Source organism: Sphingobium agri, from assembly GCF_023051225.1.
Taxonomy (GTDB): Bacteria; Pseudomonadota; Alphaproteobacteria; order Sphingomonadales; family Sphingomonadaceae; genus Sphingobium; species Sphingobium agri.
Genome location: NZ_JALKHS010000006.1, coordinates 789,489 through 846,680, shown reverse-complemented (window position 1 = coordinate 846,680; position 57,192 = coordinate 789,489). Strand labels below are relative to the sequence as shown.

Sequence of the window (57,192 nt, the reverse complement as noted above, 5' to 3'; positions counted from 1 at the left end):
CTTTCTTAACCGCAGTGACGACGCGCGCGGCATCGATCAGCGCGGCCTTTTCCAAATTGGCGGCATAGGGGAGCGGTACGTCTTCGTTGGTGACGCGCAGGACTGGGGCATCGAGGTCGTCGAAGCCTTTTTCCATCACGACCGCGGCAATCTCCGACGCGATTGAGCAGACCGGCCAGCCTTCTTCGACCACCACGAGGCGATTTGTCTTTTTCAAGCTTTCGAGCACAGTCGCCGTGTCGAGCGGCCGGAGGGTGCGCAGGTCGATGACCTCCGCTTCGATGCCCTCTCCTGCAAGTTGCTCGGCTGCTTCGAGCGCGACGCCGACGCCGATCGAATAGCTGACCAGCGTTACATCCTTGCCCTCGCGCATGATGCGGGCCTTGCCGATGGGGAGGACATAGTCATCCACCTTGGGCACGTCGAAGCTGCGGCCGTAGACCAACTCATTTTCGAGGAAGACCACGGGGTCCTCCGAGCGGATCGCCGCCTTCAGCAATCCCTTTGCGTCCGCAGCGTCATAAGGGGCAATCACGATCAGGCCCGGAACCGACGCGTACCAGGGACCGTAATTCTGACTATGCTGCGCCGCTACGCGGCTGGCGGCGCCGTTGGGACCGCGAAACACGATCGGACAGCGCATCTGGCCACCGGACATGTAATTGGTCTTCGCCGCCGAGTTGATGATGTGGTCGATGGCCTGCATGGCGAAGTTGAACGTCATGAACTCGATCACGGGGCGCAGGCCGCCCATGGCCGCGCCGGTGCCGACGCCTGCAAAGCCATATTCCGTGATCGGCGTATCGATGACGCGCCTGTCGCCGAATTCCTCGAGAAGGCCCTGAGTGACTTTATATGCGCCCTGATATTCGGCGACTTCCTCACCCATGACGAACACGCGCTCATCGCGGCGCATTTCTTCGGCCATGGCATCGCGGAGCGCTTCGCGAACAGTCGTCTTCACATATTCCGTGCCTTCGGGAAGGTCGGGATCAGCAACGCTGGCCTTCGCTTCCGACGCGAGCTTGGAAGTTCCGCTCTCAGCCTTTTTCGGGGCTTCGGGAGCCGCTTCCGGTTTTGCCGGAGGGGCGCTTTCTTCAGCCTTGGGTGCTGCTGTGACACTATCGCCACCCTCGCCGGCCATCGTCGCGATGACGGTGCCTACCTTCACGCCTTCCGTCCCTTCAGGAATGACGATCGCGCCGATCTTTCCTTCATCGACCGCCTCAAATTCCATCGTCGCCTTGTCCGTTTCAATCTCGGCAAGAATGTCGCCGGAACGGACTTCGTCGCCTTCCTTGACAAGCCACTTGGCCAGCGTGCCTTCCTCCATGGTGGGGGACAGTGCCGGCATCTTGATTTCGATACCCATCAATATTGCTCCACCAGCACGTCGGTATAGAGTTCGGCCATGTCCGGCTCGGGCGAGGTTTCAGCGAAGTCCGCCGCCTCGCTCACGACCTTCCGAATGTCCTGATCGATCTTCTTGAGTTCGTCTTCACTCACACCGGCGTCGGCCAGATATTTCTTCACGCCCTCGATCGGGTCCGATTTGTCACGCATCGCCTGCACTTCCTCGCGCGAGCGGTACTTGGCAGGATCGGACATGGAATGGCCGCGATAGCGATAGGTTTTCATCTCGAGCAGGATCGGGCCATTGCCGCCCTGCACCCACTTAAGCGCTTCCTCCGTGGCGCCGCGGACCGCCAGCACATCCATGCCGTTGACCTGAATGCCCGGAATGCGGAAACTCTCACCGCGACGATAGAGCTGATCTTCAGCCGAAGAGCGATTGACGCTCGTGCCCATGGCGTACTGGTTGTTCTCGATCACAAAGATGATCGGCAGCTTCCATAGCTCGGCCATGTTGAAGCTTTCATAGACCTGACCCTGGTTGGCGGCGCCGTCGCCGAAATAGGCGACGCAGACGCCGCCATCTCCATTATATTTATGCGCAAAGCCAAGGCCTGCACCGAGCGAGACCTGAGCGCCAACGATGCCGTGGCCGCCAAAGAATTTATGTTCGACGCTGAACATGTGCATCGAACCGCCCTTGCCCCGGGAAATGCCAGCTTCCCGACCCGTCAATTCAGCCATGATGACATTGGGATCAATCCCATAGGCGAGCATATGGCCATGGTCGCGATAGCCGGTGATAACGCTGTCTTTGCCAGGCTGAAGCGCGGATTGGATGCCCACCGCGACAGCTTCCTGACCGATATAGAGGTGGCAAAAACCGCCAATCAGGCCGAGACCATAGAGTTGGCCTGCCTTTTCCTCGAAACGGCGAATGAGAACCATCTGCCGATAGAATTCCAGCAACTCTTCCTTCGTGGCCTTGTAATCCGAAGGAGTTTCGGGGCGAGGCCGGTTGTGATCCGCGCTGGCAGGGCTTTGCGCCTTTGCCTTTGCGCGCGAAGGACGCGGCGTCGTTGGTTTCGCCAAGGCTCTTATCCTTTTGCCTGGTGATGGATGGAAGGAAGCCCGATATAGCGACAGACATGCCCGGATTGCAACGCCGCAGCCCGCCTAATAACGCCCTGAAGCGGCGCGAATCAGTTGAGCGGCACGATCACTTCGTCATGGTGGATCACGCCGAGCTGCCGACGGATCAATTCATCGCTAAGATCAGGATCTACACGGCGCGGGTTGAGCAGGTCGACGCGGTTGCGAAGCTCATGCCGCTGCGCTTCGACAGATCGAAGTTCGCCTTGGGCGCGATGAAGCTGCCGGGAGTAATCGCCCCAGGCAAGAACACCGTTTGAACCAAGCACGACATATCCGGCAAAGAAAAGCAGCAGCAGGACAGCGATAGCAGGCCCGAACGCCGAAAATAACAACATGCGGAGCTTCGCGATGTGCGCCATGGAACAGTTGAATCACAGGCCGGAGCCGGCCGCAAGAAAAAACTCGTTAACTTGCGGCCGGTAGTTGAAATAAAGGTCAGCGAAAGATGGAGCGCCCGGCGTAAACCGCGACGTCGCCCAGTTCCTCTTCGATGCGGATCAGCTGATTATATTTGGCGAGCCGGTCCGACCGGGCGAGCGATCCCGTCTTGATCTGACCACAGTTGGTGGCAACAGCGAGGTCGGCGATCGTGGCATCCTCGGTTTCGCCGGAGCGGTGTGACATGACGGCGGTGTAGCGCGCGCGATGCGCCATATCGACCGCTGCCAGGGTTTCGGTAAGCGAACCGATCTGGTTCACCTTCACCAGAAGCGAGTTCGCAAGACCCTTGCCGATACCCATTTCCAGGCGCTTGGGATTGGTCACGAAGAGGTCGTCACCGACCAGCTGAACCTTGCCGCCGATCTTGTCGGTCAGCGCCTTCCAGCCTTCGAAATCATCCTCGCTCATGCCGTCTTCGATCGACTTGATCGGATAGTCGGCACAGAGCGCTGCCAGATAATCCGCCATTTCGACGGGGCTCAGCGACAAGCCTTCGCCGGAAATTTCATATCTGCCGTTCTTGAAGAACTCCGTCGCAGCGCAGTCCAAGGCAAGGACGACGTCATCACCCGGCTTGTAACCCGCCTTCTCGACCGACAGCATGATGAAATCGAGCGCGTCACGCGTCGAGGCGATGTTGGGAGCAAAGCCACCTTCGTCGCCTACCGACGTGGCAAGACCTTTGTCGTGAAGCCCCTTCTTCAGCGTGTGGAAGATTTCCGCGCCGATGCGAACCGCGTCGGCGATGCTTTCCGCGCCGACTGGCATGATCATGAATTCCTGGAAGTCGATCGGATTGTCGGCATGCTCGCCGCCGTTGATGATGTTCATCATCGGCACCGGCAGGACATGGGCCGATACCCCGCCGACATAGCGGTAGAGGGGCAGACCCCGAGCATCCGCAGCAGCCTTGGCCGTCGCAAGGCTGACGCCCAGGATCGCGTTCGCGCCCAAGCGGCCCTTATTTTCAGTTCCGTCGAGCGCGATCATGGCTGCGTCGACTTCCGCCTGGTCTTCCGCATCGAGGCCGATCAACTGCTCGGCAATCTCGTCATTGACTGCAGCCACCGCTGCCAGCACGCCCTTGCCGAGATATTTGCTTTGGTCGCCGTCGCGTTTTTCCACCGCTTCATAGGCGCCGGTCGAAGCGCCAGAGGGAACGGCCGCGCGCCCGAAGCTGCCATCTTCCAGCATGACATCGACTTCGACCGTGGGATTGCCCCGGCTGTCGAGTATCTGACGAGCGTGGATATCGAGAATGGCGGTCATGGTCGCTCCCTGAATGCTGCAATGCGCCTGAAATCGCGCTCCGCTTAGCCAGCGCCTTCCACCTTGGCAATGCGGGGCTTGCATGGACTCGAAAAATGCCGATGCTCAAATTAGTAACGGCAACGGAACTGTGTGCCGCCGCGAGCATTGAGGACGCATATCCGATCGCCCGCAACGCGACCCATAATATCTGAGGAGACTAGGACGATGGCCGACACCCCGGAAACCCCGCCCACCAAGCGTACGAAGAAGGCCGCACCTGCCGAGCCGGCCAAGGGCGCACCGATCGCGACCCGTGAAGTGACACCGACCGCGCCGATCAAAACGGCGGCCACGAAGCCGGGAAATGGCGCTGCGTCCCAGGGCTGGGCCGCGCAGATCGCTCCGCTGAAGGAGCAGGCGGAAAAGGCCGCTCGTACAGCAGCCGACAAACTTAACAGCGTCGATTGGAAAACGCATATCGACCCGTTGAAAGACCAGGCCACGAAGACTGCGCTCTCGGCGGCGGGCGTTGCCAAGGACAAGACCGGCACGGCTATGCAAAGCCTGGCGAAGCTGATCACGGACACTGCCGGGACCGTCGATGCCAAGCTTGGCCCCCAATATGGAGACTATGCCCGACAGGCGGCCGAAGCGGTGGCTGGGGCAGCCGACACGCTGGATAGCAAGGACGTCGACCAGCTGATGGCCGAAGCCAAGGATTTCGTGCGCAAGAGCCCTGCGGTTGCGATCGGCGCGGCGGCAGTCGTCGGCTTTGTGTTGATGCGGCTCGCCAAAGGGTCTGACGACAAGGCTTGAGCATAGCATATCGACAATCACGCCAGAGCCCCGACGCTGGGGCGGAGGGGCTTTTGACTGAAGAACCAAGCCTGGTAGCCGCGCCTCCCGACGCCGAATATGAGCAGCAGCAGGACAGCGTCCGCGCGGCTTTCACCAAATTATACGCCGACGGCCGCGCTTATGCCGATGCGGAAATCGAGCGGCAAAAGCTGCGGGCGGGCATCGCGGGGGCTGGCATCCGGGACGCCACGATCTTTGCGGTAGCCGGTTTCGTGCTCAGCTTTGCAGGGCTGATCGCCTTTCTGGTGGGGATGGTTCTGATGTTGAGCCCCCGTCTTGGCCCCGGCTGGGCGGCAGTGGTAGTGCTGGGATCAACCTTGCTCTTGACGCTCCTGCTGCTGCTGCTTGCCAAGGCCCGGATTTCGCGCATGCGGAGGGCCATCAAGCCATGAATGGAACTGAACAATATCGCCTGGCTACCGCGAGAGCCGAGCAGAAGAAGGCGCGGTTCCTGGCCAGCGTTTCAGCGGCGAAGGAACGCGTAAAACCTCGCCGGCTGAAGCGGGATATCAAGGAGAAGGCTGCAAGCGGCATCCACAATGGACGCTCTTATGTCACCGACAAGGTGAAACAGCAGCCGGTTGCAGTTGGAGCGACGGCCACTGCTATCCTGATTTACCTCTTCCGCCGCCCCATTTCGGCACTTTTCAAACGGACATACGTTCGGATTACTAATCGTAACCCGGAGAGAGCGGAGACTGACGATGGCTGACATTCAAGCTCAGATCGCGCGCGTGCGCGACGCAGCAAACGACATTGCCGGAACGGCGACTGACAAGTTCCGGGACACGACAGGAAAAGCGAGAGACAATGCTGCGGAGTTGATCCAGACCGGCCGCGATCGCGCTGGTGACGCCTACAGCGACGTGCGCGACCGGACTCAACGCGTCGCAGCCCGTGCAAACGAGATCGTTCAGGAACATCCTGTTGCGGCGGTCGCTGGCGCGGTAGCCGCCGGGGCAATCGTCGCATGGATGTTCCCGAAGAGCCGCACGGTCATGAAGGCGCTTCCGGGCCTTGCTGTTACGGCGGGAAGCCGTGTCGTGGAAGCAGCTCTTGCTGCGAGCGCCGCAGCTGCACAAGGTGCGGAGAACATCAAATCGAGTGCGAGCGAAGCGCTTCACAGCGCGCAAGACAGCGCGAGCAAGACCGCCGCATCGGCTCGCGATGCCGCTGCTTCAGCCGACATCAGCGGCACGGCGTCTCGGGTAGCCGATGACTTCGTGGCGCTGGTTACCAGCAAGATCGATGCGGTCAGCGACGCATTGAAGGCGCGCTTGCCGAAACGGTAATTGCCTGGCCCTAGAAAGCACGCCGACCTATGTGACGAAGCCTTGGACAGGAGTGGCGCCGTTGCTAAAGTGCCGCTCCTTCCTTGGGAGACACGAAACATCATGAGCAAACTCCACCTCGTTATGGGCGGGCGCGTCAAAGATCCTCAGACGCTGGAATTTGAAGATTTAGGCTCGATCGACGTAGTTGGAGTCTTCCCGGATTATGCATCGGCTGAAAATGCATGGCGTGGCGCCGCGCAGCGCACGGTGGATGACGCAGAGATGCGTTATGTGATCGTTCACCTGCACCGGCTGCTCGAACCGGAACTGCCGCAGGCCTGAGGGTTCAAACCAGAGGCTTGGGGCCCTTGCGAAATCGCCAGAGGAGCAAGGGCCGCGTCAGAACGAGGCCTGCGAGGAACCCCCCGATATGAGCGGCGATCGCGATCTGTCCCAGATCGCCCAATCCGCCACGCGCGGACGCTAGGCCAATCATCAGCTGGAGAATGATCCAGCCTGCAGCGAGCCACATGATGCGCAGGAAATTGGCGGAAAATGGACCGATGCGCCGAACAGCGCGCTGGCCATAGAGCAGCGCATAGGTCGCCAGAATTGCCGATATGGCGCCGCTCGCCCCCACCATAGGGTTGGGAGAAGCAGGACCGAAGACCCATTGCAGCAAAGCCGCGCCATAGGCTCCTGCAACATAGAGGATCAGAACCGCTCTCTTTTGCAACACCTGCTCAACCTGCCGCCCGCAAAAGACCAGCATCAGCAAATTGAAACCGATGTGCAGCCAACCGGCATGTATCAGAGTGCAACTGAGTGGCGTCAGCCAAACGGGCACCGCATCCGCACCTGCAAGAAGCTGAGGATCACCGATGCGAGCGGGAATGAATCCCCCAAGGATGGCGGCCGTGTCTACCTGACCTGTGAACAGCAGCAACAGGAACGCGACGAACGTGATCGCCGCGATCCCATCAGTCATACGGCCAGATGGCAGCTTCACTGGCTTTAGATGAATTCGATCTTGTCGATGAGGTAGAATTTGTCGCCCGAGGGAACCGACACTTCAACCTCTTCGCCGACCTGGCGGCTGATGAGCGCGCGGCCAAGCGGGCTGTTATAGCTGATCATGCCAAGCTTCGCGTCTGCCTCCGCCTGGCCGACGATCTGATATTTGACCGGCTTGTCATCCTCATCAAGCAGCGTCACGGTGGCACCGAACACGACCTTGTCCCCTGACAGCGTCTTGGGATCGATGATCTGGGCACGCGAAAGCTTGTCCTCAAGGTCCGCGATCGTCGCTTCGACCTGACCCTGCCGCTCCTTCGCCGCGTGATATTCGGCGTTTTCGGACAAATCGCCATGCGCGCGAGCTTCCTCGATGGCGTCCACGATCAAAGGCCGTTCGGCCTTCAGTTCGCGGAGCTGCTCATTGAGCTTGTCGTAGCCCATCTGCAGCATCGGCATCTTCTCGACGGTCGCCATTCTTGCAAATCCTTCGTCAAAACTTCCCTTTGGCGGCTCCAACTCGGAGCCACCCGCAGCGTGCTTCCTTGTGCAGGGGATCAGGCTTGCGACATGGGATAATAGGACTGGAGCGATCGCACTTCAAGGGCATGGCCCCGAAGCGCCTCGATCGCATCCGCTGCCGCGAGGCTTGCTGCGGCCGTGGTGAAGCTCGCTACCTTGGCGCGGAGAGCGCTGGTGCGGATCGCCTTGCTGTCCTTCAGGGACTGCCAGCCTTCGGTCGTGTTGAAGATCAGGTCGATGTCGCCATCGGTAATCTTGTCGACGATGTGCGGACGGCCCTCCGCAACCTTGTTGACCGGCTGAACGGCGATGCCCTGCTCTTCCAGATAACGGGCGGTGCCGCCGGTAGCGACGATGGTGAAGCCCAGGTTTGAGAGCTTCTGCACGGCAGGCAGGATGACGGGTTTGTCGCTGTCCTTGACCGATACGAACGCCGTGCCGTTTTTCGGCAGGACAGTGCCCGCGCCGAGCTGCGCCTTGGCGAAGGCGGTCGCGAAATCGCTGTCGATGCCCATGACTTCGCCGGTGCTCTTCATTTCTGGCGAGAGGACCGGATCAACGCCGGGGAAACGGGCGAAGGGGAAGACGGCTTCCTTAACTGCAATATGATTTATAGAATTGCGGTCAATTTTCGGGAGGGCCTTGAGCTTCTCTCCGGCCATGACGCGGCTGGCGATCTTGGCGATGGGGGTGCCAATGGCCTTGGCGACGAAGGGGACGGTGCGGCTGGCGCGGGGGTTTACCTCAATTAGGTAAACAATGTTGTCCTTTACGGCATATTGTATGTTCATGAGGCCGCGGACCGACAAAGCGCGCGCGAGAACGTCGGTTTGGCGCTCAATTTCAGCGATAACGTCGCTGGAAAGGCTGTAGGGCGGCAAGGAACAAGCGGAATCACCGGAGTGGACGCCCGCTTCCTCGATATGCTGGAGGACGCCCGCGACGACCACGTCATCGCCGTCGCAAAGGGCGTCCACATCCACTTCGGTCGCGTCGCGCAGATATTGGTCGATCAGCACCGGCGAGTCGCCCGACACCTGAACGGCGGTGGCGATATATTCCTCCAGCTGGGCCTGGCCATCGACGATCTCCATGGCGCGGCCGCCAAGGACATAGGACGGACGCATCAGGACGGGGTAGCCGATGCGGTTGGCGACCGCGATCGCCTCCTCACGGCTGCGGGCGATGCCGTTGGCGGGCTGCTTCAGCTTCAGCTTGTCGATGAGGGCGGCGAAACGCTCGCGGTCTTCGGCAAGGTCGATCGCGTCGGGCGACGTGCCGAGGATGGGAACGCCCGCATCTTCCAGAGCCTGCGCCAGCTTGAGCGGGGTCTGGCCGCCGAACTGGACGATGACGCCCGCGAGGGTGCCGTTCGACATCTCGACGCTCATGATTTCGAGCACGTCCTCGGCGGTCAGCGGCTCGAAATAGAGGCGGTCGGACGTGTCATAGTCGGTCGACACGGTTTCCGGGTTGCAGTTGACCATGATCGTCTCATAGCCCGCATCCGCCAGCGCAAAGCAGGCGTGGACGCAGCAATAATCGAACTCGATCCCCTGCCCGATCCGGTTGGGACCGCCGCCCAGGATCACGACCTTCTTACGGTCGCTGGGCTGCGCCTCATTCTCCGCCTCGCCGAAGAGCGGGGCTTCGTACGTGGAGTACATGTAGGGCGTCTTGGCCTCGAACTCGGCGGCGCAAGTGTCGATGCGCTTGAAGACCGGACGCACGCCGAGCTTGTGGCGGAGGCTCCGCACTTCCGCTTCGGTGACGCCGCCGGTCATCGCCTTGACCGCTTCGTGGATCAGGCCCGAACCGCGCGCGATGCCGCGTTCCATGCCCCGCAGATTGGCGGACTTGAGCGCCAGATGAGCAAGACGCTGGTCGGAAAAGCCCATCGCCTTCAGGCGGCGCATGCCGTCCGCATCCTGCGGCAGGCCGTTTGCCAGCACTTCCGCTTCTGCGTCGATGATTTCCTTGATCCGCTCCAGGAACCAGGGATCGAACTTCGCGATGCTGTGGATTTCAGCAACGCTGAGCCCCTCGCGGAGGGCCTGGGCAGCGACCAGCAGGCGGTCAGGGGTCGGCTGCGCGAGAGCGGCGACGATGTCGTCCTTGGGCGCGCCCACCAGATGCGCCACCTCGTCGAAGCCGCAGAGGCCGGTTTCGAGGCCGCGCAGCGCCTTCTGCATCGATTCATGGATGTTGCGGCCGATCGCCATCACCTCACCCACCGACTTCATGGCGGTGCCGAGCAGCGGTTCGCTGCCCTTGAACTTTTCGAAGGCGAAGCGCGGGATCTTGGTTACGACATAATCGATGGTGGGTTCGAACGACGCCGGGGTCGCGCCGGTAATGTCATTCTCGATCTCGTCAAGCGTGTAGCCGACGGCGAGCTTTGCCGCGACCTTGGCGATCGGGAAGCCGGTCGCCTTCGACGCCAGCGCCGAGGAGCGCGAGACGCGCGGGTTCATTTCGATGACGATGAGGCGGCCATCCTTCGGATTCACCGCGAACTGCACGTTGGAACCGCCTGTTTCCACGCCAATTTCACGCAGCACCGCGATGCTCGCGTTGCGCATGATCTGATATTCCTTGTCGGTCAGAGTCAGCGCGGGCGCGACGGTGATGGAGTCACCCGTGTGGACGCCCATCGGATCGACATTTTCGATCGAGCAGATGATGATGGCGTTGTCGTTGCGATCCCGCACGACCTCCATCTCATATTCTTTCCAGCCGAGCAGCGATTCCTCGATCAGCACTTCGGTCGTGGGCGACGCGTCGAGACCTTCGGCGACGATCCGCTTGAACTCTTCCTTGTTATAGGCAACGCCGCCGCCGGTGCCGCCGAGCGTGAAGCTGGGGCGAATGATGGACGGCAGGCCAGTGAATTCCAGCGCCTCCATCGCCTCTTCCATCGTGTGGGCAATGCGCGAGCGGGCGGATTCCAGACCGATCTTGTCCATGGCGTCGCGGAATTTCAGGCGATCCTCGGCCTTGTCGATGGCTTGCGCGTCGGCGCCGATCATCTTGACGCCGAACTTGTCCAGCGTGCCGTCATTGAAGAGCGCAAGCGCGGTGTTGAGCGCCGTCTGGCCGCCCATGGTCGGCAGCACCGCGTCGGGCCGTTCCTTCTCGATGATCTTCGCCACGATTTCGGGCGTGATCGGCTCGACATAGGTCGCGTCGGCAAATTCCGGGTCGGTCATGATCGTGGCCGGGTTGGAATTCACCAGGATGATGCGATAGCCCTCTTCCTTGAGCGCCTTCACCGCCTGCGTGCCCGAATAGTCGAACTCGCAAGCCTGGCCGATGATGATCGGGCCAGCGCCGATGATGAGGATGGAGGAGATGTCGGTGCGCTTGGGCATTATTCGGCCTCTGGTTTAACGGTGGATAGCGCTGGCGCGCACGATGGGCAAAATGGCGGTCAATGAACCTGTCCGGTCCGGGCCTCGCAACCCCAGCCGTCATATTCGACGCCGCAGAGGATTTCGATCTGGAGGCATTTCTTGGTCAGGGCGCGGATCGACTGCTCATCGACCGGCTGCTCGCATTCGAGGAAGAGGAACAGGTCGCCATCCTCATCCTCTTCGCGGTCGAGTTCGACAAAGCCGAACTGGCTGGCGATGGTGAGAACACGCTCGAAATCCTTTTCGCTGCCCTTGAAGCTGACATCGACCGGACGCGACAAACGCGCCACGTCGCCATTCGCGGCGAGATTGGCGAGGACTTGCCTATCCGCCTCCCACTCTGCCGCGAGGCGGGCTTCGTCCACCGGGGGCAGGTTTTGGCTCACTTAAGCCCCTCAACGAAGCGCTGGAACAGGTAGAAGCTGTCCTGCGGGCCGGGCGAGGCTTCGGGGTGGTACTGGACCGAGAAGGCCTTTTTGTCGGTCAGTTCGATGCCGCAATTGCTGCCGTCGAAGAGCGACACATGGGTCGGCTTCACATTGGCGGGCAGCGTGTCGCTGTCCACCGCGAAGCCGTGGTTCATCGAGGTGATCTCGACCAGACCGTCGGACAGGCGCTTTACCGGGTGGTTGGCGCCGCGATGGCCCTGATGCATCTTGACCGTCTTGGCACCGGCAGCGAGCGCCAGCATCTGGTGGCCGAGGCAGATGCCGAAGACGGGCTTGTCGGCTTCCAGCACCTTTTTGATGACGGGGACGGCATATTCGCCGGTCGCGGCGGGATCGCCGGGGCCGTTGGAGAGGAAGACGCCGTCGGGGTTCTGCTCCATCACCTGCTCGTAGGTGGCGGTGGCGGGGAGAACGGTGACGCGGGCGCCGGCCTTTACGAGGTTGCGGAAGATGTTGTTCTTTGCGCCATAGTCGATGGCGACGACGTGGGGGCGGTTGTCTGGCGCGGTGCCATCTGGATGGCCCCCACCCCCGGCCCCTCCCCTGAAGGGGAGGGGAGAATTGGCTTCATCCTTGGCGTAGCCGTGGCCTAGTTTCCACACGCCGTCTTTCCAGAGGCGGCTTTCCTTGGCCGTGACTTCGATGGCGAGGTCCATGCCTTCAAGGCCGGGCCAATTGGCGGCTTTTTCCGCGAGGGCGGCGAGGTCGAAATTGCCTTCCGGATTATGGGCGATGACGACGTTGGGCGCGCCCTTCAGACGGATCATGCGGGTGAGTGCGCGGGTGTCTACACCGGACAGGCCGATGCGGCCATTTTCCTTCATCCACTGGTCGAAGGGTTCGACGTTGCGGAAGTTGCTAGGCTCCGTCACGTCCTGCCGCACGACGCAGCCTAATGCGAAGGGGTTGTCCGCTTCGACGTCGTCCAGGTTGGTGCCGACATTGCCGATATGCGGGAAGGTGAAGGTGACGATCTGCCCGGCATAGCTGGGGTCGGTCATCACTTCCTGATAGCCGGTCATGGCGGTATTGAAGCAGAGTTCGCCTACCGCTTCGCCCACTGCACCAAAGCCACGGCCAAACACTGCGCTGCCATCGGCGAAAACCAATACCCCTGTCGCTCCTTTGGGCACGGTGAGGGTCTTGGCATCAGCCATGGTCGTAGCGTCCTTTATGCTTTTAGCGGGAACCCGTCTGCAGCGGGTTAAACGGCCGGTCACCTATGCCTGTGAGGCCCCGCGGTCAACCACTGTAAAAAATCTCTTTTGGCGTTATATCTGGTCTTTTCCGGCAGAACAGGATTCGTATCGCCATGATTCGCGAGCAGGTTAAGAGCGCCCAGGTCGAAGCCATGAAGGCAGGGGACAAGGAACGCCTGGCCGCTGTGCGTTTGATCATGGCGAAGCTGAAGGATCGGGATATCGAGTTGCGCACGGCTTCGAGCGTGCCGGATGACGATATGGTCGTTGTCGAGGTGCTTCAGAAGATGGTGAAGCAGCGGCGCGAGTCGATCGAGATGTTCCGAAATGGCGGGCGCGAGGAGCTGGCTGCTAAGGAAGAGGCCGAGTTGCGCGTGATCGAGAGCTTCCTGCCGCAGCAGATGAGCGAGGATGAGACGCGCGCTGCGATCGAGGGGATCAAGGCTGAGGTCGGCGCGGCGAGCGTCAAGGATATGGGGAAGGTCATGGCCGTGCTGAAGGAACGGCATGGGTCGGTGATTGATATGAGCAAGGCCAGTGGGCTGGTGAAGGCGGCGCTTAGCTGACATTTAGGGGCTATGAGCCTCTCCCCCGCCTTTCTTGACGAACTGCGCATGCGGACTTCGCTGTCTACGCTGATCGGGCGGACGGTGAAGGTGCAGAAGGCTGGGCGCGAATATAAGGCGTGCTGCCCTTTTCATAATGAGAAGACGCCGAGCTTTACGATCAACGATGAGAAGGGCTTCTATCACTGCTTTGGTTGCGGGGCGCATGGGGATGCCATTCGCTGGATGACCGATCAGCGCGGCCTGCCTTTCATGGAGGCGGTGAAGGAGTTGGCGGCGACGGCGGGCATGGATGTGCCTGCGCCCGATCCGCGCGCGGCGAAGCGGGCCGAGCAGGCGCAGGGGCTGCACGACGTCATGGCGGCGGCGCAGGCTTTGTACGAGGCGCAGCTTGGCGGGATCGAGGGGGCGGAGGCGCGAGATTATCTTGTCCGGCGCGGGATTAGTGAGGCGACGCGGCGGGCGTTTGGCTTTGGTTTCTCGGCGGATTCGAAGGGCAAGCTCAAAGGTGCGCTGTCGGAATTTGGCGATCCGATGTTGATCGAGGCTGGGTTATTGATTGATCCGGATGGCGCCGAGCCGGACGGTGGAAAAAGTAAGAAACGCGAAAGCTATGACCGCTTCCGGGGGCGGCTGATGCTGCCGATCCGGGATATTCGCGGGCGGGTGATCGCTTTTGGCGGGCGTATCCTTGGGGCTGGCGAGCCTAAATATCTGAACTCGCCTGACACGCCGCTCTTCGACAAGGGGCGGACGCTCTACAATATCGATCGCGCTTCTCCGGCGAGCCGCCAGAGCGGGCGGGTGATCGTGGTCGAAGGCTATATGGACGTGATCGCGCTGGCGCAGGCGGGCTTTGGCGAGGCGGTTGCGCCGCTGGGCACGGCGCTGACGGAGCATCAGATCGAGCGGCTATGGAAGATGGTCGATGTGCCGCTACTCTGCTTCGATGGCGATGCGGCGGGGCAGAAGGCGGCGATCCGGGCGGCTGTGCGCGCGCTGCCGTTGCTGAGGCCGGGGATGAGTTTGGCCTTTGCCACGCTGCCTGCGGGGCAGGATCCGGACGATCTGATCCGGGCGGAGGGGCCGGGAGCGATGGAACGGGTGCTGGATGCGGCGGAACCGCTGGTGGAGCGGTTGTGGGCTTATGAGCAGAAGGCGGCGCCATTGGATACGCCGGAGCAGCGGGCGGCGCTGAAGCAACGGCTGCGGGCGATCACCGACGCGATCGCGCATCCGGACGTGCGGGCGCATTATGTGCAGATATTCCGCGAGCGTTACGACACGCTGTTCTTCGCGCGGGCGGCGCAGGCTGGCGGGCCCCGGCATCAGCGCGGGACAGGTACGCGGCAAGGATGGCAGCGCGATCGGCGCGGGAACTGGAAGCCTCCCCTACCCCCGGTCGGGAACGAAGCGCGGGCTATCGGCGTCAGCGGCATGGAGCAGCGGCTGCTGCGCGCGGTTCTGGCGAGTTTGCTGCGGCATCCCGAGCAAATCGGGCTACACCGGGAGATGCTTTCCGCGCTCCATATCGGCGATTCGGCGCTGGGCGAACTGATGCGCGCGATGATTGCCGCATCGTTCCGGCAAGAAACAGTTGAAACAGAGGGCCTCCTTACCATATTGGGCCAAGGTGAAGTGTATAATATGGCGAAGGGGATGCTCCGGGCCGACACGTTCACATTCACCCCCAGCAGGATGAAGACCGATCCCGGTCGCGTTTCGCGCGACCTGGAGGAAGCTATTCGGGTGATGGCGCAAGGACCGGAGTTGGAGACGGCGCTGGCGGAAGCCACGAGGCGGGCGAAGGAAGACCTTAATGAGGAAACCTTTGCCGAGCAGCAGCGGATCCAACGGTTGAAAATGGATCATGACCAGCGCCTGGCGGAACTGGCGCAGTCCGAAGATATTGTTTGATAGATCGTCCCCGGGCGGGACGATGGAGCTAAGGCGAATAAATGGCGAGCAAGGCGACAGGCAAGGGTGTGGGCGAGGATGTGGATAGCGGCGATGCGCCGCTCCTTGATCTGAACGAGGCTTCGGTCAAGAAGCTGATCGCGCGTGCCAAGAAGCGCGGCTACATCACCTATGACGAACTGAACGATGCCCTGCCGCAGGACCAGATGTCCTCCGAGCAGATCGAGGACATCATGGCCGCGCTCAACGAAATGGGCGTGAACATCGTCGAGAACGAAGAAGCCAGCGAAGACGGCGACGAGCAGCGCGAACGCGAGGATGCCGAAGACGCCGAGGATGATTCGGGCGATGACGATGGCGCGCCCAAGCTCGTCACCGAAAAGAAGAAGGAGACGGTCGATCGCACCGACGACCCGGTGCGCATGTATCTGCGCGAAATGGGTGCCGTCGAGTTGCTCAGCCGCGAGGGCGAAATCGCCATCGCGAAGCGTATCGAGGCTGGCCGGGATACGATGATCCTGGGGTTGTGCGAAAGCCCGACGACCTTCAACGCGATCATCGAATGGTCGACCGCCCTCAACAATGGCGAGATGCAGCTGCGCGAGATTCTGGACCTCGATGCGATGCTTTCGAAGGACCCTGCTCCGGAAAATCTGGAGGAAGGCGCCGAGGATGATGATGGCGAGATCAGCGAGAAGACCGCTGGCCCGAGCTTCAAGGAAGAAGAAGAGCCCGAGGAGGAATCGGCCGATTCGGACGAGGACGAAGACGGCCTGACCGAACGCCGCGCCCGCCGGGTGGAAGAGGAAGAGGAGGAAGACAACACCCTCTCCCTAGCCCAGATGGAAGAGACGCTGAAGCCGATGGCGCTGGAGAAATTCGCGACCATCACCGAAATCTTCCGCGCCTTCTCCAAGGCACAGGAATCGCGCATGGCTGCCATGGCCAATGGCGAGACACTGAGCGAGAAAGCTGAGGACGATTATCAGGAATTGCGCGAGCAGCTGACCGCCGAGGTCGAAAGCGTCCAGTTCCACCAGCAGAAGATCGAATATCTGGTCGATCAGCTTTATGCCTATAACCGGCGCCTGACCGCGCTCGGCGGGCAGATGCTGCGCCTCGCCGAACGGCACAAGGTGAGCCGCAAGGACTTCCTCGATCGCTATGTGAACCATGAACTGGATGATGCCTGGCTCGACAAGGTGCAGGGCCTCGACAAGAAGTGGGCGGCGTTCGCTGCGGCGGAGGGCCGTGCGGTCGAGCGCATCCGTAACGAGGTGAGCGAAATCGCGCAGGCGACCGGCATGTCGCTGGGCGAGTTCCGCCGCATCGTCAACATGGTCCAGAAGGGCGAACGCGAAGCACGTATTGCGAAGAAGGAAATGGTGGAGGCGAACCTGCGCCTCGTCATCTCCATCGCTAAAAAATATACGAACCGCGGCCTGCAATTCCTTGATCTCATTCAGGAAGGCAATATCGGCCTGATGAAGGCGGTCGATAAGTTCGAGTATCGGCGCGGCTACAAGTTCAGCACCTATGCGACCTGGTGGATTCGTCAGGCGATCACCCGATCGATCGCGGATCAGGCGCGGACCATCCGTATTCCGGTCCATATGATCGAGACGATCAACAAGCTGGTGCGCACGTCCCGCCAGTTCCTGCACGAGCAGGGTCGCGAGCCGACTCCGGAGGAGATGGCCGAGCGCCTTTCCATGCCGCTGGAGAAGGTGCGCAAGGTGATGAAGATCGCCAAGGAGCCGATCTCCCTCGAAACGCCGATCGGCGACGAGGAGGATTCGCATCTGGGCGACTTCATCGAGGACAAGAACGCGATCATCCCGGTGGACGCTGCGATCCAGGCGAACCTCAAGGAAACCGTCACGCGCGTCCTGGCTTCGCTGACGCCGCGTGAGGAGCGCGTGCTGCGCATGCGCTTTGGCATCGGCATGAACACCGATCATACGCTGGAGGAAGTGGGCCAGCAGTTCAGCGTGACCCGCGAACGTATCCGCCAGATCGAAGCAAAGGCGCTCCGCAAGCTGAAGCATCCGAGCCGCAGCCGCAAGATGCGCAGCTTCCTCGACCAATAGAGGTCGTTGCACGGCGAAACGAACAGAAAGGGCGGCTTCGGGCCGCCCTTTTTTTCGTCCCATAAACGGCTCTTTTACCTGAGCTTCCTATGGTGGCGGCTGACGGACATACTGGCGCGGCGGTCGCAGGGGTTATCATGAACGAAGCAGCAGTACGCCTGGTGACAGGCGACATTTCCCAGGTGATCGAAGCGCTGGTGGCGGCTGACGGCACGGCCGGTCATGCGCATGCGAGCAGCGCCCGCGCTGCGACGGGACGGGACGCGGCATTGAGCCTGCCAGACCTTGCGGATGCCGCACATTATCTCTGCCTGCTGCACGGGCGTCATCCTGGAGTGATCGATCATGCGGCAAACCGGTCTGCGGACGGCGCAGCGCGGAACTGGCTGGTCCAGGCTGGCGCAGCCTTCGCGCGGGAGCGGGCCTACCTGACGCAGGTGGCGGTAGCCCTGGGGCCGGTTCCCAGCACGGCGGGCCAAAGCGATTGCGAAGCGATCGTGAGCCAGCAGCGCCACGCGCTCGACATGCTGGCTCAGTCGGACAGGCGCGGCTGTGCCATGGGCTCGGCGATGGCGCTCGTGCTGGATTGGCAGGCGGTTCGCGGCGTGCTCGACATGGCTGCTATCCGCGTCGGGCTGGAACCCTATCCGACCGATTTGCCGAGCCGGGCCGAGACTTTCGCGATGGCGCGGGCGATCGGCGGAGACAGCGCGGCAGACCGCGCGATCCAGTTCGGCGCGCGGCAACTGCTCAGCCAGCAACGCGGTCTGTGGGACTTGTTGAAAGCGCGGGCCGAGGTCCGGCGGCAGAAACAATAAGCGATTGCGGCCTGTGATCGCTTTCCCTACTCGGGTGCCAGTAGAGGAAAGCGAAGATTCATGCGGTTTGAAGGTACGGAAGATTATGTCGCCACCGACGACCTGAAGGTCGCGGTGAACGCAGCGGTGCTGCTGCGCCGCCCCCTGCTGGTGAAGGGTGAGCCGGGTACTGGCAAGACGGTGCTGGCGCAGGAAATCGCCAAGGCGCTGGACGCGCCGCTCATCGAATGGAACGTCAAATCGACGACCAAAGCCCATCAGGGCCTGTATGAATATGATGCGGTGGCCCGGCTTCGCGATGGCCAGCTGGGTGACCCGCGCGTCCATGACATCAGCAATTATATCCGCAAGGGCAAGCTGTGGGAGGCGTTCACCTCCCCCACCCTGCCCGTCCTGCTGATCGACGAGATCGACAAGGCCGACATCGAATTTCCCAACGATCTGTTGCAGGAACTCGATCGCATGGCTTTCCACGTCTATGAGACGGGAGAGACGGTCGCCGCGAAAGAGCGGCCGGTGGTGGTCATCACCTCCAACAATGAGAAGGAGTTACCCGACGCTTTCCTGCGGCGCTGCTTCTTCCATTATATCAAGTTCCCCGACCGCGAGACGATGCAGGCCATTGTCGACGTGCATTTCCCCGGCATTCAGAAGATCCTGGTCAGCCGGGCGCTCGACCTGTTCTACGACATCCGGGAGGTGCCGGGCCTGAAGAAGAAGCCTTCGACCAGCGAGTTGCTCGACTGGTTGAAGCTGCTGCTGAACGAGGACATGCCGCTGGACGTGTTGCAGGATCGCGACCCGACAAAGGCCATTCCGCCACTCCATGGCGCGCTGCTCAAGAATGAGCAGGATATCATGATGTTCGAGCGTCTGGCATTCATGGCGAGGCGGCAGGGACGCTAAGGACTGATTCGCGATTCCCCGACCCCTACCGCTTTTGGGAAGGGGCAATGAGGGAGAGGCGTATGACACATGAAGCCGGATGCCTGTGCGGGACGGTTCGTATCGAGATCGATGCGGAGCCCATGGCGGCGCGCATGTGCTGGTGCAGGCTGTGCCAATATCTTGGCGGTGGGACCGCAACGGTCAATGTCTGCTTTCCGGCCGAGAAGGTGCAGACCAAGGGCGAGGTCCGTTGGCATGAGAGCATCGCCGACAGCGGCAACAGGATGCGCCGCGGTTTCTGCCCTCAATGCGGCACGCCCTTGTTCAGCCAAGCCGAATCGCGGCCCCATCTGATCTTCATCAGGGCTGGCGCGCTGGATGATCCAGGTCTGTTCGCGCCTCAGGCGGTCATCTGGACGGAGGCGGCACCGCATTGGGCGCATCTGGATCCGGAACTGCCACATTATCCGGCGCAGATTCCACCGGTCGCGTAAAAGGGCGCTTGCCTTCGCCCTGCGGTTCGGCTCAACCTTCCTTCCTGTATTTCACAGCCGCGACAAGACGGCGTGAAACGGGAAGGATGCCTATGCCGAAGCTCGCCCTGTCGCTGTTGCCACTCCTCCTGCTTCTGCCGGTGCCCGCATTGTCGCAGGACGCCGATGTGCAGGAGGCGTGGACTGCCAGCGATGGCAGCCTTCGCGCGCGGGCTGCGGGGATCAGCCTGCCTCAGACGGTCGCCGGACTGTCCTTGTCCAAGAGTGGAGAGGTCACCAACGGCGGCAAGGGAATCGACAATTACGCCCAATATCTGTCGGATGATGGCGCGGTTCAGGCGACCTTGTACGTCTATCTGCCAAGCTATGCGGATGCGTCGATCGCCGCCTACATGACTGATCGCGCGGTGACGGATCGTTTTGGACCGAAGACCCGCCGTACTGCTTATGAAGGCGTTGCGCTTCACGGCAAAGCCGGGCGGGCCATCCGGGCGGTTTATGATGATGCGGCGAACGGGGCGCTGACCACGGCGGCGGCTTTCGTCCAGTCTGGCCGCTGGCTGGTGAAGCTACGCGTCACTGGTCCGAGCGAACGGCGCAGGGAGGTGCTGGCGGGACTGGACGGGATGCTGAGCGGACTGCGCTTTGATGATGCTTCTGCCGTCCGGTCAATCTCTCCCGCGCGATTTGTGGACTGTCCGAAGGAAGACGACGGGGACGCGCGGCTTACCGCTTCGGGTGCTGCCACGGGGGCTGACGTGCAGCCTGTTTGGGAGGGCGCTGCGTCCTTCTGCATTCGTGGCCATGTGCAGACCAGTGAGGGCAGCTATGATGTTATGGAGCAGCAGCGAGCTCACGGGGCTTCCGTGATCGTGCCGATCGATGATGCGGGCACGGTCATGGCCTTTGATCCAGCGAGCGGCGGACGCGGCTATCAACTGTCGATGCATTCGGTGGGCGAAACGAAGCTTTACGGCGTTTATGACCGGGTGCCGAGTACCCGGCAGATCGCCCAAATCCTCGACGGCAAGGACCCTCAAACGGCTGAGGCGCGGGCGACCGCAGCCTATGCTGCCAGCGGCGAGGTCATAGTGCGCGAGGGCGCGACGAACTGAAGAAATCAGATGAGGTAGCCGACCTCGTACAGGCCCCAGCGGCGGCCTTCGAACGTCAGCGGCACGAACACGCTGCGAAGCGCGCGGTAGCGGCCTTCGCCAAGGTCCTGACGGTAGGTGAAGAGGAAGAAGTCGCCGTCGCCATCGAGCGCACGGCGGGTCTGGCTGTCCATGAAAATCTGCCGGTTGCGCGCATATTCCATGTTCCACGCTGCCTGACCCGGCCGCTGGGGCTGGCTGCGCGATGAGATGTGCGTCGGCAGATAGCCGTTCATGTCGATCAAGCAGCAGCCGACGATCGCTTTATCCTGCGCTGTATGGCGGTCCAGAACTGGCCGGATGATGCTGTCTGCAAAGGCGGTGAAGCCATTTTCATATTGCGGCGGGTCCGACCCCAAGATTGGACGGTAATTCTCGTCGAAGAGCGCGGATGGCGTGAGGTCACCCGAAGCGAGAGCCTGCTGGATCATGCGCGACACCTCCGCCGCGCCATCTTCGGCATAGGCGATGTAGCGGCTGTCGCGAGTCCGGTGCCCGCCATGGGCGGCGGTGTTGAGCATGCCGTTCGCCATGCCCTCAAGCCGCTCAAGCTGGACCTTCGCCATTTCGACGCGCTGGGCGCTTTCGGCAGCGGACTCGCTGAAATTGGTGAGGCCCTGACGCAGCGCGCCCACGTCAGCGTCGGCTTCATTGGTGCAGGTCACGATGGCGTGAGAGCGTTCGCCGAACTGCGTCACGAGCGAGGCTATCTCCGCCATGGTGACGCTCAGCGTGTCGATATGCGCGCTGACGTCCCGGCCACGGCCGATATTTGCCTCGACGCCGCTGATCAGGTGACGCGCGTCGCGGTCCAGTTGGCCGAGCTTGTCGCCGACCGATGCTGCGGATTCGCCTGCCTGTCCGGCGAGGCGGCGGATCTCATCTGCCACGACGGCAAAGCCTTGGGTCGCTTCGCCGCCACGTGCGGCTTCGATGGCGGCGTTGACGCCGAGGAGCCGTGTCTGGCGAGCGATCGCGCCGAGTTGGTCGGATATGCCGCCGACCGTTTCAATCACTCCCAGGAACTGGCGCAGGCGCCCTTCCAAACCAGTGACATGATCGACGAGGCTGGCGACCTGAGCCAGGGATTGGGTGATCGCCTCGTGACCCTCCGCGATGATGCGGGCAGCGCGGCGGGAGGTGAGGCTGAGTTCCTCCGCTGCAACGACGCTTTCATTCTGGCTCCCGGCCAGAGCCTCCATGTTCGATTGCAGCTGCGTGAGCCGCTGCGAGTCGGCCTGAATGCGACGCGTAAGTTCGCCGAGGAAACCCGCCGCCTCGCTGCATTGCAGCGCAACGTCGCCCGACCGCTCGCCAAGGTCCGTCAATAAATGCTCATTTTCCAATGAGTGTCACCCCAACCGCCCGCTCTTGGATACTGCCCAGTTAACGATGCGATGCAACACTTAACATTTTCCCAACCATGCGCTGCCCCTTGCATCCGTAACGTGGCTGAAGGACAAGGCCGCCATCATGATGCTGAATTTTCTCGACGCGCTCAGGGCCGCGGGCATTCCTGCCGGCATCAAGGAGCATCTGCTTCTACTGGAGGCGCTGGATCGTGACGTGATCGGGCAGAGGCCGGAGGAATTCTATTATCTCGCGCGGGCGACTTATGTGAAGGACGAGGGGCTGATCGACCGGTTCGATCAGGTCTTTGCGAAGGTCTTCAAGGGCGTGTTGGACGCGAGCGGCGTCGAGGCCGACATTCCCGAGGAGTGGCTGCGCCTGGTTGCGGAGAAATATCTGAGCCCCGAGGAAATGGAGAAGATCAAATCTCTGGGCAGCTGGGACGAGATCATGGAGACGCTGAAGAAACGGCTGGAGGAGCAGAAAGGACGCCATCAGGGCGGCAACAAGTGGATCGGCACGGGCGGAACATCGCCTTTCGGCCATGGCGGCTATAATCCCGAAGGCATCCGGATCGGCGGAGAAAGCAGGCACAAGCGCGCGATCAAGGTGTGGGAAAAACGCGAGTTCCAGAATCTCGATAGCAGCAAGGAACTGGGCACGCGCAATATCAAGGTGGCGTTGCGGCGGCTGCGGCGCTTCGCTCGCGAAGGTGCGGCGAGCGAACTCGATCTGGAAGGAACGATCCGGGGGACGGCCCGGCAGGGATGGCTGGACATAAGGATGCGGCCCGAGCGGCATAATGCGGTCAAGCTGCTGCTGTTCCTGGACGTTGGCGGATCGATGGACCCGTTCATCCGGCTTTGCGAGGAACTGTTTTCCGCTGCGACGACCGAGTTCAAGAACATGGAGTTCTTCTACTTCCACAACTGCCTTTATGAGGGTGTCTGGAAGGACAATCGCCGCCGCTTTTCAGAACGTATCCCGACCTGGGATATCCTGCACAAATATGGCCATGACTATAAGGTCATCTTCGTCGGCGATGCAGCGATGAGCCCTTATGAGATCAGCTATCCTGGCGGTTCGGTAGAACATATGAACGAGGAACCGGGCGCGGTGTGGATGAGCCGATTGCTGCATACTTACCCGGCGGCCGTGTGGCTGAACCCGACGCCTCGCGACCATTGGGACTACAGCCAATCGACGCGGATGATCCGGGAGATCATGAGCCAGCGCATGTATCCGCTGACGCTGGAGGGCATCGATGAAGGCATGCGGGAACTGACCCGCAAGCGTTGAGCGGCCTCACGCCGGATCGAAGAGAACGCCGCCCGTCATCGGGGCAGGCACGCCGGTGGTTCCAGGAAAGCTGATCGGCAGGGATTTGAGACGGCGCACAGCCATATAGGCAAAGCCTTGCGCTTCAAGGGCGTCGCCGTCCCAGCCGAGATCATCGACCGGGCGCACATCTGCATGGGTGAATGCGGACAGCATTGCCATCAGGGTCGCATTATGGCGGCCGCCTCCCCCGACATAGATGACGGAAGGCGGGGATGGGAGGTGATCAAGCGCGCGTGCGACCGCTTTAGCAGTGAAGGCCGTCAGCGTTGCGGCTCCATCCTCGAGCGAAAGGCCGCGCATCGTGTCGAGGGTGAAGGCTTCGCGGTCGATGCTCTTGGGCGGTGGCAGATCGAACCAGGGATCGGCCATCAAGCTGGCAAGCGGGGCCTCGTCGATCTGCCCCTTGGCCGCCGTGACGCCATTTTCGTCGAAGGGCTTACCGCTATGGGTCTGCATCCAATTGTCGATCAGGCCACTTGCCATGCCAGTGTCGAACGCGAGGAGGCCGCCTGCCTCTCCGATCGCGGTGATGTTGGCCACGCCGCCAAGGTTCAGGATTGCCACAGGCTTTGGGAGGCCGCTTGCCAAGGCGCGGTGATAGACGGGCATCAGCGGTGCCCCCTGCCCTCCCGCTGCAACATCGGCGCTGCGGAGGTCGCCAACGACGGGGATGCCAAAAGCGCCTGCCAAGGCGGCGCCATCGCCGATTTGCCACGTCCAGCGCCATTCCGGCCTATGGGCGACCGTGTGGCCATGAAAACCGATAACGGCGATATCCTGAGCGACATGACCGCTGCGCGCGAGAAGGTCCGAAACGGCCTCCACATGAAGCTCGGTGAGTTCTCCTTCCACGGACTGGATGAGAGGCTCGAAACCCGGCTTGTCCATCGCCATGGCGCGCTGGCACGCTTCGGCCAGGCGGATGCGGAAGCCATCGAGGTAGGGCATGGCGTGGAACGCGACAGGTTTGCTGACACCCTCTCCGTCGGTTTCGATGAGCGCGGCGTCGATGCCGTCCCGCGACGTGCCCGACATGAGGCCGATCGCCAGCATGGGTTGGCTCTGGGTCACTGCTTCCTTCCTTCCGCTCTCTCCTGCTCTGTGTAGCGGAATGGATCGGGACACAAGATCAGGATGACGGGGGATGACGTTGTTGTGTCGCGATGCTAGAGGGCGGCGCATTATGACCAGCTACTCGTCCGATCTGCTCCGCCTCCTGGAGGCACGTGGTTACATCCATCAGCTGACCGATGCGGAGGGGCTCGATGCCCTTGCCGCCAAGCAGATCGTTCCGGGCTATATAGGCTTCGACCCGACCGCACCGTCCCTGCATGTCGGGCACCTCGTTTCGATCATGATGCTGCGGCAATTGCAGAAGGCGGGGCATAAGCCCATCGTCCTGATGGGCGGCGGCACGGGCAAGATCGGGGACCCGAGCTTCAAGGACGAAGCGCGCAAGCTGCTGACGACCGACACGATCGCGGAGAATGTCGCGAGCATCAGACGCGTGTTCGAACGCTTCCTGACCTTTGGTGACGGGCCGAGCGATGCCGTCATGCTCGACAATGCCGAGTGGCTCGACCGGCTGGAATATATCCCCTTCCTGCGGGAAATCGGCCAGCATTTCTCCATCAACCGTATGCTGAGCTTTGATTCGGTGAAGCTGCGGCTGGACCGTGAGCAGTCGCTGTCCTTCCTCGAATTCAACTATATGATCCTCCAGGCCTATGACTTTCTGGAGCTGTCGCGGCGGTCGGGATGCCGGTTGCAGATGGGCGGATCGGACCAGTGGGGGAATATCGTCAACGGCGTCGAACTCGCGCGCCGGGTCGATGGTACGCAGGTGTTCGGGCTGACGACACCGCTGCTCACCAACGCCGATGGCACGAAGATGGGCAAGACGGTCGGCGGCGCCGTGTGGCTGAACGAAGATCAGCTTTCGACCTATGATTATTGGCAGTTCTGGCGCAACACGGCGGACGCGGACGTGGCCAACCGGCTGCGGCTGTTCACCGATCTGCCGATGGACGAGGTAGCGCGCCTGGCAGCGCTTCAGGGCTCCGAAATCAACGAAGCGAAGAAGATCCTGGCCAATGAGGCGACCGAGCTTTGCCGCGGTTTCGACGCAGCGGCGGCGGCGGCGGAGACGGCGCGCAAGACGTTCGAGGAAGGCGCTTCGGATGCCAACCTGCCGACGATCAGCGTCGGCGCGGAAGGGCTGACAATCGTACAAGGCACCGCCGCGCTAGGCTTTGCCACCTCCAACAAGGAGGTCCGGCGCAAGCTGGCTGAAGGCGCGATCCGCGTGAATGGCGAAGTCGTGAGCGACCCGATGCTGACGTTGAAGCCCGGCGACAAGGTCAGCTTCGGCGCTAAGAAACATGGGTTAGTAACTGCTTGAAACTTTAGAGAGTTAAAGGCGGATTAAGTAAAGCTGGTAAGGAAAGGGCGAGGTTCGTCGCCTTAAGCTTTCCTCATGTCTTCGGTGCTCGCCAGCCTCGCTCAGGTCGCCCGTTCACGGGACCCTTCGGTTAATCAGCGCCGCACGCCCCGCGTGCTGGTGGATATGGTCAGCCATGTCGCCGCACGGGGGCGAACGCATGGCGTCCGGGTCATCAATATCTCCGAACTCGGGTTGATGTGCCGCACCGATGCGGAGGTCACGATTGGTGAGCGGATTTCCGTCTGGCTGCCGGTCGTCAAGGATGTGCAGGCCGATGTTCGGTGGGCCGAGGACGGCCGGGTCGGGGTGGAGTTTTGCCAAGCCATCGACCCGCAGGTCTATGAGGCGATGCTGTCGCTCATCCCGCCACGGCAGACCGCCTGGTAAAGAGCTGTTCAACGCTCTGATCGGCTTCGACCCGCTGACGTGATCGGACAAGCGCCTCCGGCATTTCGGTGCGCAGGAAAGTCATCATCGCCTCTCGCACTTCGCAGCGCAGGTCGAAGGCGATGCCGGCATTGCGCGCGCTGAGCAGGCCCCGCAGTTCCAGCGCATCGGCCTTGTGATCGGTGACCTGAAGGATGGCGACGCGGCCATCCCAGCGGCTGTTGGCCTTCACCGCTTCGATGAAACGCGCGCGGATGCGTTCGACATCCGCCGCAGGGTCGACATAGAGGAAGACGGTGCCAAGCAGGTCGGAGGTCTTGGTCGTCCAGTTCTGGAACGGCTTTTCGAGGAAATAGGATACTGGCACGACCATCCGCCGGTCGTCCCAGATGCGCACCACGACATAGGTGAGCTTTATATCTTCGATGCGGCCCCATTCTCCTTCGATGATCACAACATCGTCCAGCCGGATCGGTTCGGAAAAGGCCATCTGGATGCCCGCGATCAGGTTCTTTAGCGCTGGCTGCGCAGCTGCGCCGACTGCAAGGCCCGCCAGACCGGCCGAGGCCATCAAGGTGACGCCGACGGTGCGAACACCGGGAATCATGATCAGCATCAGGGATATGATCAGGAAGCCGATGATGAATTGCGCCACGCGGTAAAGGATGCGGATGCGGGTGTGCTGGCGGCGGGCCTTCAGATTATCTTCGACGGTGATGTCGCTGCGCCGCTCAAGAATGGTGCGGAAGGCCCGCATGGACGCGAAGATCAGCCAGCCGACGAGCAGGGTGAAGAGCATCTTTGATCCGATCGCCCACATGGCCTCTATGCGATCGCTGAAGGTCAGCGGCTGAATGCCTGCCGCGAGTGCCATCAAGACCACGATCCAGCGGGTCGGATGATAGATGGCGGGCAGGATGACGGGATCGAGCTTCATGCGGCGCGCGATGCGGTTCGCTATCCAATAGGCGAGCCAGTGGAGCAGAAAGGCGACGGTGACCGAGATCGCGATGAAGATCGCCGCGATCGGCGTGACGTGGTGCAGGCTGATGTCTGATTGCATGCTCTTGGCAACGACAGCGGGCGCGGGATGGTTTCGCTGTCGCAGCATTTCGTCGCGCGGATCAGCCGCTTCGGAGCAATCCGACCGCGGCGTCTCGTTCGAACAGGTAAAGGCAGGTTCTGGCTGCCTGGCCGCGCGCCTCGTTCAGACCGCCGTCCCGATCGATGAGGATATGGGCGTCGTCGCGGGCGCTGTCGAGGAGCGCGGACAAATGTTCAGGAGTGGCGATCTTCAGCTGCGCCTCTCCCGACTGGCGGGTGCCGAGGATTTCGCCTGCGCCACGGAGGCGAAGGTCTTCTTCGGCAATGCGGAAGCCGTCATTGGTTTCGCGCATGAGTGCTAATCGCGCGCGGCTGGTTTCGCTCAGGGCGCCGCCGCGCAGGAGGATGCAGACGCTGTGGTTCTGGCCCCGGCCTACCCGGCCCCGGAGCTGGTGGAGTTGTGCAAGGCCGAAGCGATCCGCGCCCTCGATGATGATGAGGTTCGAGTTGGGAACGTCGACGCCGACTTCGATGACGGTGGTGGCGACGAGAATTTTCGTGCGGGCGGAGGCGAAAGCCTCCATCGCCGCGTCCTTTTCCGGGCCCTTCATCCGGCCGTGGACCAAGCCGACGAGGTCGCCGAATCGTGTCTTCAGTAGTTCCGCCCGGGCTTCGGCGGCGGCCTGATCGCTGGTTTCGCTTTCTTCGACCAGGGGGCAGACCCAATAGGCTTGGCCGCCGCCTTCGACATGGCGGGCGAGCGCTTCGACCACTTCATCGAGACGGTTGACCGCCATTACGACGGTCTGGATCGGCTGGCGGCCGGGCGGCATTTCGTCGAGGCGCGAGACGTCCATCTCGCCGTAGTATGTAAGCGTCAGGGTGCGGGGGATCGGCGTCGCTGTCATCACCAGCAGATGCGGCGTGCGCTCTGCCTTGGCGGCGAGCATCATGCGCTGGGCGACGCCGAAGCGATGCTGTTCATCGATCACCGCGAGGGCGAGATTCTTGTAGCGGACGGCTTCCTGGAAGATGGCGTGGGTGCCGACGAGGATGTCGATGCTGCCGTCGGCGAGGCCCATGAGGGTGGATTCGCGCACCCTCCCCTTTTCGCGGCCAGTAAGGATCGCAATGGTGACGGGGAGGCCCGACGCCATCTTGCGCAGCGTTTCATGATGCTGGCGAGCGAGGATTTCTGTCGGGGCGAGGAGCGCGCCCTGCGCACCGGCTTCCACGGTGTTGAGGAGGGCCATGAGAGCGACGAGGGTCTTGCCCGAGCCGACGTCCCCTTGAAGGAGGCGGAGCATGGGCACGGGTTGGGCCATGTCGCCGTCAATCTCCCCCATAGCGCGGCGCTGAGCACCTGTTGGGGCGAACGGCAGCTTGAGCATGGCGCGCAGGCGTCCATCGCCTTCGATCGGCACGCCCCGGCGTTTGCGGGAAGATTGACGGACCAGCATCAGGGCGAGCTGGCCGGCGAAGATTTCGTCATAGGCGAGCCGCTCGCGAGCCTTGGCGTCGCTGGGGTCCGCGTGGATTCGGGCCAGGGCCTCGCGCCATGTTGGCCAATCCTTGCGCGCGAGCAAGCTGGGTTCGATCCATTCAGGAAGGTCCGGGGCGCGGCTGAGCGACTGGGCAACAAGGTCACGCAGACGGTTGTTGGTGAGGCCTTCGGACAGGCCATAGATCGGCTCCCGCGCGGGGATGGTGGCGGCTTCCTCTGGCGGGAGGACATAGTCGGGATGAACGATCTGGAGGTTGTCCCCGTACGCCTCCAGCTTGCCGGAAATGAATTTGGGTTCGTTCAAGGGCAGCAGCTTGCGTGGCCAAGCGCTGTTGCGGCCGAAATAGACGAGCGCGACCGTGTTGCCGTGCTTGTCCTGCGCGATCACACGAAAAGGTGCGCGGGCACTGCCGGATGCGCGGTAGTCGGTTGGCGTGAGAGTGATGCCGATTACCCGGCCCGAGTCGGACAGGATCAGCTCATCCACCATATGGCGATCAATGAAGCTGACCGGCAGGTGAAACGCCACGTCCACCACGCGGGCCAGCCCCAGACGCTCAAGCGGCTTGGCGAGCGCAGGGCCGACGCCCTTCAAGGCTTCGATCTCGGCGAAGAGTGGGTTGAGGATATCCGGGCGCATGTCTATCTGACGCCATCTAGCCCAGCCGGGACGATGCGCAAACATCCGTCAGGCATTTTGGCGATCGGTAATGTTGCCGTGCTCGCGCAAGGAACAAATTGTGAACGAAGATCCCCGCATACGCCGCCTGCAGTTCCGGGCCTGGCACCGTGGCATCAAGGAAGCGGATCTGGCGGTCGGCGGCTTCTTCGACCGCTATCATGCCGGGTGGGGCGCCGAGGAAATCGACTGGTTCGAGAGGTTTATCGAGGAACAGGATGCCGACATCATGGCTTGGGCCTTGGGCACCTTGCCGCTGCCGGAGCAATGGCGTGGGCCGATGTGGGACAAGTTCGTAAAGATGGATTTTGTCGAGATTGGGAAGAAGTGACGAGATACTCCCCTCCCGCAAGCGGGAGGGGCAGCGAGACTTGCCGAGCCGTAGGCGAGGCTAGTCGCAGCGGGGTGGGCCTGCACCACCTCTGCTGGATTGCCCACCCCTAGCCCCTCCCGCCAGCGGGAGGGGGACCGAGTAGCGAATGACCGACCTTCTCAAGATTCTCAAAGCCCCCTCCCCCATAACGCTGGCGGGAGTGCCAGCCGGCTTTCAGCCCTGGCTGCTGGCGGACATCGCGCGAGCGGCGCCTTCACGCGCCTTGTTTGTCGCACCCGACGAGCAACTGATGCGGGCGGTGGCGGATACGGCCCATTATTTCGCGCCCGAAATCGAGATCGTCGAGATTCCGGCATGGGACTGCCTGCCTTACGACCGGGCCAGTCCGTCGCTGCGCTCGGCTTCGGCGCGGCTGGCGGGGCTTTATGCATTGCAGGGTAAGCCCAAGGGACCGCAACTCGTTCTGACGACGCTGAATGCCCTGACGCAACGCACGTTGACGCCTTTCCGCGTACGGCAACTGGTTGCCAAGCTTGCGCCCAAGGAGCGCATCGCGATTTCCCGGCTGGCCGAGATGTTGCAGGCCAATGGCTATGTGCGCACCGACACCGTGCACGACCGGGGCGAGTTCGCCATTCGCGGCGGCATTGTCGACCTGTTCCCCGGGGGTGAGGAACAGCCGCTGCGGCTCGATTTCTTTGGCGATGAGATCGAGACGGTGCGGCGGTTCGACCCCGCCGATCAGCGGACGAGCGGCAGCGTGGAGGGCTTCACCCTCCTCCCCGCCTCCGAGGCTCTGCTGGACGAGGAGACGATCAAGCGCTTTCGTGGACGCTATCGCGAAACGTTCGGCGCGACTGCGACAGGCGATCCGCTCTATCAGGCGGTGAGTGACGGGCGGCGGTTGGCGGGGATGGAGCATTGGCTGCCGCTGTTCGAAGAACGACTGGTGCCGATGACCGAGCATCTGGGCGATGACACGTTAGTCGTGCTGGACCATGGCGTGGCGGGCGCGGCGGAGGCTCGGTTCGAAGCGATCCGGGACTATCATGCCAATCGCGTGCAGGCGAAATCGTCCGACCCGGGAGCGTACAGGCCTTTGGAACCGAAGGCGCTTTATCTGGACGCGGATGAGTGGGACGGCATCGTCAGGGAATGGCCGATGCATGCGACGACGCCCTTCCACGAGCCGGAAAGTGCGACTGTCCTCGACTTCGAAGTCGATGGCCCGCGCGACTTTGCTCCGGAGCGGGCACAGAACGCCAACGTCTATGAAGCCGTGGGCAAACATATCGCTTCGCTGCAACGGGCGAAGAAGAAGGTTGTCATCGCCAGCTATTCCGGCGGCGCGCGGGAGCGGCTTTCAGGGTTGTTGGTCGATCATGGACTGAAGCGGGTCGCGGCGGCGGATAGCTGGCAGGAGGCGCTGGGGATCGCTGCTGGCGGGAGTACGGTGCTCACCGTACTGCCCTTGGATCATGGCTTCACCGCGCCTGATGTAGCGGTGCTGACCGAGCAGGACATGCTGGGCGACCGGCTGGTGCGGCGGGCCAAGCGGAAGAAGAATGCCGACGCCTTCTTGCAGGAATTGGCGACGCTCTCGCCGGGCGATCTGGTGGTGCATATGGACCATGGGATTGGGCGCTATGAGGGCCTGACGCAGATCCCGGTCGCCAAGGCGGCGCATGATTGCGTGGCGTTGGAATATGCGGGCGGCGACAAGCTTTATGTGCCGGTGGAGAATCTGGAGGTTCTTTCCCGCTACGGGTCCGACAGCGAGGGCGTGAGCCTCGACAGGCTGGGCGGCGAGGCCTGGCAGCGGCGCAAGGCCAAGATGAAGGAGCGCATCCGCGAGATTGCGGGTGAGTTGCTCAAGACAGCGGCGGAGCGCGCGCTGCGGGCGGCGACGGTGGCCGAGCCGGACAGCGCCGGTTATCCCGCGTTCGTCGATCGCTTCCCCTATCAGGAGACGGAGGATCAGGATCGCGCCATCATGGACGTGGTCGAGGATCTGGGCGCGGGACGACCCATGGATCGGCTGGTGTGCGGCGACGTGGGTTTCGGCAAGACCGAGGTCGCCTTGCGCGCCGCTTTCGTGGCGGCCATGGCGGGCATGCAGGTGGTGGTGATCTGTCCGACGACCCTGCTTGCCCGGCAGCATCATATGAATTTCGAAGAGCGGTTCCGGGGCTTTCCGGTGAATATCGGGCGGCTGTCGCGGCTGGTGCCGGACAAGGAGGCCAAGGCCGTAAAGGCTGGGCTGGCGGACGGGACGATCGACATCGTTGTCGGCACCCATGCGCTGCTGGCCAAGGGGCTGGATTTCAAGCGGCTGGGATTGGTGATCGTCGACGAGGAACAGCGGTTCGGCGTTACCCACAAGGAGCGGCTGAAGTCGCTCAAAACTGATGTCCATGTGCTGACGCTGACTGCGACTCCCATCCCGCGCACCTTGCAGATGGCGATGTCGGGCCTGCGCGAACTATCGGTGATCCAGACTCCGCCAGTCGATCGCCTGGCGGTGCGGACCTACATCATGCCATGGGATGGCGTAGTGATACGGGAGGCGCTGCTGCGTGAACATTATCGCGGCGGTCAGAGCTTCTTCGTGGTGCCGCGCATTTCGGACCTGACCGAGGTGGAGGAGTATCTGCGGACCGAAGTGCCGGAGGTTAAGCCGATCGTCGCCCATGGGCAAATGGCGGCCGGTGAAGTCGAGGAGCGGATGTCGGCCTTTTACGACAAGCGCTATGACGTGCTGCTGTCGACCACGATCGTGGAAAGCGGCCTCGACATTCCTTCCGCCAACACGTTGATCATCCATCGCGCAGACCGCTTCGGGCTTGCGCAGCTGTACCAGCTTCGGGGGCGCGTCGGACGGTCGAAGACACGGGCCTATGCCTATTTCACGACGCCTGCCAGCCGCGTGATCACCGAGACGGCGGAGAAGCGGCTGAAGGTACTGTCCGATCTGGATACGCTCGGGGCCGGGTTCCAGCTGGCGAGCCATGACCTAGACATTCGTGGTGCAGGCAATCTGGTAGGCGACGAGCAATCGGGCCACATCAAGGAGGTCGGGTTCGAGCTGTACCAGTCGATGCTGGAGGACGCGATCCTGGAGGCCAAGGCTGGCGGCGCGGGGATCGAGAAGCGGGAGAGCTTCTCGCCGCAGATCACCGTCGATGCACCGATCCTGATACCCGAGGACTATGTGCCAGACCTGGACCTGCGCATGGGTCTGTATCGCCGCCTGAATGAGGTGGAGGACCGGCAGGGGCTGGAGGCTTTCGCGGCGGAATTGATCGACCGTTTCGGCAAGCTGCCTGCGCCCACGCAGAACCTGTTCAAGATCATCGAAATCAAACAGAATTGCGTAACGGCCAATATCTCGAAGATCGATGTGGGGCCGAAGGGCGCGCTGGTCAGCTTTTTCGAGGATCGCTTTCCCAAGCCGGAGGGCTTGGTTGCCTATATTCAGCGCCTGAACGGCGTGGCGCGGCTGCGGCCGGATAGCAAGGTCGTCGTCAACCGGGCATGGGCCGACCCGGCGGCCCGGCTGAACGGCGCGTTGCAATTGTCGAAAGGGTTGGCGAAGGCGGCTTCCTGATGGTGGAGAGCGCCGCCGTCGAGCCTCTTGCCAGCACCGCTTTGTCGTGCCCCAGCAAAGTATCAGCAACATGGTCCAACTAAATCCCGCTTCGATGACTGGGCAGCAAAGTCCGGCGTCAAGCAGGAGATTGACATGATTTCGACACTCGTAGCGATGGCGGCTGCTGCTGCCACGCACAGCGTACAGATCGACCATGGCGGAACGCCGGTGCAAGCGACCTATTCCGCACGCGTTGATATTTCGACGAAGACCGTTGGGGCTAAGACGCCCAATCGCATGGACATGCAGCGGTGCCAGTGGACCGCAACTGTCGTGGTTGACCGCGCGCTCAACCACGGCCCGGCGCTTACGCGCACCGTTTCTGCCGACAAGCGAATTTCCGGGAGCGAGCATGGCGCATGCACGCCTGATCGTAAGTCGGGTGAACGCAACCTGGCCCGGCATGAAGCGGCCATTCGCGAACATCTGATATCAGTTGCCGAACGGGATCGTGCACCGCTAATGGCTGAGCTCGATGCTGTCCGTAATCTTGCTTCGAACTGACATGCGCGCGACGTTGGCGGCTGGGCTTTTGCTGGCCGCCAGCGCCTCGCCCGCTCTAGCACAATATGCCGACACGATTTCGGGAACCGTCGAGGTTGCAAGCGATGAGCGTAGACGGGGCCTCAGCTGGAGCGATGGCGAGCCCGTCGTGCGGGGGTCTGTCGCCCTCCAGGCGACCGACGAACTGAGTTTCGACGCTGCGGCAACATCCTTGTGGAGCAGCGATCGCCATGGCGGCGCTGACGCTGTCGTGGATTTCGGCGCGTCCTATGCGCGGCAGTTGGGCGGATGGCGGCTTTCGGCCAGGGGCACATATCATCTTTTCCCCGGCGCATCGGGGCAAGGATATGGGCAATTTGGCGCGGGCGCGGCTTTCCTGATCGGCCCCGCCAACATTGATCTCAACGCGAGCTACGCGCCGAGGCAAGGATCGATCGGGGGCGACAACCTTTACCTGTCGGCAGCGGCCTCGGCGGGCATTCCGGGAACGCCGCTTACCGTTTCAGCCCATGTCGGGCGTTCAAGCGGCAGCGTGCGCGACGAGGGCAATGCGGCCCGTTTGCGGCCCGGCGGCACTTATTGGGATCATGGGATCAGCGTGGATTACCTGCAACGGCGATGGTTTGCAGGCGTGCGCTATGCCAACAGCAGCATCGATGATGCACGCCACTCAGGTGCGACGCTGATCGGCCGGGCGGGGATTACCTTTTAGGCTAGGTTCAACCCTTCAGGGCCATGGCAGCCAACTCGGCGGATGATACGCCCGCTGACCGCAAAAAGCCTTGGTAGAAGTCGCATCCTTCGCGCGCGAGAAGATCGAGTTGCTGTTGCGTTTCGACGCCCTCGGCAATGACGGACAGCCCCAGTGACTTGGCCATGTGGATGACGCCCCGGACCACGATCCTGTCCCGCGCCGTGCCAGCGATATCCTGAGCCAATCCACTGTCGATCTTGAGATAGTCGAGCGGCAGGCTCTTGAGATAGGCGAGGCTTGAGTAGCCGGTGCCGAAGTCATCGACCGCCACGGCAAGGCCCTCTGCACGAAGAGCCGTCAGCAGCGCCGATGCGGCAGCGACATTCTCGATAAGGCCGCTTTCGGTAATCTCGACCGTTAGCCGCGAACGCGGGAAGCCGCTGCCGTCAACCAGGCCAAGGAACTGCGGCATGAAGCCAGGCTGTGCGATGTCGGCGGCGGTCACGTTGATCGACAACCGCAAATGCGAAAGCGCCTGTGGCCAGGCAGCCGCCTGACGCAGGGCTTCCGCCTGAATGTGGGCGGACAGCGGCAGCATATAGTCCGATCGTTCGGCAGTGGCGAACAACATGCCCGCGCCGAGCGAGCCATATTGTGGATGGTTCCACCGCGCGAGCGCCTCCACGCCCGTCATATGATCACCACCGATCGGATATTGCGGCTGGAACACGATGCCGATCTCTTCCCGATCAAGGGCGAGGCGCAGGTCGGTTTCAAGTTGGTCGGCATCAACCTGGCGGCTGCGCTTTTCGGCTGAGAAAATGCGAATGCCCTCCCCGCCGCCCGCCCGCGCGTCGGCCAGCGCCGTACCCGCGCGGCGGAGCAGGCGTGTGGCATCATCGTCGGCGCGTGACTGCGCGATGCCGCACCGGGCGGTGAGGCGGATAAGGTGATCGCCTGCACTGAACGGGCGGCCGACCGCGCCGATCAGCTGGCGCGCGAGGAAGGTGGCGCGCTCGCTCGCGGCGGCGGCACCGGTAAGGCCGACGAGGAACTCCGTTCCGGCGATGCGGGCCACGACGGCACCGGGCGCTGCGTCAGCCGCCATGCGCTCGATACGCCGGGCGATGCGGCCAAGCAAGGCATCGCCGACTAGCTGACCATAAGCGGCGTTCATCCGATCGAACTGGCTGATGGAAAGGAGGAGGATGGTCGTGGCGACACCCGATCGCTTCTCCAGCCATTCAAGGGCTGCTTGCCGGGAGCGAAGGCCGGTCAGGTCATCGCGGCCGGTTGTGTCGTCGCCATGCGTGTCAGAGAGCCATTCGACGTCGGCGGCGACCACCCCATCAATAAGGCGGAGGTGATGAACGAGACGATCGCCCGGCCGCCCAGGGGCAGCGTGCGCGAAGGATTCGGTCCGGCCCGACCGCATCATGCCGCGCAGGCCCGCAATCACCGACCGGCGTTCCGCACGGGGCAAGCAGCGGGCAAAACGCCCGGGGCTGATAACCTGCCGATCAAGGTTAAGATGTCGCGCAAGATTGTCGCTCAGTCGGACGACACGTCCACCCTTGTCCAATTCCCAAAATAGGGCATCGCCCCGCCTTATCCGCTGAGCGCGCTGGCTGGATGCCGTGCCGCCCCCCAGGCGATCAATGAGGCGCTGTGCCGACGCGAGTGTCGCGCGCATCTGGTCAGGCGCGTAGGGAGCCGTGAGGAAATGAGTGGCCCCCGCGTCCAGCAAAGCGGTGACAGACCCGAGCGCGCTTTCATCGATCAGCACGATAATCGCGCCGCCACCAGCCTCGACGGCGGGCGCCAGTGCTTCAATCAACGTTTCACCATCTTCTGCGGGGCCACGGGCATCAACGAGGGCAATCTGCGCGTCGCTGTGCAGGAAACGCTGGGCTGCGTCCTTCGATCGCCGCGCCGCGATGGCGCGCCAACCCGCCAGCGCCGCCGCGCGAGACAATCCGTCCCTGTCGCCTGGCGACAGGATGAAAAGGCTGCGCTGGCCATGCAGTGCGGTTTCACCGCTCACATCGAAACTCCCGGACTACAGCGCATGTCGAGGCATGTAGCAGACAGGCGTTAGCGACCTGTTCATGACCCTGCAACCGGCAGTGCTTGCACCGGACTTTGCCATGGCTTAGCTAGTTGAGCATGAACAAGCCCGATCTTCGGCGCACGGGCCTGACCGATGCGTTGGGCCGCCGGATCAGCTATTTGCGGATTTCGGTCACGGATAGATGCGACCTGCGCTGCCGATATTGCATGGCGGAGCGCATGACCTTCCTGCCCAAGGACCAGGTGCTGACGCTGGAAGAGATTGCGCTGCTTGCCGACCTCTTCATAGCGCGCGGCGTGCGCAAGATAAGACTGACCGGCGGCGAGCCGCTGGTACGGCGGGACATTGTCGATCTGGTGCGGCGGATTGGCCGCCACCTTGACGAAGGCCTGGACGAACTGACGCTGACGACCAACGGCACACGGCTGGCCCAGCATGCCGAAGCGCTTTTCGATGCTGGCGTCCGGCGGATCAACGTCAGCCTCGACAGCCGCGATCCGGAGCGGTTCGCTCATGTCACCCGCAATGGCGACATTCGGCCGGTGATCGAGGGGCTGGCCGCGGCGAAGGCGGCGGGTCTCGCGGTCAAGATCAACATGGTCGCCTTGAAGGGCATCAACGAAGACGAAATCCTGTCGATGCTCCAATGGTGCGATCGTGAAGGGTTTGACCTCACATTGATCGAGACGATGCCGCTGGGCGAGACGGGCGAGGATCGCACGGACCATTATCTGCCGCTGACCCAAGTGGTCGAGCAATTGAGGCTGCATCATGAACTGCTGCCGATAGCGCATCGCACGGGCGGACCTTCAAGATATCATGCGGTCGAAGGGATGGGCGTGAGATTGGGGCTTATCACGCCACTCACCAACAACTTTTGTGCGGATTGCAACCGCATGCGCATGACCTGCGAAGGAAAGATATTCATGTGCCTGGGGCATGAGGATCATGTGGACCTGAAGACCGCATTCCGCGAGGGCGGCGTCGATGCGGTTCAGCCGCTGATCGACCGCGCCCTGCGGCTGAAGCCTGCCAGCCATGATTTCCGGATCGGCGGCAACGCGCCTGCCGCCGCAGTCAATCGCCATATGAGTGTGACCGGCGGATGAGCGAGGAGCCACGGCGCGCCCTGCTCGCCTCCCCTACCCAGTCCGCCAAAGCAGCCGAGGAGCGGCTTCGCGCAGCCTATGACTTCGTGCCTGTCGAGCAAGCGAATATGATCATCGCGCTGGGTGGCGACGGGTTCATGCTGCAAACCCTGCACTCCATGTTGGAAAGCCGCCGGATCATGCCCGTGTTCGGGATGAATTTGGGGACAGTCGGATTCCTGATGAACGAGTGGCGGCTGGAACGGCTGGAGCAGCGGATCGAGGCGGCCAAGCTCTTCAAGGTGAACCCGCTTCGCATGACTGTCGATACGGTCGACGGGGAGCGCTTTTCGATCCCCGCCATCAACGAAGTGTCTTTGCTGCGCGAGACGCGCCAGACGGCGAAGCTGGAAGTCCATGTGAATGGGCGGACGGCGCTGACCGAGCTGGTATGCGATGGCGTGCTGGTGGCGACGCCCGCGGGATCGACGGCCTATAATCTCTCGGCCCATGGGCCCATCCTGCCACTGGGATCGGGCTTGGTCGCCTTGACGCCGATCAGCCCCTTTCGTCCCCGCCGCTGGCGTGGCGCCATCCTGCCGGAAAGCACGGCAATCCGCTTTACCGTGCTTGATCCGGTCAAGCGTCCAGTGAGCGCCGTGGCGGATCAGCGGGAAGTCCGTGACGTTGCGGAGGTCGAGGTGCAGATCGATCGGGGCACGCCGCTGACCCTGCTTTTCGACCCTGAACATACGCTGGATGACCGGATCGCGGCAGAACAATTCATTGCCTGAAAAAATTCGCAAATCTGCCCTTGCCATCTCAAGAATCTCGCTGCTATAGGCGCGGCCTGCCCAGCGAGAGCCGGGCTGCTCCCCGATAGCTCAGCGGTAGAGCATTCGACTGTTAATCGAATGGCCGTAGGTTCGAATCCTACTCGGGGAGCCACTTTCGCCTACTAAGGCGGCTCCGGAAATCAGCAACAATCTAGGGTGTACGCGCTCTGAGCTTGCGCCTTCAGCGCTCTTGATCCGGCTGCTTCAGTCTACCGCTGCCAGCAGAGCCGGTGATACAAAAAACCTCGCCCCCTAGGGGAGGCGAGGTGATCCGATCAGAAAGGCGTTTGTTCAGCGCGACGCGAACTGGCGTGGCTTGGATGCGAGCGCCCAACGCTGCGGGGCTGCGCCGGGCGCCTTTTCCCGCACGAAACATTGACCCCGGCGAGTGCGGATGGCGCGGCAGAGTGCGTCCGCCTCCACGCGATCATCGAAGCCGCTGACGGCAAGGCGAGCATAGCTGACGCCATTGACGGTAATCTGACTGGTCAGCACCGGCAAAGCGGAGATCGCGCTGTTGCGGCGCGCCATCTCATACCATTTTTCCTTCGCAATCGCGGTATTTGCATAAGCTCCGAGCTGGACCACCCACGCGCTGTTGCCCTTTCCGTCGAAGCGGACCGACTGACGAACCGCCCGCGCCGCGCGAATGGGTGTAGAGAGGCTGGCCGAGGCGCTCTTCTTCCCTAGTCGTGACGCTTTATTGACCGGCGCGGGAGCCGCATAAGGCGTGAAATCAACGGGCTGTCGGACGGCTTCCGCTTGGGCCATTTCGGTAGCGGTAGCCTGCTCGGCAACGGGAGCGGCAGGCATTTCCGGCGAAGCTGCCTCAGCCATTTGAGCGGGCGCAGCCTCGGGCGCGAGAGCCAGAGCGACGGGCTGGCCGACATCATTACCGTCGAAAGTGACGCCCATCAGGCCAGCGATCCGTTGCTGTGCGAAGTCAGGAGCCGCTGTCTGCGCCCACTGCGCGATACGCTGATTGGCGGCGAGCGGATCGAGATCGAGGCCCGCCATCACGCGCGCATCTTTCCAACGGCCGGCCAGCGCATAGGCATAGGCGAGGTTCTGGCGTGTCCGCGCAGTCGCCGACGGATCATGAATGGCTTCGGACAGGATACGGACACCCTCTCCCGGGTCGCCTGCCATGGCCATTGCAAGGCCGTAATCACTGGCAGGGACAACGTCCGCATTGGTCACGAGCAGTTCGCGAGCCGCGTCATTCTTGCCCAAAGCCACCTTGACCAAGGCCAGGCTGATGATCGTGCGCGGGTCCCGGTTGCCGAGCGTCATTGCTTCGCTGAGGGCAGCTTCCGCCGAGACGAAGCGGCCGCTCGCGATATAGGCGCGGCCAAGCAATTGCCGATAGTTCGCATCCTGGGGAGCAGCCTGGACCGCTAGTTCGGCCGCTGCGATAGCGCGCGCGCCATCCCGGCCGGCGAGCGCTTTTTCGATGGCAGCGGTGGCGCGAACCGGATCCTGCTTAGGCGCGGCAATAGCGGAGGGCCGGAACGCCGCCCCCGTGCAGCCGACCATGGTGGTCCCGACAATCAGCGACGAAAGTGCCGCCTTGGAGAGAGCGCTGCGCTTCATGGCTGATCCTTTACTTCGCTTCGTCGCGCGGCAACTGCTGCGCGAGCTTGTCGATTTCGGGCAAAGCGGCGAGAAAATTGTCCAAAGCCTCGGTCACCATCTGCTGGGCGGAACGGCCGACGACCGCGCTTGCAAGGCGAAGCTTCAGATGACGGTCCGCGTCCAGACGGAGGGTGAAGGCGGCTTTGCGGCCTTTTGCGACTGCGCGCTTGGCAGGAGCGATCGTCTTGACCGCTGCTTCCATGCGCTCCGCCAGTTCTTCTCGCTCGACCATCACGGTCGGGACAGGCGCTGCGGCGGGCGGCTGCGTCATCGGGGTCAGGCCGACTACGGCGCGAGGCTCGGCAGGAACAGGCTCGGGCTCGGTAACGTCGAAGCCCATGTCATTCCAGCCAAGATCGTCCTGCAACAGCGCCGCTGTCGCCTGTTGGCCAAAGCCCATGACGGGTCGGCGCATGGCGGGTTGAGCAGCGCCCTTCCGCGCGAGCAGTCCAGAGGTCAGCGAAGCGAGAGGCTTGGGTTCGGCCATTGTCATCCCTCCCTTACTGGCCCACGACGCGGCGGCCGAAGCCACCCGTCGCCGGACGAACTGCGCCGCTGGTGCCCGCCGTCCCGTTGGGGACCGAGAAGACCGTCCGGCGGAAATTCTTTTCAAGGCGATCGGAGACATAGCTCCACAATTGCGTGACTTCGCCAGCCGATCGACCGTTAGGATCGACCTCCATGACTGTACGGCCGTCGATCATCGATGCGGCAAAGTCCGTGCGATGGTGCAGCGTCACGGGCGCGACAGTGCCATGCTGTGAAAGCGCAACAGCGGCTTCCGACGTGATGCGCGCCTTGGGAGTGGCAGCGTTGACAACGAAGATCAGGGGCTTGCCCGCCCGATCGCATAGGTCGACCGTGGCACCGACGGCGCGGAGGTCATGAGGACTGGGACGGGTCGGCACCACGATCAACTCGGCGACGGAAATGACGCTCTGGATCGCCATGGTGATGGCAGGAGGCGTGTCGATGACGGCAAGCTTGAAACCCTGCTGCCGCAGGATTTCAAGATCCGCCGCGAGGCGTGCGACAGTCGTCTGGGCAAAGGCGGGAAACTCGGCTTCGCGCTCGTTCCACCAGTCGGCCAGCGAACCCTGGGGATCGATGTCGATAAGAACCACCGGGCCAGCGCCAGCCCTCTGCGCCTGTACAGCCAGATGACCAGACAAGGTGGTCTTCCCCGATCCGCCCTTTTGCGATGCCAATGCGAGTATGCGCACGCGCGTTTCCCCCAGAAAATCCAATTGCACATTGGACTGCCATGGCCGCGCCTAAGATTTGGTTAACATGCCCGCATCCTTCGACATCGGTGGCAGCGGGAGCCTACTATCAAGAATGGCATCCTCAATGCTAAGTGTGCATTAACCTTGTTCAATCATAGGCTGCGGTGACGCTGTTGTTTCAGGAGCATATGGACATGAAGCACATCTGGGGCACCTTGGCCGCAGCAACCATGCTGAGCTTGGCGCCGCCCGCCCTTGCCGATGTGAAGGCTGGCGTCGATGCCTGGCAGCAAGGCGACTATGACAAGGCAGTGAGGCTTTGGCGGCCGCTCGCCCAGGCAGGCGATCCCGATGCGCAGTTCAACATGGGTCAGGCAAGCAAGCTCGGCCGGGGTGTCAAAGTTGATATGGCGGCGGCCCTCGATTGGTATCGCAAAGCCGCAGCGCAGGGCCATGTACGGGCCGAGGATAATCTGGGGCTGTTGATGTTCCAGCAGGGAGAGCGGGCGAGCGCCCTGCCCTATCTTGAGCGATCGGCGATGCGGGGGGAACCGCGCGCGCAATATATCGTGGGTACAGCGCTGTTCAACGGCGACCTGACAGCGAAGAACTGGCCGCGCGCCTATGCGCTGATGAGCCGCGCATCCGCAGCAGGGCTGGCGCAGGCGACGTCGAGCCTTAAACAGATGGACAAATATATCCCCGTTGAGCAGCGGCAGCAGCGGCTCGCCATGGCGCGGGACATGGGGCAAAAGGAAGTGGCGGCGCTGTCAGAGGCCAATGGCCGCCTGTCGAGCCCGCCGGTTCTGCGTGAGGAAACGCCCTCTCTTGCAAGCGCTACCTTGCCGCCTGTCCGGGATGCCAAGAAGCCCTTACCAGCCAAGACGAAAGCTGAGCCTTCCAAACTCAGCACAGCAGTTCCGCCGCGTAAGCCTGCCATTGGGAAGGAAGCGAAGGTGGCCGCTAGCGGGCCTTGGCGAGTGCAACTGGGTGCCTTCAGCGAGGAAGGACGCGCCCGGGCACTTTGGAGCAGCCTGCGCGGCAAGGTAGCCGGTCTTTCCGCCTATCAGCTGTATCTGGTCAAGGGCGGCGCCATGACGCGATTGCAGGCCGGGCCTTTGGCGAGCAATGCCGAAGCGGCAAAGCTATGCGGCGCGATAAAGGCTGCGGGGGCGGATTGCATGCCGAGGAAGATGTAGTCCGCGCTGTCGCGGCTAGGTCTTGTGGCTTTAACCGCTTGATCATGGGTGCGGCATAAGGCAACGGCGTTCCCGATCATTTGCGGAGGCCCCTTTTGAACAATTCGGTTGTCCCCTCCTGGGTGCTGACGCTGGTGTGCGCCGACCGCGTCGGCATTGTTGCAGCCGTCAGCCAGTTCCTGGCGGAACGGGGCGGCTTTATCACAGATAGCCAGCAATATGCCGACAGGGAGGCTGGACGCTTCTTCATGCGCGTGGCGTTCGAAGCGACGGATGCCCGCATGTCGGACACGCAAGAACTGCAGGCTGCATTCGCCGCCACAGGCGCCGAATTCGACATGGACTGGCGGATCAGTGGAGCGCAGGAAAAGCCGCGCATGCTGCTTGCGGTTTCGAAAGGCTCGCACTGCCTCGCCGACCTGTTGCACCGGTGGCAGACAGGAACATTGGCCGTCGATATCATGGGCGTGGTATCGAACCATCCCGACATGCGCCGGATCACCGAATGGCACGGCATCCCCTATCATGAGTTGCCTGCCAATGGGGATAAGGCCGGGCAGGAAGCGGCGATCCTGGATGTCTTTGGACGAACGCGATCGGACTATCTGATCCTCGCGCGCTACATGCAGGTCCTGTCAGAAGATCTGGTCGGGCGGCTGGAAGGGCGATGCGTCAATATCCACCACAGCTTCCTGCCGGGTTTCAAGGGTGCCCGCCCCTATCACCGCGCCCATGAGCGAGGCGTGAAATTGATCGGCGCGACGGCACATTTCGTGACCGCCGATCTGGATGAGGGGCCGATCATCGAGCAGGCCGTGGAACGGGTCGATCATCGCGCCACCGCAGAGGATATGATCCGCATCGGCCGCGATATAGAGGCGCAGGTGCTGGCCCGAGCGGTCGGATGGATCGCCGACCGCCGGGTGCTGCTGAACGGCAGCAAGACCGTCGTTTTCCGCTGATCAGAGCCCGAGGCGCGCCCAAAAATCTTCCGGCGCGAGTGCTGCGCTGGCTGCTGCTCGTGGCTGGCGGGACCAGGACGAGTGCGGGATATAGACATCCCTGGCTGTTTCGTGCTGCCGCTTACGACGTGCAATAAGGGTACGGGGTTTCATCGTCTTCTCCTTGTCCGGAGGAACACGAAACCTTGCGTGGTCGCATAGGGCCGTGCGCTTTAGCCGTTGTTGACGCGGAGCAAGCTGTCATCCTTCAAAAGCCGCGGAGCGTTAAGCTCGACACCTGTCTACAGATATAGTTGAGAAAGGGAACATAGCTTTGCTTTAGCGGACGCGATGTGCGCTTTGTGCAAAAGTTTCAACCGAAGAAAATATCGTAGATAAACCATCCTACGATGAGGAAACTGGTGACGACGCAAACCCGATCGCCATAGACATCCAAACGCGACATCCTAGACATCCTTCCAAATGCGGCGATCTTTGTCGCCTGCATGAAGAGGATAACGCACTGCGCCGTCAAAAGGAACAAAAAGTCCGGGCGCCGTTCAGGCGGGCGCCATACCGCGATGACGGAGGAAGGACTGTGTCGCCTCAAGAGGGCCGCGATATGCTTCCTGGAACTCGGCGCTCCAATATTTGAGGTCGTCCAAATCGATCCGTGCACCCGAAACCGCACAAAAGACGAACTGTCCCGGGCGCACTATGTCGAAATAGGGCGTGTGGTATTCCAGCACCGCCAATCCCTGGATTTCCGCCATCAGTCGCCCGTCAATATGCGGTCTACAAGCTGCTTCACCGTCGGCACGAAACCGTTGGAATAGAAGGGGTCCTGCTTGAACTTGTACGCGCCATGGCCAGCGAAGAGGAGGTTCTTGTCCAGATCACCACCATGCACCGCCTCTTGCAGCGACTTCTGAATGCAGAAGCTCCGCGGATCGGCAAGACGGCCGGTCGAGTTCGTCTCACTGTCCATCCAGCTTGAAAAGGCGCACTGGCTGAGGCAGCCCATGCAGTCGGTCTGATCCTTTCGGATTTCCGCCTTTTCTTCTTCGGTGACGAATACAAGCGTGTTGTCAGGCGTCTTGAGCGCGGACGTGAAACCCTGTCCCACCCATTCGCGCGCGCGCAGCAGGTCGCCGCGGGTCACCCAGAAATTCTTGCCCTTGACCCCCGCATCCAGCTGGTGCGTGTGATCGCCCGCCTGTTCCGTGCTGAACGGTATCTGGCGTTCCGAGCGCGCTTCCAGCTGACGCAGGAAGGGATTGCGGACAGCCGAGCTGTAGAAACCCGTCGGTGAGAAGCGATGCAGCAGCACGTCGCCGGGTTCCAGCTGAGTGAGGCGCTGCTTCCACTCATCGGGAATGGGGCTTTCCTGCGTCAATAGCGGACGGGTGCCGAACTGGAAGGCGATCGCGCCTAGCTCCGGATTGTCGATCCAGTCGTTCCAATCCTTTAGGTGCCATACGCCGCCCGCCATGACGATCGGCACATCGTCGGAAATGCCCCCTTCACGCATCGTCGCGCGCAGATCGCGAACGCGGGGATAAGGGTCCTGCGGCTGGCGCGGGTCTTCCGCGTTGGAAAGGCCGTTATGGCCGCCCGCCAGCCACGGATCTTCATAGACCACCGCTGCCAGCCATTCCGAGGCCTTGGAATAGGCACGTTTCCACAGCGCGCGGAAGGCGCGGCCGGAGCTGACGATGGGAAGATAGCTGACGCCATAGGACGCGGCGATTTCGCTCAGCTTATACGGCATCCCCGCGCCGCAGGTGACACCGGCGACCATGCCCTTGGTCTTTTCCAGGACGCCGTGCAGCACCCGCTGAGCGCCGCCCATTTCCCAAAGCACGTTAATGTTGATCGCGCCCTTGCCCCCGGCAATTTCGAAGGCGCGCTTTACCTGTTCGACCGCGCCATCGATAGCGTAGGCGACCAGTTCTTCATGACGGTCGCGGCGGGTGCGGCCGTGATAGATTTGTGGGATGATGTTGCCCATGCTGTCATAGCTGTCGGCATTGACGGCGGACACGGTGCCGATCCCCCCTGCCGCAGCCCATGCGCCGGAGCTGGCGTGATTGGACACAGCCACGCCCTTCCCGCCTTCGACCAGCGGCCAGACTTCACGACCACCATAGATGATGGGCTTCAAACCCTTGAACAACATAATCTCCCGCGCAACAGCTGCTGGGTCATCCGTCGACTGAACGCCGCTCTATAGCAGCTTTCGCGACCGATGACGAATAACGGGCGCGCCCTACCGCAAAATATGAGGGCTGGATAGTGCCTGTCCATAAAGCCCCGCATAGGCATCGACCATCGCAGCTTCTTCGAAGTCGCGCTGCGCCCGGCGCAGATTTGCCTCGCCAAGACGAATGCGAAGATCGGCACTGGCGGCCAGTTGACCGAGCGCTCCCGAAAGCCCAGCCTCGTCCTGTGCGATAAATGGCTGATTTTCCGGGGCGACCATTTGCGCCACGTCCCCTACGTCGGTGGACGCGACAGGCAGCCGCGCGGCCATGGCCTCCACAAGCGAAATCGGGAACTGTTCGCTATTGGACGACAGCGCGAAAATATCGAACAGCCCGAGAAAACGCGCGGGGTCGGGAAGGAAGCCGGGCAGGCAGATATCGTCGATGCCATGCTTGGCTGCCTCTGCGAGGATCGCCGCCCGCTCAGGGCCTTCGCCCACGATCACCAGTTGCAACTTATCACGATGCGGCGCGACTGCCCGTACCAGGCGAGGAATATTCTTGACCGGGCGCAATCCGGCTAATGTCCCGACGAGCAGCTTTCCAGGCGAGCGAACGAGGCCGGGAATGGCGCCGGGAACGGCGCCAGCATAGCGCGCCACATCAATCCCGTTGCGGATCAGATGAACCTTTGACGCGGGCTGACGCCATGTTCTTCGCGCAATCTCGTCCAGCCGGATGGACGGCACGACTATGGCCTGGGCGCGTTGGAGCGCCAGTCGGCGATAGAGGTTGCGCTTCGTTTTGAGCCGCTCTGCCTCCTCGATATTGAAGCCGTCCTCATGATGGATGAGCGGCGGCAGGCGCAGGAAAGGCGCGCAGACGCGATGCGCCATGACGGCGTCCATAGCTCCCCAATTATAGGTGAGTACAAGATCGAATCTCGACAGGAAGCGTCCCAACGCCCGAAAGCGACTTGCGCCGGGGCGGCCGGTCAACGGTGGCGCGTCGGGGAAGCTGACCTCTACCCCCGGCGCGATCGCGGACCGGGCGCCCATGGCGTCAGGAGCGGCGCTGACAATCGTATGGCTGGCGCGATCGCCCCACAGGTTCATAAGACGGACAGCGCGTGCTTCCTTGCCGCCCAGGGAAAAGCTGCCGTGAACATGCAGCAGGCGCGGCGGCCCGCTTCGGGTGTCAGCCATGCAGGACTCGCACGAGCAGGCGGTCGATCCCGGCAGCGGCTTCCGGTTCGTCGAGCAGCGGAGCGTGGCCGACATCCGGAACTGTCACAAGCTCAGCGCTGGGCCCCATTTCCGAAAGCATGCGCTGCGCAGTGGCAGCGCTGAGCAGATCGGATCTTTCGCCCCGTAGGATGAGAGAGGGGATGCCATTAAAAGACGCCATGACAGGCCAGAGATCGACCCCCGCCTCGCCTCCGGACAGGCGGAGGGGTTCGGCGACGCGCATGTCATAGTCCAACACGACGCGGCCGCCGCTGTTGAGCCGGTAGAGGCGCTTCGCCATGGCAAGCCATTGTTCAAGATCGTAGCGGGGGTAGATGTCGCGATTGGCTTCTTCCAGTGCGCGGGCGGCCTGAACCCAGCTTTGATGCGACTGGCCGACCCCGACATAGGTCCGGATGCGGTCGAGCCCCTCCTGTTCGAGCTTTGGCCCCACGTCGTTCAACAGCGCGCCTGCCAGCCATTCGCGGTGAGTCGCGGCAATCAACATGGTGATCAGGCCGCCGAGCGAGGTGCCGATCGCGACGAAACGGGTGATGGCGAGATCCGCCAAAAGGCGGCTGATGTCCTGCGAGTAGGTGAGCGGGACATAGGTCATCGGGTCCTTCGCCTGCGCGCTTTCGGAACGGCCGCGCATGTCGGGACAGATGAGGCGCCACTCGCCCGCGAGGCGATCGGCCAAGGGTTCGAAATCGCGAGCGTTGCGTGTCAGGCCGGGAAGGCACAGCAGCGGCGGGCGGCCATCTTCACCGCCGGCATAGTCACGATAGTGGAGCCTGAGGCCGTCGGGAGACCACCAGTAGCCGTCAGTGAAGCTGGTCAACGGTCGTGCGTCCTCAAATTACAGCGAAGCGGTTGTAACTGCCCGCCTTGTCCCCCCATATCGCCGCATGGACAAATCCTCGCAAGCCAGCAGATACAATCCGGCAAAGGAAATCTTCGCGTTGCAGCCCGACTTCGCCGATGAAGTCGCAGCGGCAAACTTCCCGCAGACGATATTGCGATATCGGAACGATAGGGCCGCAGCGAGCGTGGGGCTGGACCGGCTGAGCGATGAGGAGTGGCTTCGTCACTTCGGCCGATTCGAACCATTGTCAGGCAGCCTGCCGCAGCCGCTGGCATTGCGTTATCATGGCCATCAGTTCCGGGTGTATAATCCTGACATTGGCGATGGCCGGGGATTCCTGTTCGCGCAGTTGCGCGACGAAGCCGGACGGTTGCTGGACCTTGGGACGAAAGGATCGGGCCAGACGCCCTACAGCCGCTTTGGCGATGGGCGGTTGACGCTGAAAGGCGGCGTTCGCGAGATATTGGCGACCGAAATGCTGGATGCGCTGGGCGTCAACACGTCGAAGACCTTTTCATTGATCGAGACGGGCGAGGCGCTGGAGCGGCATGACGAGCCCTCCCCCACTCGCTCTGCGGTCATGGTGCGATTGAGCCATTCCCATATTCGCATCGGGTCCTTCCAGCGCGCCGCCTATTTCGATGACAAGCCTCTGCTGGAGCGGCTCACCAATTATGCGCTGCGCAACCTGTACAATGAAGAGCCGGGAAACAATGCGCCCGCGCAGTTGCTGGGCCGCGTGGTCGAGCGGACGGCTGATCTGGCGGCGAGCTACATGGTCGCGGGTTTCGTGCATGGCGTGCTGAACAGCGACAATATCAATGTGACGGGCGAAAGCTTCGACTATGGCCCGTGGCGCTTTACGCCTTATTGGGAGCCGGGTTTCACGGCCGCCTATTTCGACCATGCCGGGCTTTATGCGTTTGGACGGCAGGCTGAAGCGATCCACTGGGATGTGGCGCAATTGGCTGTTTCGCTGAGACCCTTGGTCGAAGCCGAACCGCTGATCGAGCAACTGGAGCGGTTTCCCGAATTGTTCGGAGGGGCAATGGCGCGGCGCTTTTGCTGGCGGCTAGGCGTCGTCCCCTCAGGCGATGTGAACTCAATGATCGAGGCAGCCGTCAAGGGAATGGCCGCGAGCAAGACACAGATCGACCGTTTCTTTCATGATTGGCGAGGCGGCGAACCGCGCGAGCGAACGGACTATTCGGGCGAGGCTTGGGCGCCGTTCCGCGAAGCTGTTGCCGGGATAGAACCAAGCGGCAGGAAAGAGCATGCCTATTGGAGCGATGCCGCGCCCTGTTCGATGCATATAGACGAAGTCGAGTCCATCTGGAGCGCGATCGCCGAACGGGATGATTGGTCACCGTTGCAGGAGAAAGTCGCGGCGATCCGGCGGATGGGTGAGGCTTTGGGGCGTGGGCCGGAAGTGCCTTGAGAAACGGCCTTATCCCGGCCGTGCGTAAGGCCGCCTTTCCGCCCAGCGTGGACGAACGCACGACACTGCTGATCCTTGGCAGCCTGCCGGGCGATGCCTCTATCAGGCAGGGTGAATATTATGCCCATCGCGGGAACGCTTTCTGGTCGCTGATGAGCGATGTGCTGGGTGATGATCTGCGCGCCCTGCCCTATGCCATGCGGCTGAAGCGATTGCGCACGCGGGGCGTCGGCCTGTGGGACGTGATCGAGAGTGCGGACCGCGAAGGCAGTCTCGACAGCGCTATCCGGGGTGCGGAGTTTCGGGATTTGAGGGGCTTTATCGCGCGGCTGCCTGCGCTGCGGGCGATCGCGTTCAACGGCAAGACAGCGTCAGTGCAGGGCCGACGTCAGATCGGTACTGCCACGGAGTTGACGATGATCGATTTGCCATCCAGCAGCGGCGCCTATGCCATGCTTTCCAGAGACAAGAAGGCAGAGGCGTGGCGGACGTTGCGTCAATGGATTGCACCGTCCCAACATTGACGTAAGCGTAAGGCGGACTTAGACCATCTGCAACAAGAGGGTGCCGGCCGGTGAGCAAGAGTGTCTATTTCGAGGATTTGGAAATCGGCGACAGGCTGGATTTCGGTCCGGTAAGTGTCAGCCGCGACGAAATCATGGCCTTTGCCGCAGAATTCGATGCCCAGCCTTTCCACCTGTCGGATGAAGCGGCCGCAGGGACGCATTTCGGGAGCCTGTCGGCGAGCGGCTGGCACACAACTGCGCTGTTCATGAAGATGTTCGTCGCGAAGATGCAGGCCGCCGGGCATCAGGATGCGAGCCTGGGCGCCATGGGCATCGATGAACTGCGATGGCTGCGGCCGGTGAGGCCTGGCGATACGCTGAGGGGCACATCCGAGGTCGTAGAAAAGAAGGCGTCCCGGAGCAGACCGGAGATGGGCATCGTCAAGAGCAGGGTCACTGTGCTGAACCAGCGGGATGAGCCGGTATTGACGATGATGCCGATCACGATGTTCCGCACCCGTCCGAACTGACGCGGAAAATCTTTATCGGTCCTGGACTGGCGGCAGCGGCTGATTGGCGCGCGCGTCCGCAGCCATGATGCGGACTTGGCTGGATGCCGCACCCGACAGTTGAATGAGATGCACGCCTGGCGTCAGGTCGAACCAGACGATCTTCCGGATGCCCGAACATCCCGGGCCATGACTGTGCGCGGTGGACGCGATAGGGCTATTCCTGAAGACGATATCGACCCAGGCGGGACCCGACAGGCCTATCCCTATCCGTGCCGGCGTTTTGACGGCCAGGCTGAAGAGGCCGCCATAGCTTTTAGGCGCCTGATGGTGAGGTTTGACGGCATATTGAACTTGAGGCGAAGGGCGCAGCGTCGCCACAAGGGGCTTACCCAGGATGAGCCGTGGCGCAGAAGCCGCTTCGCCCGCGGCGGACTCCGTTCCGCTCTGGTTCCAACTGGTCCAGGGTTCAGGGGGCAGCGGAGCGTCAAGGCATGGGTCGGCGGCAAGTGCGGGCGCGGAAAGGCTCAGGGCAGCGAGGCAAGCGATCAGGCGCATCGTCATTTCCTTCCGAACAGCTTTTCTATGTCTCCATGGCCTAGCTTTACCCAGGTCGGACGACCGTGATTGCACTGGCCGCTGCGTGGCGTGATCTCCATCTCGCGCAGGAGCGCGTTCATTTCCGCCACGCTCAGCACCCGGCCCGCGCGGACTGAGCCGTGGCACGCCATCGTTGCCGCGACCAGATCGAGCCGCTCCTTCAGGGATAGCGCTTCGTCATAAGCAGCGAGATCATCGGCAAGGTCGGTGACAAGCCCCTGCACGTCTCCTTGGCCCAGCATCGCGGGCACGGCGCGCACCAGCATGGCAGAGGGGCCGAACCGCTCCAGCTCAAGGCCGAAGTTACGCAGCTCATCGATGCGCGTTTCCAGGCGATCGCAGGCGGGCTCATCCAGTTCGACCACTTCGGGCAGCAGCAGCGCCTGCGTGGCGACGCCCTGCCCTTCCATGGCGCGGCGCATGCGCTCGAGCGTAAGGCGCTCGTGCGCGGCATGCTGATCGACGATCACCAGCCCATCCTCCGCCTCCGCGACGATATAGGTGCGCGCCACCTGTCCGCGCGCGACGCCGAGCGGGAAGCTGGTCCCTTCCGGCGCGGGTGCGGCGGCGGGCTCGGCGCGCGCCTGTGGCGGGGGCGCGGTGAAGGAGGGGCGACGATCAGCGAACGTGGCGGCTGGCGGCGCATAATTTACCGAGCCAGCTTCGAAGATGGGAAGCGCGCTGATCGGCGTGGGCGTAAGCGGCTCGGTTTTCCAGGCGGAAAGACTCGCCGGATCGGCCTGCTGCACGGATCGGAAGCCCTCTGCGTCGAGCGCGCGACGGACGCCGGACACGATCATGCCCCGGATCATCGCAGGGTCCCGAAAACGCACTTCCGTCTTCGCCGGGTGGACGTTGACGTCTACCTCAAGCGGCGGAACATCGAGGAACAGGGCCACTACCGGATGCCTGTCCCGCGCCAGCATGTCGGCATAAGCGCCGCGCACCGCGCCGATCAGCAAGCGGTCGCGAACAGGGCGGCCGTTGACGAACAGGAACTGATGATCGCCGACGCCGCGATTATAGGTCGGTAGCGACGCCACGCCCGACAGGCGCACACCTTCGCGTTCCAGCGAGACGATGACATGGTTTTCCGCGAGCGCCCGGTCGGTAAGGGCAGCGACGCGATCCTCCCGCGCCTCTCCCCCCTGAACGGCGATCGCCCGGCGGCCGTCATGCTCCAGCGTGAAGGCGACCGAAGGGTGCGCCATTGCGAGCCTTCGCACGACATCAAGGCAGGCTGCATATTCCGCCTTGGCAGAACGCAGGAATTTGCGGCGAGCGGGCACCCTTGCGAACAGCTGTTCCACAGTGATCCGCGTGCCGGGCGGCAAGGCAGCAGGGCCTTCGGACAGCAGCACGCCATTGTCGACCGTGCGGTTCCAGCCATCCTGCCCTTTGGGCCTGCTGTCGATCGACAAGCGCGCAACGCTGGCGATCGATGGGAGCGCTTCACCACGGAAGCCCAGGGTGGACACATTCTCGATCGCGTCGTCAGGCAGCTTCGACGTCGCATGCCGCTCCAGCGCCAGCGCGATTTCGTGCGCGGCCATGCCGCAGCCGTCGTCACTCACTTCGATGCGGTCGAGCCCGCCGCCGCTCAACCTGATGGAAATGCGGGTTGATTTAGCATCCAGTGCGTTTTCAATGACTTCCTTGAGCGCGCTGGCGGGTCTTTCGACCACTTCACCGGCAGCGATACGATTGACCAGATGTTCGGGCAGGCGGCGTATTGACATTGATTAGTGACTAGCCCAAGCGAGCGCTTTCCGCGAGCCGTTGCCCCCGAAAATTTTGCCTCATCACAGGGAATGATGACAGGGACGGCGGAACGTGGCAGGGACCTCCGAACGCCCCGGTTCGCGTCGCCGGGACGGGCGGGCTGAACAGGAACAAGCATGTCGATCTTTTCGCGACTTTTCAAACTCTCCTCCCAGGATATGGCTATCGATCTCGGCACGGCGAATACCGTCGTCTATGTGCGGGGCCGCGGGATCGTGTTGAATGAGCCATCGGTCGTGGCGGTGGAGACGCTGAACGGCGTGAAACGGGTCAAGGCCGTGGGCGACGACGCCAAGCTGATGATGGGCAAGACGCCCGATTCGATCGAGGCGATCCGACCGCTGCGCGACGGCGTTATCGCGGACATCGATGTCGCCGAGCAGATGATCAAGCACTTCATCACGAAGGTGCATGGCGGCAAGTCGCGTCCGTGGCGCTTTCCCGAGATCGTGATCTGCGTTCCGTCGGGCTCCACCAGTGTCGAACGCCGCGCGATTCGCGACGCGGCCAGCAATGCGGGTGCTTCTCAGGTGTTCCTGATCGAAGAACCGATGGCAGCGGCGATCGGCGCCGACATGCCCGTGACCGAGCCGATCGGTTCGATGGTCGTGGACATCGGGGGCGGCACCACTGAAGTCGCGGTGCTCTCGCTGCGTGGGCTCGCTTACACCACCTCGGTTCGCGTCGGCGGTGACAAGATGGACGAAGCGATCGTTTCTTTCGTGCGGCGCCACCATAACCTCCTCATCGGTGAAGCGACCGCCGAGCGCATCAAGAAGCAGTTCGGCGTGGCCCAGCCTCCCGAAGACGGCGTGGGGGAAACCATCCATATCAAGGGCCGTGACCTGGTGAACGGCGTGCCCAAGGAAATCTCGATCAATCAGGGGCAGATTGCCGATGCGTTGGCGGAACCCATCAGCACCATCGTCGAAGGTGTCCGGATCGCCCTGGAAAATACCGCGCCGGAGCTGGCGGCGGACATTGTCGACCAAGGCATCGTGCTGACCGGCGGCGGCGCCCTGCTGAAGGGGCTGGACGATGAACTACGCGACGAGACCGGGCTGCCCGTCACGATCGCCGAGGATCCGCTGACATGCGTCGCCATCGGTACTGGCCGCGCGATGGAGGATCCGATCTTCCGAGGCGTGCTGCAGACCGCTTAAGGTCAGGGGGACCACTGCATGGCGCGGCCATCCAGCCGACGTCCCGGCCATAACCGCAAGGCGCAGTACAGCCTGTTTGCCAGCTATGTTGTGGCGATAACGGGTGCGGCTGTCGGCTTGCTGCTGGTCGCTGTGGCGATATTCGATCCCACCGGGTTCGCCGCGATCCGTGCGGCTACCGCGGAACTTTCGCGCCCTGCGTCGCTTGGCCTGCGCAACATGGTCAGTGGCGCAAGTTCGCTGGACGATGTGCTGACCGCATATTGGCGCGCAGGGTCGCAGAATATCTCGCTTCGCCGCCAAGTGGAGGCTGACCGTAACCGCATCATCGAGGCGAAGGCGGTCGCGCAGGAAAATCAGCGCCTCAAGCGGCTGTTGAAACTGGTCGACGAGGATCATAGCGACCTGCTGACGGCTCGGCTCATTTCCTCCTCTTCATCCAGCGCCCGCCGTTTTGCGCGATTGAATGCGGGCCGCTGGCAGGGCGTCCGGACCGGCATGCCGGTCCGTGCTTCGGAAGGCCTTGTCGGCCGCATTCACAGTGTCACCCCCAATACCGCCGAAGTCCTGCTACTGACCGACAGCAGCAACATCGTGCCGGTCCGCCGCGCGACCGACAGTGTTCCGGCCATCTCGACGGGGCTAGGCGACGGGACTGTCGAGATCCGATCACTTGCTGCTGGCCGCAATCCTTTCAACGCCGGTGACATCCTCGTCACATCCGGCGTCGGCGGCATCTATCAGCCCAATATCCCGGTGGCTGTGGTCGTTCGGATCGCGGGCGAGATCGCCTATGGAGTGCCACTGGCCAACCCGTCGAAAGTCGATGCGGTGGTGGTCGAACGCTCATTTGAGGAAGCAGTTACGCGCAACGAACCTGCTTCGCCCGACAGCGCGCAGCCAGAGACGGCAGCCAACGCCAGCGTTCCATGATCGACCCGCATCTTCAGCATGTGCCCCGGCTCGGCCGCCATCCTTCCCGTTTTCGCCTGGCCGGGACGCCGGTCATGACGGTCATGCTGGGATCATCCGTCACGATCCTGCCGATTGTCGCCCAAGCCCCTGTCATGCCGCCCTTTGGCTTGTTGTTGCTGCTGTCCTGGCGCTTGCTGCGGCCAGAGCTTTGGCGCGCCTGGATCGGTGTGCCCCTTGGTCTGTTCGATGACATGATGAGCGGACAACCCATTGGTTCGGCAATGTTCCTGTGGACCGTGATGCTGATCGGCATCGATGCGGTGGAACATCGAATGGTATGGCGCAGCTACCGGCAGGACTGGTTAATCGCTGCTGCCGCGATTATCTTCTGCATCGCCGGTGGGCTATTCCTTGCGCGGATAACCGGCGGAGGAGACATCAAGCTGGAACTGGTCGCGCCGCAAATGCTCTGGACGATCCTGCTCTTTCCCTTCGTCGTGCGGCAATGCGCGCGGATTGATCGCTGGCGCGTGATGGCATGAAGCTGCCCAAGCTCAAGCGGAAGACCGTTACCGAAGCATCGCTGTCCTTCACCTTCACCCGCCGAGCAATGGTGGTCGGCGGATTGCAGGCCGGGATCGGCGCGATGCTGATCGGCCGGATGGCGTGGATCAGCGTTGCCGAAAATGAGAAATATAATCTTCTTTCGGAAAGCAACCGCGTCAACCTGACGCTCATTCCTCCACGTCGCGGATGGATATTGGACAGGAACGGGCGTGCGCTGGCGAACAACCGCACGGACTTCCGCGTCGACCTGATCCCCGAGCGTGTCACTGATCCCGAAGGGACGTTGCGCAGCCTGGCTCATCTTCTGGCGCTCGCCCCGGACGAGGTAGAACGGATCAGGACAGAACTAGACAAGGCGCCCGGTTTCCGACCGGTCCAGGTTGCCGAAAAGCTGACCTATGATCAGTTCGCAGCTGTCAGCGTTCGCTTGCCCGACCTCCCCGGTGTGGCCCCTAGCCAAGGATTTTCCCGTTACTATCCCACCGGATCAACGGTTGGGCATTTGCTAGGCTATGTCGGCGCCGCCTCGGCGAAAGACTATGAGAAGCGGAAGGACCCCCTGCTTATCACCCCCGGCTTCAAGGTGGGCAAAGAGGGGCTGGAGAAATGGTTCGACCTTGAACTGACGGGTAAGCCCGGCGCCAAGCGGGTCGAGGTGACGGCGCGCGGCAAGATCGTGCGCGAACTGACGACGCGGCCGGACGCGCCCGGAAATGCAGTGAAGCTGACCATCGACGCAGGGCTTCAGGATTATGCAGGGCGCAGGCTCGGTGCTGAATCCGGTTCCTGCATCGTGCTCGATTGCCTGACAGGAGAAATCCTCTGCATGGCGTCGATGCCCTCCTATGATCCAAACAACTTTTCCGACGGCATCAGCCATGATGAATGGGACATGTTGTCGAGCGACGAGCGCCATCCGCTGATCAACAAGTCACTGAACGCCCTTTATCCGCCGGGATCGACCTTCAAGCCGATGGTTGCGATGGCGTTGCAAAGCGCCGGGATTGACCCGAAGGAGCGGGTGCATTGTCCCGGTGGGTATCGGCTGGGCAACCGCTTCTTCCGCTGCCTCGGCCGTCATGGTTCGGTCGACATGCACCGTGCTCTCGCCAAAAGCTGCAACACCTATTTCTACACCATGGGCAACCGGGTGGGCATCGACGTCATCGCGCGGATGGGCCATGCCATGGGGTTCGGTGAAAAGTTCGACCTCCCTGTCAGTTCGCAAAGTTACGGCACCATGCCCGACACCGCGTGGAAGATGCGGCGCTATGACCAGAAATGGACCGCATCCGACACGCTCAACGCGTCCATCGGCCAGGGCTATGTCGTCGTAAATCCGTTGCAGCTCGCCGTCATGGCGGGGCGGATCGCATCAGGCCGCAACATTCAGCCCCGTCTGGTGAAAGGCCGCTATCCCGAGGCGCCGTTCATGCCTTTTCCCAAGGAACATTTCGACGCTGTGCGGGGAGGCATGTGGGAAGTGGTGAACGGTGACGGCACTGCAGGACGCAGCCGCCTGGACCTCCCCGGAATACAGATGGGCGGAAAGACTGGCACGGCGCAGGTGCGCAAGATTGCGGGCAGCCAGCGCGGGCAGAGCGGCGCATGGAAATATCGCGACCATGGCCTGTTC

53 protein-coding genes and 1 tRNA gene (2 of these 54 running past the window's edge) are annotated in these 57,192 nt (G+C 62.4%); 31 read left to right on the top strand and 23 right to left on the bottom strand.

Annotated elements, in window-relative coordinates; genetic code table 11:
• The 4 genes from MU848_RS07395 to eno all read right to left on the bottom strand — a co-directional run.
• Positions 1-1,372 carry the 5' portion of a pyruvate dehydrogenase complex E1 component subunit beta gene (locus tag MU848_RS07395; protein ID WP_247231026.1) on the bottom strand. The gene continues 14 nt to the left of window position 1, outside the view, so the window shows 1,372 of its 1,386 coding nt (coding positions 1-1,372); its start codon is at positions 1,370-1,372; the stop codon falls past the left edge of the window.
• Positions 1,372-2,445: a pyruvate dehydrogenase (acetyl-transferring) E1 component subunit alpha gene (gene pdhA, locus MU848_RS07390; protein WP_097091655.1), complete on the bottom strand. Its 1,074-nt coding sequence runs from the start codon at positions 2,443-2,445 to the stop codon at positions 1,372-1,374. The genes MU848_RS07395 and pdhA overlap by 1 nt, the downstream gene beginning before the upstream one ends.
• Positions 2,446-2,555: 110 nt before the next feature.
• Complete coding sequence (locus tag MU848_RS07385) at positions 2,556-2,867, bottom strand: FtsB family cell division protein (protein WP_097091656.1); 312 nt, start codon at positions 2,865-2,867, stop codon at positions 2,556-2,558.
• Positions 2,868-2,943: 76 nt separating this feature from the next.
• Positions 2,944-4,218, bottom strand: a complete 1,275-nt coding sequence (gene eno, locus MU848_RS07380; protein WP_201514117.1) for a phosphopyruvate hydratase — start codon at positions 4,216-4,218, stop codon at positions 2,944-2,946.
• Between the two features lie 207 nt (positions 4,219-4,425).
• On the opposite strand from eno, the gene MU848_RS07375 reads away from it, so the two are divergent.
• From MU848_RS07375 to MU848_RS07355, 5 genes are all read left to right on the top strand, one after another.
• Positions 4,426-5,016 carry a hypothetical protein gene (locus MU848_RS07375; RefSeq protein WP_247231025.1) on the top strand — a complete coding sequence of 197 codons (591 nt, stop codon included), beginning with the start codon at positions 4,426-4,428 and terminating at the stop codon, positions 5,014-5,016.
• A gap of 53 nt (positions 5,017-5,069) precedes the next feature.
• Positions 5,070-5,450 carry a hypothetical protein gene (locus tag MU848_RS07370; protein WP_247231024.1) on the top strand — a complete coding sequence of 127 codons (381 nt, stop codon included), beginning with the start codon at positions 5,070-5,072 and terminating at the stop codon, positions 5,448-5,450.
• Positions 5,447-5,770: a hypothetical protein gene (locus MU848_RS07365; RefSeq protein ID WP_247231023.1), complete on the top strand. Its 324-nt coding sequence runs from the start codon at positions 5,447-5,449 to the stop codon at positions 5,768-5,770. The genes MU848_RS07370 and MU848_RS07365 overlap by 4 nt, the downstream gene beginning before the upstream one ends.
• Entirely contained in the window at positions 5,763-6,350 is a 588-nt protein-coding gene (locus MU848_RS07360; protein ID WP_247231022.1) for a hypothetical protein, read from the top strand. The genes MU848_RS07365 and MU848_RS07360 overlap by 8 nt, the downstream gene beginning before the upstream one ends.
• Positions 6,351-6,452: 102 nt before the next feature.
• Positions 6,453-6,674, top strand: a complete 222-nt coding sequence (locus MU848_RS07355; protein ID WP_097091661.1) for a DUF4170 domain-containing protein — start codon at positions 6,453-6,455, stop codon at positions 6,672-6,674.
• Between the two features lie 4 nt (positions 6,675-6,678).
• On the opposite strand, the gene MU848_RS07350 is transcribed toward MU848_RS07355, so the two are convergent.
• The 5 genes from MU848_RS07350 to carA form a co-directional block, all read right to left on the bottom strand.
• Positions 6,679-7,320, bottom strand: coding sequence for a rhomboid family intramembrane serine protease (locus MU848_RS07350; RefSeq protein WP_247231021.1), 642 nt, complete (start codon positions 7,318-7,320; stop codon positions 6,679-6,681).
• A 26-nt stretch (positions 7,321-7,346) separates the two neighbouring features.
• Entirely contained in the window at positions 7,347-7,823 is a 477-nt protein-coding gene (gene greA, locus MU848_RS07345) for a transcription elongation factor GreA (RefSeq protein ID WP_097091663.1), read from the bottom strand.
• Positions 7,824-7,903: 80 nt separating this feature from the next.
• On the bottom strand, positions 7,904-11,239 hold the full coding sequence (gene carB, locus MU848_RS07340) for a carbamoyl-phosphate synthase large subunit (protein WP_247231020.1): 3,336 nt from the start codon (positions 11,237-11,239) through the stop codon (positions 7,904-7,906).
• 59 nt (positions 11,240-11,298) lie between these two features.
• Positions 11,299-11,667, bottom strand: coding sequence for a ribonuclease E inhibitor RraB (locus MU848_RS07335; protein ID WP_247231019.1), 369 nt, complete (start codon positions 11,665-11,667; stop codon positions 11,299-11,301).
• Positions 11,664-12,887 carry a glutamine-hydrolyzing carbamoyl-phosphate synthase small subunit gene (carA, locus tag MU848_RS07330; RefSeq protein WP_247231018.1) on the bottom strand — a complete coding sequence of 408 codons (1,224 nt, stop codon included), beginning with the start codon at positions 12,885-12,887 and terminating at the stop codon, positions 11,664-11,666. The genes MU848_RS07335 and carA overlap by 4 nt, the downstream gene beginning before the upstream one ends.
• Before the next feature lie 155 nt (positions 12,888-13,042).
• On the opposite strand from carA, the gene MU848_RS07325 reads away from it, so the two are divergent.
• From MU848_RS07325 to MU848_RS07295, 7 genes are all read left to right on the top strand, one after another.
• On the top strand, positions 13,043-13,495 hold the full coding sequence (locus MU848_RS07325) for a GatB/YqeY domain-containing protein (protein ID WP_247231017.1): 453 nt from the start codon (positions 13,043-13,045) through the stop codon (positions 13,493-13,495).
• Positions 13,496-13,507: 12 nt separating this feature from the next.
• A complete protein-coding gene (gene dnaG / locus MU848_RS07320; protein WP_247231016.1) occupies positions 13,508-15,412 on the top strand; it encodes a DNA primase in 1,905 nt (634 codons plus the stop codon).
• Between the two features lie 41 nt (positions 15,413-15,453).
• The gene (rpoD, locus tag MU848_RS07315; protein ID WP_247231015.1) at positions 15,454-17,502 is read left to right on the top strand and encodes an RNA polymerase sigma factor RpoD; all 2,049 of its coding nucleotides are present in this window, start codon (positions 15,454-15,456) and stop codon (positions 17,500-17,502) included.
• A gap of 137 nt (positions 17,503-17,639) precedes the next feature.
• Positions 17,640-18,320: a DUF6975 family protein gene (locus MU848_RS07310; protein WP_247231014.1), complete on the top strand. Its 681-nt coding sequence runs from the start codon at positions 17,640-17,642 to the stop codon at positions 18,318-18,320.
• Positions 18,321-18,380: 60 nt separating this feature from the next.
• Positions 18,381-19,226 carry an AAA family ATPase gene (locus tag MU848_RS07305; RefSeq protein ID WP_247231013.1) on the top strand — a complete coding sequence of 282 codons (846 nt, stop codon included), beginning with the start codon at positions 18,381-18,383 and terminating at the stop codon, positions 19,224-19,226.
• 62 nt (positions 19,227-19,288) lie between these two features.
• Positions 19,289-19,702 (top strand): GFA family protein, encoded by a 414-nt coding sequence (locus tag MU848_RS07300; protein WP_247231012.1) that lies wholly within the window; start codon positions 19,289-19,291, stop codon positions 19,700-19,702.
• A gap of 92 nt (positions 19,703-19,794) precedes the next feature.
• Complete coding sequence (locus MU848_RS07295) at positions 19,795-20,817, top strand: hypothetical protein (RefSeq protein ID WP_247231714.1); 1,023 nt, start codon at positions 19,795-19,797, stop codon at positions 20,815-20,817.
• Between the two features lie 5 nt (positions 20,818-20,822).
• Here MU848_RS07295 and MU848_RS07290 read toward each other — a convergent pair whose 3' ends face one another.
• A complete protein-coding gene (locus MU848_RS07290) occupies positions 20,823-22,202 on the bottom strand; it encodes a methyl-accepting chemotaxis protein (protein ID WP_247231011.1) in 1,380 nt (459 codons plus the stop codon).
• Between the two features lie 127 nt (positions 22,203-22,329).
• Here MU848_RS07290 and MU848_RS07285 point away from each other — a divergent pair, with 127 nt between their 5' ends.
• Positions 22,330-23,505: a vWA domain-containing protein gene (locus tag MU848_RS07285; protein WP_247231010.1), complete on the top strand. Its 1,176-nt coding sequence runs from the start codon at positions 22,330-22,332 to the stop codon at positions 23,503-23,505.
• A 6-nt stretch (positions 23,506-23,511) separates the two neighbouring features.
• Here MU848_RS07285 and MU848_RS07280 read toward each other — a convergent pair whose 3' ends face one another.
• Positions 23,512-24,600: an anhydro-N-acetylmuramic acid kinase gene (locus tag MU848_RS07280; RefSeq protein ID WP_247231712.1), complete on the bottom strand. Its 1,089-nt coding sequence runs from the start codon at positions 24,598-24,600 to the stop codon at positions 23,512-23,514.
• A gap of 130 nt (positions 24,601-24,730) precedes the next feature.
• Between MU848_RS07280 and tyrS the strand changes: the two genes are divergently transcribed.
• Together tyrS and MU848_RS07270 are read left to right on the top strand one after the other, a co-directional pair.
• Positions 24,731-25,948: a tyrosine--tRNA ligase gene (gene tyrS, locus MU848_RS07275; protein WP_247231009.1), complete on the top strand. Its 1,218-nt coding sequence runs from the start codon at positions 24,731-24,733 to the stop codon at positions 25,946-25,948.
• A 75-nt stretch (positions 25,949-26,023) separates the two neighbouring features.
• The gene (locus tag MU848_RS07270; RefSeq protein WP_247231008.1) at positions 26,024-26,377 is read left to right on the top strand and encodes a PilZ domain-containing protein; all 354 of its coding nucleotides are present in this window, start codon (positions 26,024-26,026) and stop codon (positions 26,375-26,377) included.
• Here the strand turns inward: MU848_RS07270 and MU848_RS07265 are convergent.
• Positions 26,349-27,440, bottom strand: coding sequence for a mechanosensitive ion channel family protein (locus tag MU848_RS07265; RefSeq protein WP_247231007.1), 1,092 nt, complete (start codon positions 27,438-27,440; stop codon positions 26,349-26,351). The genes MU848_RS07270 and MU848_RS07265 overlap by 29 nt on opposite strands.
• Positions 27,441-27,501: 61 nt before the next feature.
• Complete coding sequence (gene recG / locus MU848_RS07260; protein WP_247231006.1) at positions 27,502-29,565, bottom strand: ATP-dependent DNA helicase RecG; 2,064 nt, start codon at positions 29,563-29,565, stop codon at positions 27,502-27,504.
• 100 nt (positions 29,566-29,665) lie between these two features.
• Between recG and MU848_RS07255 the strand changes: the two genes are divergently transcribed.
• The 4 genes from MU848_RS07255 to MU848_RS07240 all read left to right on the top strand — a co-directional run bounded on the left by MU848_RS07255 (position 29,666) and on the right by MU848_RS07240 (position 34,803).
• Entirely contained in the window at positions 29,666-29,935 is a 270-nt protein-coding gene (locus MU848_RS07255) for an FAD assembly factor SdhE (RefSeq protein WP_247231005.1), read from the top strand.
• A 148-nt stretch (positions 29,936-30,083) separates the two neighbouring features.
• On the top strand, positions 30,084-33,545 hold the full coding sequence (gene mfd, locus MU848_RS07250; RefSeq protein ID WP_247231004.1) for a transcription-repair coupling factor: 3,462 nt from the start codon (positions 30,084-30,086) through the stop codon (positions 33,543-33,545).
• A 135-nt stretch (positions 33,546-33,680) separates the two neighbouring features.
• Positions 33,681-34,091 (top strand): hypothetical protein, encoded by a 411-nt coding sequence (locus tag MU848_RS07245; RefSeq protein ID WP_201514150.1) that lies wholly within the window; start codon positions 33,681-33,683, stop codon positions 34,089-34,091.
• Position 34,092: 1 nt separating this feature from the next.
• Positions 34,093-34,803 carry a TorF family putative porin gene (locus MU848_RS07240; protein ID WP_247231003.1) on the top strand — a complete coding sequence of 237 codons (711 nt, stop codon included), beginning with the start codon at positions 34,093-34,095 and terminating at the stop codon, positions 34,801-34,803.
• 7 nt (positions 34,804-34,810) lie between these two features.
• Here MU848_RS07240 and MU848_RS07235 read toward each other — a convergent pair whose 3' ends face one another.
• Complete coding sequence (locus MU848_RS07235; protein WP_247231002.1) at positions 34,811-36,829, bottom strand: putative bifunctional diguanylate cyclase/phosphodiesterase; 2,019 nt, start codon at positions 36,827-36,829, stop codon at positions 34,811-34,813.
• 122 nt (positions 36,830-36,951) lie between these two features.
• Here MU848_RS07235 and moaA point away from each other — a divergent pair, with 122 nt between their 5' ends.
• The 3 genes from moaA to MU848_RS07220 all read left to right on the top strand — a co-directional run bounded on the left by moaA (position 36,952) and on the right by MU848_RS07220 (position 38,892).
• Positions 36,952-37,965 carry a GTP 3',8-cyclase MoaA gene (gene moaA / locus MU848_RS07230; protein WP_247231001.1) on the top strand — a complete coding sequence of 338 codons (1,014 nt, stop codon included), beginning with the start codon at positions 36,952-36,954 and terminating at the stop codon, positions 37,963-37,965.
• Positions 37,962-38,738 (top strand): NAD kinase, encoded by a 777-nt coding sequence (locus MU848_RS07225; RefSeq protein WP_201514157.1) that lies wholly within the window; start codon positions 37,962-37,964, stop codon positions 38,736-38,738. Before moaA ends, MU848_RS07225 begins: the two co-directional genes overlap by 4 nt.
• 79 nt (positions 38,739-38,817) lie before the next feature.
• A tRNA-Asn gene (locus MU848_RS07220) sits at positions 38,818-38,892 on the top strand.
• Between the two features lie 179 nt (positions 38,893-39,071).
• On the opposite strand, the gene MU848_RS07215 is transcribed toward MU848_RS07220, so the two are convergent.
• Genes MU848_RS07215 through MU848_RS07205 form a run of 3 tightly spaced genes read right to left on the bottom strand, consistent with a single transcriptional unit; the run spans position 39,072 to position 41,638 of the window.
• Positions 39,072-40,373, bottom strand: a complete 1,302-nt coding sequence (locus MU848_RS07215; RefSeq protein ID WP_247231000.1) for an SPOR domain-containing protein — start codon at positions 40,371-40,373, stop codon at positions 39,072-39,074.
• A 10-nt stretch (positions 40,374-40,383) separates the two neighbouring features.
• Positions 40,384-40,902, bottom strand: coding sequence for a hypothetical protein (locus MU848_RS07210; RefSeq protein WP_201514238.1), 519 nt, complete (start codon positions 40,900-40,902; stop codon positions 40,384-40,386).
• A gap of 13 nt (positions 40,903-40,915) precedes the next feature.
• Complete coding sequence (locus tag MU848_RS07205; protein ID WP_097092796.1) at positions 40,916-41,638, bottom strand: ParA family protein; 723 nt, start codon at positions 41,636-41,638, stop codon at positions 40,916-40,918.
• Positions 41,639-41,829: 191 nt separating this feature from the next.
• Here MU848_RS07205 and MU848_RS07200 point away from each other — a divergent pair, with 191 nt between their 5' ends.
• Together MU848_RS07200 and purU are read left to right on the top strand one after the other, a co-directional pair.
• Positions 41,830-42,840 carry an SPOR domain-containing protein gene (locus tag MU848_RS07200; RefSeq protein WP_247230999.1) on the top strand — a complete coding sequence of 337 codons (1,011 nt, stop codon included), beginning with the start codon at positions 41,830-41,832 and terminating at the stop codon, positions 42,838-42,840.
• Positions 42,841-42,962: 122 nt separating this feature from the next.
• Complete coding sequence (purU, locus tag MU848_RS07195; protein ID WP_380800659.1) at positions 42,963-43,802, top strand: formyltetrahydrofolate deformylase; 840 nt, start codon at positions 42,963-42,965, stop codon at positions 43,800-43,802.
• Between the two features lie 539 nt (positions 43,803-44,341).
• Here purU and MU848_RS07190 read toward each other — a convergent pair.
• From MU848_RS07190 to MU848_RS07175, 4 genes are all read right to left on the bottom strand, one after another.
• Positions 44,342-44,554 carry a DUF2093 domain-containing protein gene (locus tag MU848_RS07190; protein WP_097091686.1) on the bottom strand — a complete coding sequence of 71 codons (213 nt, stop codon included), beginning with the start codon at positions 44,552-44,554 and terminating at the stop codon, positions 44,342-44,344.
• A complete protein-coding gene (locus MU848_RS07185; RefSeq protein WP_097092798.1) occupies positions 44,554-45,957 on the bottom strand; it encodes an NAD(P)H-dependent flavin oxidoreductase in 1,404 nt (467 codons plus the stop codon). The genes MU848_RS07190 and MU848_RS07185 overlap by 1 nt, the downstream gene beginning before the upstream one ends.
• Before the next feature lie 93 nt (positions 45,958-46,050).
• A complete protein-coding gene (locus MU848_RS07180; RefSeq protein ID WP_247230998.1) occupies positions 46,051-47,190 on the bottom strand; it encodes a glycosyltransferase in 1,140 nt (379 codons plus the stop codon).
• Entirely contained in the window at positions 47,183-48,052 is an 870-nt protein-coding gene (locus tag MU848_RS07175; protein ID WP_247230997.1) for an alpha/beta fold hydrolase, read from the bottom strand. The genes MU848_RS07180 and MU848_RS07175 overlap by 8 nt, the downstream gene beginning before the upstream one ends.
• 67 nt (positions 48,053-48,119) lie before the next feature.
• Between MU848_RS07175 and MU848_RS07170 the strand changes: the two genes are divergently transcribed.
• From MU848_RS07170 to MU848_RS07160, 3 genes are read left to right on the top strand one after another with little or no spacing between them, the layout of a single operon-like run.
• Entirely contained in the window at positions 48,120-49,514 is a 1,395-nt protein-coding gene (locus tag MU848_RS07170) for a protein adenylyltransferase SelO family protein (RefSeq protein WP_247230996.1), read from the top strand.
• Between the two features lie 20 nt (positions 49,515-49,534).
• Positions 49,535-50,038, top strand: a complete 504-nt coding sequence (locus MU848_RS07165) for a DNA-deoxyinosine glycosylase (protein ID WP_247230995.1) — start codon at positions 49,535-49,537, stop codon at positions 50,036-50,038.
• A 50-nt stretch (positions 50,039-50,088) separates the two neighbouring features.
• On the top strand, positions 50,089-50,550 hold the full coding sequence (locus MU848_RS07160) for a MaoC family dehydratase (protein ID WP_201514261.1): 462 nt from the start codon (positions 50,089-50,091) through the stop codon (positions 50,548-50,550).
• 12 nt (positions 50,551-50,562) lie between these two features.
• Here MU848_RS07160 and MU848_RS07155 read toward each other — a convergent pair whose 3' ends face one another.
• Positions 50,563-51,087 (bottom strand): hypothetical protein, encoded by a 525-nt coding sequence (locus MU848_RS07155; RefSeq protein WP_201514262.1) that lies wholly within the window; start codon positions 51,085-51,087, stop codon positions 50,563-50,565.
• Between the two features lie 2 nt (positions 51,088-51,089).
• Entirely contained in the window at positions 51,090-52,868 is a 1,779-nt protein-coding gene (mutL, locus tag MU848_RS07150; protein WP_247230994.1) for a DNA mismatch repair endonuclease MutL, read from the bottom strand.
• Positions 52,869-53,027: 159 nt separating this feature from the next.
• Here mutL and MU848_RS07145 point away from each other — a divergent pair, with 159 nt between their 5' ends.
• The 4 genes in view from MU848_RS07145 to mrdA are tightly spaced (at most 18 nt apart) and all read left to right on the top strand, a layout consistent with a single transcriptional unit that may run on beyond the window.
• Positions 53,028-54,074 carry a rod shape-determining protein gene (locus tag MU848_RS07145; RefSeq protein ID WP_007685698.1) on the top strand — a complete coding sequence of 349 codons (1,047 nt, stop codon included), beginning with the start codon at positions 53,028-53,030 and terminating at the stop codon, positions 54,072-54,074.
• 18 nt (positions 54,075-54,092) lie between these two features.
• Entirely contained in the window at positions 54,093-55,007 is a 915-nt protein-coding gene (gene mreC / locus MU848_RS07140) for a rod shape-determining protein MreC (RefSeq protein ID WP_201514267.1), read from the top strand.
• Positions 55,004-55,531: a rod shape-determining protein MreD gene (gene mreD / locus MU848_RS07135; protein ID WP_247230993.1), complete on the top strand. Its 528-nt coding sequence runs from the start codon at positions 55,004-55,006 to the stop codon at positions 55,529-55,531. The genes mreC and mreD overlap by 4 nt, the downstream gene beginning before the upstream one ends.
• Positions 55,528-57,192 carry the 5' portion of a penicillin-binding protein 2 gene (mrdA, locus tag MU848_RS07130; protein ID WP_247230992.1) on the top strand. Its footprint extends 369 nt past the window's final position, so the window shows 1,665 of its 2,034 coding nt (coding positions 1-1,665); the start codon lies at positions 55,528-55,530; its stop codon lies off the right edge, out of view. The genes mreD and mrdA overlap by 4 nt, the downstream gene beginning before the upstream one ends.

What these genes read in the sequence shown, in the direction of transcription:
- MU848_RS07385 (WP_097091656.1), bottom strand. Translation starts at nt 2,867, where the DNA reads ATGGCGCACATCGCGAAGCTCCGCATGTTGTTATTTTCGGCGTTCGGG.
- eno (WP_201514117.1), bottom strand. Translation starts at nt 4,218, where the DNA reads ATGACCGCCATTCTCGATATCCACGCTCGTCAGATACTCGACAGCCGG.
- MU848_RS07375 (WP_247231025.1), top strand. Translation starts at nt 4,426, where the DNA reads ATGGCCGACACCCCGGAAACCCCGCCCACCAAGCGTACGAAGAAGGCC.
- MU848_RS07365 (WP_247231023.1), top strand. Translation starts at nt 5,447, where the DNA reads ATGAATGGAACTGAACAATATCGCCTGGCTACCGCGAGAGCCGAGCAG.
- MU848_RS07360 (WP_247231022.1), top strand. Translation starts at nt 5,763, where the DNA reads ATGGCTGACATTCAAGCTCAGATCGCGCGCGTGCGCGACGCAGCAAAC.
- MU848_RS07355 (WP_097091661.1), top strand. Translation starts at nt 6,453, where the DNA reads ATGAGCAAACTCCACCTCGTTATGGGCGGGCGCGTCAAAGATCCTCAG.
- MU848_RS07350 (WP_247231021.1), bottom strand. Translation starts at nt 7,320, where the DNA reads ATGACTGATGGGATCGCGGCGATCACGTTCGTCGCGTTCCTGTTGCTG.
- greA (WP_097091663.1), bottom strand. Translation starts at nt 7,823, where the DNA reads ATGGCGACCGTCGAGAAGATGCCGATGCTGCAGATGGGCTACGACAAG.
- carB (WP_247231020.1), bottom strand. Translation starts at nt 11,239, where the DNA reads ATGCCCAAGCGCACCGACATCTCCTCCATCCTCATCATCGGCGCTGGC.
- carA (WP_247231018.1), bottom strand. Translation starts at nt 12,887, where the DNA reads ATGGCTGATGCCAAGACCCTCACCGTGCCCAAAGGAGCGACAGGGGTA.
- MU848_RS07325 (WP_247231017.1), top strand. Translation starts at nt 13,043, where the DNA reads ATGATTCGCGAGCAGGTTAAGAGCGCCCAGGTCGAAGCCATGAAGGCA.
- dnaG (WP_247231016.1), top strand. Translation starts at nt 13,508, where the DNA reads ATGAGCCTCTCCCCCGCCTTTCTTGACGAACTGCGCATGCGGACTTCG.
- rpoD (WP_247231015.1), top strand. Translation starts at nt 15,454, where the DNA reads ATGGCGAGCAAGGCGACAGGCAAGGGTGTGGGCGAGGATGTGGATAGC.
- MU848_RS07310 (WP_247231014.1), top strand. Translation starts at nt 17,640, where the DNA reads ATGAACGAAGCAGCAGTACGCCTGGTGACAGGCGACATTTCCCAGGTG.
- MU848_RS07305 (WP_247231013.1), top strand. Translation starts at nt 18,381, where the DNA reads ATGCGGTTTGAAGGTACGGAAGATTATGTCGCCACCGACGACCTGAAG.
- MU848_RS07300 (WP_247231012.1), top strand. Translation starts at nt 19,289, where the DNA reads ATGACACATGAAGCCGGATGCCTGTGCGGGACGGTTCGTATCGAGATC.
- MU848_RS07295 (WP_247231714.1), top strand. Translation starts at nt 19,795, where the DNA reads ATGCCGAAGCTCGCCCTGTCGCTGTTGCCACTCCTCCTGCTTCTGCCG.
- MU848_RS07285 (WP_247231010.1), top strand. Translation starts at nt 22,330, where the DNA reads ATGATGCTGAATTTTCTCGACGCGCTCAGGGCCGCGGGCATTCCTGCC.
- MU848_RS07280 (WP_247231712.1), bottom strand. Translation starts at nt 24,600, where the DNA reads ATGCTGGCGATCGGCCTCATGTCGGGCACGTCGCGGGACGGCATCGAC.
- tyrS (WP_247231009.1), top strand. Translation starts at nt 24,731, where the DNA reads ATGACCAGCTACTCGTCCGATCTGCTCCGCCTCCTGGAGGCACGTGGT.
- MU848_RS07270 (WP_247231008.1), top strand. Translation starts at nt 26,024, where the DNA reads ATGTCTTCGGTGCTCGCCAGCCTCGCTCAGGTCGCCCGTTCACGGGAC.
- MU848_RS07265 (WP_247231007.1), bottom strand. Translation starts at nt 27,440, where the DNA reads ATGCAATCAGACATCAGCCTGCACCACGTCACGCCGATCGCGGCGATC.
- recG (WP_247231006.1), bottom strand. Translation starts at nt 29,565, where the DNA reads ATGCGCCCGGATATCCTCAACCCACTCTTCGCCGAGATCGAAGCCTTG.
- mfd (WP_247231004.1), top strand. Translation starts at nt 30,084, where the DNA reads ATGACCGACCTTCTCAAGATTCTCAAAGCCCCCTCCCCCATAACGCTG.
- MU848_RS07245 (WP_201514150.1), top strand. Translation starts at nt 33,681, where the DNA reads ATGATTTCGACACTCGTAGCGATGGCGGCTGCTGCTGCCACGCACAGC.
- MU848_RS07240 (WP_247231003.1), top strand. Translation starts at nt 34,093, where the DNA reads ATGCGCGCGACGTTGGCGGCTGGGCTTTTGCTGGCCGCCAGCGCCTCG.
- moaA (WP_247231001.1), top strand. Translation starts at nt 36,952, where the DNA reads ATGAACAAGCCCGATCTTCGGCGCACGGGCCTGACCGATGCGTTGGGC.
- MU848_RS07225 (WP_201514157.1), top strand. Translation starts at nt 37,962, where the DNA reads ATGAGCGAGGAGCCACGGCGCGCCCTGCTCGCCTCCCCTACCCAGTCC.
- MU848_RS07215 (WP_247231000.1), bottom strand. Translation starts at nt 40,373, where the DNA reads ATGAAGCGCAGCGCTCTCTCCAAGGCGGCACTTTCGTCGCTGATTGTC.
- MU848_RS07210 (WP_201514238.1), bottom strand. Translation starts at nt 40,902, where the DNA reads ATGGCCGAACCCAAGCCTCTCGCTTCGCTGACCTCTGGACTGCTCGCG.
- MU848_RS07200 (WP_247230999.1), top strand. Translation starts at nt 41,830, where the DNA reads ATGGACATGAAGCACATCTGGGGCACCTTGGCCGCAGCAACCATGCTG.
- MU848_RS07190 (WP_097091686.1), bottom strand. Translation starts at nt 44,554, where the DNA reads ATGGCGGAAATCCAGGGATTGGCGGTGCTGGAATACCACACGCCCTAT.
- MU848_RS07180 (WP_247230998.1), bottom strand. Translation starts at nt 47,190, where the DNA reads ATGGCTGACACCCGAAGCGGGCCGCCGCGCCTGCTGCATGTTCACGGC.
- MU848_RS07170 (WP_247230996.1), top strand. Translation starts at nt 48,120, where the DNA reads ATGGACAAATCCTCGCAAGCCAGCAGATACAATCCGGCAAAGGAAATC.
- MU848_RS07155 (WP_201514262.1), bottom strand. Translation starts at nt 51,087, where the DNA reads ATGCGCCTGATCGCTTGCCTCGCTGCCCTGAGCCTTTCCGCGCCCGCA.
- mutL (WP_247230994.1), bottom strand. Translation starts at nt 52,868, where the DNA reads ATGTCAATACGCCGCCTGCCCGAACATCTGGTCAATCGTATCGCTGCC.
- MU848_RS07145 (WP_007685698.1), top strand. Translation starts at nt 53,028, where the DNA reads ATGTCGATCTTTTCGCGACTTTTCAAACTCTCCTCCCAGGATATGGCT.
- mreC (WP_201514267.1), top strand. Translation starts at nt 54,093, where the DNA reads ATGGCGCGGCCATCCAGCCGACGTCCCGGCCATAACCGCAAGGCGCAG.
- mreD (WP_247230993.1), top strand. Translation starts at nt 55,004, where the DNA reads ATGATCGACCCGCATCTTCAGCATGTGCCCCGGCTCGGCCGCCATCCT.